The sequence below is a fragment of the Pseudanabaena sp. SR411 genome, from assembly GCF_002251945.1.
GTDB lineage: Bacteria > Cyanobacteriota > Cyanobacteriia > Pseudanabaenales > Pseudanabaenaceae > Pseudanabaena.
In genome coordinates this window covers 1-48,993 of the sequence record NZ_NDHW01000058.1, presented here as the reverse complement: position 1 = coordinate 48,993, position 48,993 = coordinate 1, and the positions used below count along the sequence as shown (strand labels likewise).

44 protein-coding genes and 1 pseudogene are annotated in these 48,993 nt (G+C 40.9%); 30 read left to right on the top strand and 15 right to left on the bottom strand.

The genetic code is table 11. From position 1 onward, the window contains the following. Nucleotides 1-210: 210 nt before the first annotated feature. Entirely contained in the window at nt 211-4,854 is a 4,644-nt protein-coding gene (locus tag B9G53_RS04090; RefSeq protein ID WP_094529460.1) for a PAS domain S-box protein, read from the bottom strand. Nucleotides 4,855-5,083: 229 nt separating this feature from the next. On the opposite strand from B9G53_RS04090, the gene B9G53_RS04085 reads away from it, so the two are divergent. After that, entirely contained in the window at nt 5,084-7,144 is a 2,061-nt protein-coding gene (locus B9G53_RS04085; RefSeq protein ID WP_094529458.1) for a zinc metalloprotease HtpX, read from the top strand. A 304-nt stretch (nt 7,145-7,448) separates the two neighbouring features. Here B9G53_RS04085 and B9G53_RS04080 read toward each other — a convergent pair whose 3' ends face one another. Beyond that, nucleotides 7,449-7,805, bottom strand: coding sequence for a hypothetical protein (locus tag B9G53_RS04080; protein ID WP_141211702.1), 357 nt, complete (start codon nt 7,803-7,805; stop codon nt 7,449-7,451). Nucleotides 7,806-8,186: 381 nt separating this feature from the next. Here B9G53_RS04080 and tgt point away from each other — a divergent pair, with 381 nt between their 5' ends. The 9 genes from tgt to B9G53_RS04035 all read left to right on the top strand — a co-directional run bounded on the left by tgt (nt 8,187) and on the right by B9G53_RS04035 (nt 19,200). Next, complete coding sequence (gene tgt, locus B9G53_RS04075; protein ID WP_094529454.1) at nt 8,187-9,323, top strand: tRNA guanosine(34) transglycosylase Tgt; 1,137 nt, start codon at nt 8,187-8,189, stop codon at nt 9,321-9,323. 38 nt (nt 9,324-9,361) lie between these two features. After that, a complete protein-coding gene (locus B9G53_RS04070; RefSeq protein ID WP_176453087.1) occupies nt 9,362-9,688 on the top strand; it encodes a LapA family protein in 327 nt (108 codons plus the stop codon). Between the two features lie 151 nt (nt 9,689-9,839). Continuing rightward, nucleotides 9,840-11,591, top strand: a complete 1,752-nt coding sequence (locus B9G53_RS04065) for an iron uptake porin (RefSeq protein WP_094529450.1) — start codon at nt 9,840-9,842, stop codon at nt 11,589-11,591. 286 nt (nt 11,592-11,877) lie between these two features. Continuing rightward, a complete protein-coding gene (locus B9G53_RS04060; RefSeq protein WP_094529448.1) occupies nt 11,878-13,071 on the top strand; it encodes a BMP family ABC transporter substrate-binding protein in 1,194 nt (397 codons plus the stop codon). A gap of 61 nt (nt 13,072-13,132) precedes the next feature. Continuing rightward, nucleotides 13,133-14,218, top strand: a complete 1,086-nt coding sequence (locus B9G53_RS04055) for an ABC transporter permease (RefSeq protein ID WP_094529445.1) — start codon at nt 13,133-13,135, stop codon at nt 14,216-14,218. A gap of 114 nt (nt 14,219-14,332) precedes the next feature. Further along, nucleotides 14,333-15,259, top strand: a complete 927-nt coding sequence (locus B9G53_RS04050; protein WP_094529443.1) for an ABC transporter permease — start codon at nt 14,333-14,335, stop codon at nt 15,257-15,259. A gap of 115 nt (nt 15,260-15,374) precedes the next feature. After that, nucleotides 15,375-16,664: a DNA cytosine methyltransferase gene (locus B9G53_RS04045; protein WP_094529441.1), complete on the top strand. Its 1,290-nt coding sequence runs from the start codon at nt 15,375-15,377 to the stop codon at nt 16,662-16,664. Nucleotides 16,665-16,753: 89 nt separating this feature from the next. Then, on the top strand, nt 16,754-18,193 hold the full coding sequence (locus tag B9G53_RS04040; protein WP_094529439.1) for an ATP-binding protein: 1,440 nt from the start codon (nt 16,754-16,756) through the stop codon (nt 18,191-18,193). 17 nt (nt 18,194-18,210) lie between these two features. Further along, a complete protein-coding gene (locus tag B9G53_RS04035) occupies nt 18,211-19,200 on the top strand; it encodes an O-methyltransferase (RefSeq protein WP_094529437.1) in 990 nt (329 codons plus the stop codon). Nucleotides 19,201-19,546: 346 nt separating this feature from the next. Here B9G53_RS04035 and B9G53_RS04030 read toward each other — a convergent pair whose 3' ends face one another. From B9G53_RS04030 to B9G53_RS04015, 4 genes are all read right to left on the bottom strand, one after another. Further along, entirely contained in the window at nt 19,547-21,559 is a 2,013-nt protein-coding gene (locus B9G53_RS04030) for an NAD(P)H-quinone oxidoreductase subunit 5 (RefSeq protein ID WP_094529435.1), read from the bottom strand. 336 nt (nt 21,560-21,895) lie between these two features. Then, nucleotides 21,896-22,624 (bottom strand): hypothetical protein, encoded by a 729-nt coding sequence (locus tag B9G53_RS04025; protein ID WP_094529433.1) that lies wholly within the window; start codon nt 22,622-22,624, stop codon nt 21,896-21,898. Between the two features lie 20 nt (nt 22,625-22,644). Further along, nucleotides 22,645-23,361: an actin-binding WH2 domain-containing protein gene (locus B9G53_RS04020; protein WP_094529431.1), complete on the bottom strand. Its 717-nt coding sequence runs from the start codon at nt 23,359-23,361 to the stop codon at nt 22,645-22,647. Between the two features lie 121 nt (nt 23,362-23,482). Next, the gene (locus tag B9G53_RS04015; RefSeq protein WP_254923541.1) at nt 23,483-23,758 is read right to left on the bottom strand and encodes a hypothetical protein; all 276 of its coding nucleotides are present in this window, start codon (nt 23,756-23,758) and stop codon (nt 23,483-23,485) included. Between the two features lie 91 nt (nt 23,759-23,849). Here B9G53_RS04015 and B9G53_RS04010 point away from each other — a divergent pair, with 91 nt between their 5' ends. Further along, on the top strand, nt 23,850-24,251 hold the full coding sequence (locus B9G53_RS04010) for a helix-turn-helix domain-containing protein (RefSeq protein WP_094529429.1): 402 nt from the start codon (nt 23,850-23,852) through the stop codon (nt 24,249-24,251). A 47-nt stretch (nt 24,252-24,298) separates the two neighbouring features. After that, on the top strand, nt 24,299-24,547 hold the full coding sequence (locus B9G53_RS26660; protein WP_141211701.1) for a transposase: 249 nt from the start codon (nt 24,299-24,301) through the stop codon (nt 24,545-24,547). Here B9G53_RS26660 and B9G53_RS04005 read toward each other — a convergent pair. From B9G53_RS04005 to B9G53_RS03985, 5 genes are all read right to left on the bottom strand, one after another. Further along, nucleotides 24,497-24,655 carry a DUF4277 domain-containing protein gene (locus tag B9G53_RS04005; RefSeq protein WP_254923542.1) on the bottom strand — a complete coding sequence of 53 codons (159 nt, stop codon included), beginning with the start codon at nt 24,653-24,655 and terminating at the stop codon, nt 24,497-24,499. The two genes, B9G53_RS26660 and B9G53_RS04005, sit on opposite strands and share 51 nt — an antisense overlap. 221 nt (nt 24,656-24,876) lie before the next feature. Then, nucleotides 24,877-28,191, bottom strand: coding sequence for an efflux RND transporter permease subunit (locus B9G53_RS04000; RefSeq protein WP_094529427.1), 3,315 nt, complete (start codon nt 28,189-28,191; stop codon nt 24,877-24,879). A 94-nt stretch (nt 28,192-28,285) separates the two neighbouring features. Then, complete coding sequence (locus B9G53_RS03995; protein WP_369682992.1) at nt 28,286-28,717, bottom strand: diacylglycerol kinase family protein; 432 nt, start codon at nt 28,715-28,717, stop codon at nt 28,286-28,288. 234 nt (nt 28,718-28,951) lie between these two features. Then, nucleotides 28,952-29,452 carry an rRNA maturation RNase YbeY gene (ybeY, locus tag B9G53_RS03990; RefSeq protein WP_094529423.1) on the bottom strand — a complete coding sequence of 167 codons (501 nt, stop codon included), beginning with the start codon at nt 29,450-29,452 and terminating at the stop codon, nt 28,952-28,954. A gap of 433 nt (nt 29,453-29,885) precedes the next feature. Further along, complete coding sequence (locus tag B9G53_RS03985; RefSeq protein WP_094529421.1) at nt 29,886-30,113, bottom strand: DUF3285 domain-containing protein; 228 nt, start codon at nt 30,111-30,113, stop codon at nt 29,886-29,888. 384 nt (nt 30,114-30,497) lie between these two features. On the opposite strand from B9G53_RS03985, the gene gvpA reads away from it, so the two are divergent. The 6 genes from gvpA (at nt 30,498) to B9G53_RS03955 (ending at nt 34,641) form a co-directional block, all read left to right on the top strand. Further along, nucleotides 30,498-30,716 (top strand): gas vesicle structural protein GvpA, encoded by a 219-nt coding sequence (gvpA, locus tag B9G53_RS03980; RefSeq protein WP_009626980.1) that lies wholly within the window; start codon nt 30,498-30,500, stop codon nt 30,714-30,716. 236 nt (nt 30,717-30,952) lie between these two features. Continuing rightward, a complete protein-coding gene (locus B9G53_RS03975) occupies nt 30,953-31,984 on the top strand; it encodes a hypothetical protein (RefSeq protein ID WP_094529419.1) in 1,032 nt (343 codons plus the stop codon). Beyond that, nucleotides 31,981-32,862, top strand: a complete 882-nt coding sequence (gvpN, locus tag B9G53_RS03970; protein ID WP_094529416.1) for a gas vesicle protein GvpN — start codon at nt 31,981-31,983, stop codon at nt 32,860-32,862. Before B9G53_RS03975 ends, gvpN begins: the two co-directional genes overlap by 4 nt. After that, the gene (locus tag B9G53_RS03965; protein ID WP_094529413.1) at nt 32,862-33,200 is read left to right on the top strand and encodes a gas vesicle protein; all 339 of its coding nucleotides are present in this window, start codon (nt 32,862-32,864) and stop codon (nt 33,198-33,200) included. The genes gvpN and B9G53_RS03965 overlap by 1 nt, the downstream gene beginning before the upstream one ends. Before the next feature lie 174 nt (nt 33,201-33,374). Further along, nucleotides 33,375-33,977: a sigma-70 family RNA polymerase sigma factor gene (locus B9G53_RS03960; RefSeq protein ID WP_094529410.1), complete on the top strand. Its 603-nt coding sequence runs from the start codon at nt 33,375-33,377 to the stop codon at nt 33,975-33,977. A gap of 109 nt (nt 33,978-34,086) precedes the next feature. Beyond that, nucleotides 34,087-34,641 carry a cupin domain-containing protein gene (locus B9G53_RS03955; protein ID WP_094529407.1) on the top strand — a complete coding sequence of 185 codons (555 nt, stop codon included), beginning with the start codon at nt 34,087-34,089 and terminating at the stop codon, nt 34,639-34,641. Nucleotides 34,642-34,677: 36 nt separating this feature from the next. Here the strand turns inward: B9G53_RS03955 and nusB are convergent, their stop codons facing one another. Then, a complete protein-coding gene (gene nusB, locus B9G53_RS03950) occupies nt 34,678-35,316 on the bottom strand; it encodes a transcription antitermination factor NusB (protein WP_094529462.1) in 639 nt (212 codons plus the stop codon). A gap of 232 nt (nt 35,317-35,548) precedes the next feature. On the opposite strand from nusB, the gene B9G53_RS03945 reads away from it, so the two are divergent. The 4 genes and pseudogenes from B9G53_RS03945 to recF all read left to right on the top strand — a co-directional run bounded on the left by B9G53_RS03945 (nt 35,549) and on the right by recF (nt 40,195). Next, complete coding sequence (locus B9G53_RS03945) at nt 35,549-35,878, top strand: 2Fe-2S iron-sulfur cluster-binding protein (RefSeq protein ID WP_094529404.1); 330 nt, start codon at nt 35,549-35,551, stop codon at nt 35,876-35,878. 458 nt (nt 35,879-36,336) lie between these two features. Continuing rightward, a complete protein-coding gene (locus tag B9G53_RS03940) occupies nt 36,337-37,818 on the top strand; it encodes a DASH family cryptochrome (protein ID WP_094529401.1) in 1,482 nt (493 codons plus the stop codon). A gap of 535 nt (nt 37,819-38,353) precedes the next feature. Further along, a pseudogene (locus B9G53_RS28940) lies at nt 38,354-38,551 on the top strand (response regulator transcription factor); the annotation flags it as partial. Nucleotides 38,552-39,064: 513 nt separating this feature from the next. Beyond that, nucleotides 39,065-40,195 carry a DNA replication/repair protein RecF gene (gene recF / locus B9G53_RS03930; RefSeq protein WP_094529395.1) on the top strand — a complete coding sequence of 377 codons (1,131 nt, stop codon included), beginning with the start codon at nt 39,065-39,067 and terminating at the stop codon, nt 40,193-40,195. Between the two features lie 43 nt (nt 40,196-40,238). On the opposite strand, the gene B9G53_RS03925 is transcribed toward recF, so the two are convergent. Next, a complete protein-coding gene (locus tag B9G53_RS03925) occupies nt 40,239-40,619 on the bottom strand; it encodes an AbrB family transcriptional regulator (RefSeq protein WP_094529391.1) in 381 nt (126 codons plus the stop codon). 339 nt (nt 40,620-40,958) lie between these two features. On the opposite strand from B9G53_RS03925, the gene rppA reads away from it, so the two are divergent. The 5 genes from rppA to B9G53_RS28350 all read left to right on the top strand — a co-directional run bounded on the left by rppA (nt 40,959) and on the right by B9G53_RS28350 (nt 44,161). Further along, entirely contained in the window at nt 40,959-41,651 is a 693-nt protein-coding gene (gene rppA, locus B9G53_RS03920) for a two-component system response regulator RppA (RefSeq protein ID WP_094529388.1), read from the top strand. Nucleotides 41,652-41,775: 124 nt separating this feature from the next. Continuing rightward, on the top strand, nt 41,776-43,134 hold the full coding sequence (gene rppB, locus B9G53_RS03915) for a two-component system sensor histidine kinase RppB (protein ID WP_094529385.1): 1,359 nt from the start codon (nt 41,776-41,778) through the stop codon (nt 43,132-43,134). 196 nt (nt 43,135-43,330) lie between these two features. After that, nucleotides 43,331-43,603: a BrnT family toxin gene (locus tag B9G53_RS03910; protein WP_094529382.1), complete on the top strand. Its 273-nt coding sequence runs from the start codon at nt 43,331-43,333 to the stop codon at nt 43,601-43,603. Further along, nucleotides 43,587-43,856 carry a BrnA antitoxin family protein gene (locus tag B9G53_RS03905; protein WP_094529379.1) on the top strand — a complete coding sequence of 90 codons (270 nt, stop codon included), beginning with the start codon at nt 43,587-43,589 and terminating at the stop codon, nt 43,854-43,856. The genes B9G53_RS03910 and B9G53_RS03905 overlap by 17 nt, the downstream gene beginning before the upstream one ends. Continuing rightward, nucleotides 43,853-44,161 carry a hypothetical protein gene (locus tag B9G53_RS28350; protein ID WP_254923540.1) on the top strand — a complete coding sequence of 103 codons (309 nt, stop codon included), beginning with the start codon at nt 43,853-43,855 and terminating at the stop codon, nt 44,159-44,161. The genes B9G53_RS03905 and B9G53_RS28350 overlap by 4 nt, the downstream gene beginning before the upstream one ends. Nucleotides 44,162-44,687: 526 nt before the next feature. On the opposite strand, the gene B9G53_RS03900 is transcribed toward B9G53_RS28350, so the two are convergent. Both B9G53_RS03900 and B9G53_RS03895 read right to left on the bottom strand, forming a co-directional pair. Beyond that, nucleotides 44,688-44,951: a hypothetical protein gene (locus tag B9G53_RS03900; protein WP_094529376.1), complete on the bottom strand. Its 264-nt coding sequence runs from the start codon at nt 44,949-44,951 to the stop codon at nt 44,688-44,690. Between the two features lie 133 nt (nt 44,952-45,084). Beyond that, a complete protein-coding gene (locus B9G53_RS03895; RefSeq protein WP_094529373.1) occupies nt 45,085-45,684 on the bottom strand; it encodes a trans-aconitate 2-methyltransferase in 600 nt (199 codons plus the stop codon). A gap of 248 nt (nt 45,685-45,932) precedes the next feature. Here B9G53_RS03895 and B9G53_RS03890 point away from each other — a divergent pair, with 248 nt between their 5' ends. The 3 genes from B9G53_RS03890 to B9G53_RS03880 all read left to right on the top strand — a co-directional run. Further along, a complete protein-coding gene (locus tag B9G53_RS03890) occupies nt 45,933-46,637 on the top strand; it encodes a DUF305 domain-containing protein (protein WP_094529370.1) in 705 nt (234 codons plus the stop codon). Nucleotides 46,638-46,716: 79 nt separating this feature from the next. Further along, entirely contained in the window at nt 46,717-48,285 is a 1,569-nt protein-coding gene (locus B9G53_RS03885) for an efflux RND transporter periplasmic adaptor subunit (protein ID WP_094529367.1), read from the top strand. A 433-nt stretch (nt 48,286-48,718) separates the two neighbouring features. Beyond that, nucleotides 48,719-48,993 (top strand): IS1 family transposase (locus B9G53_RS03880; protein WP_141211700.1); only part of this gene is annotated, 275 nt, incomplete at its 3' end.

Below are 48,993 nucleotides of genomic sequence, written 5' to 3'. Positions count from 1 at the left end.
TCGCAGGAAACCGCTGAAACCCTCATTGTCTCGGTTTAAATATTTTTAGGCTTCCATTACGAGCGGAATGTGGGCTAGAACCTCCGTCAGCAAACTAACATTGTCAGGATTATCATCAATGATAAAAATAACGGGAGGCTTTGGGTATGACATAATTTAAGTTGCCAAGCTTTGAGAAATATAGCTATAGCCATACTACGATTATCTTGATTATACAGAATGCTCGCTATTGGCTGACTGTTTCAACAAATTTAAAATCTCCTGTTCATCAAAAGTCCTTGTTAAAGCTAATAATCTCATGGCAAAGCTTTGATATTGAGGAGCGAGTTGTTGAATTCTCTGAGCTTCTTGCTTAATTGCACTAAAATCCCCAACATCCAAAGCTTCAAAAATTTCTCTTAGCTCAGATTCTGGCGGTATAACTAGGTTTAGATCGCTTTCAATAACTGATTTTATAGTTGGCTGGACATCCTCATATGTCCAAGATATTTCCAGATATTCTTGAAGCTTATTTAAGAACATAGCTGAATCAATTGGCTTTGACAAAAAATCATTGCAACCAGCTTCATTACTTTTAATCTTCTCTGCCTCTAAAACGCTTGCCGAGAGTGCAATGATGGGGATTTGTTGAAATTCGGGCATCATTCTCAATCTGCGCGTCATTTCAAAACCGTCAAGTTCAGGCATCACCAAATCAGCAACGATCGCATCTACAGCATTGGTTTGCGCCATTGATATACCACTATAACCATTATCTGCTTCTAGAACTGTAAAGCCTAATGGTTCGAGTAAATGTTTGATCACAATTCGATTGACCCAGCGATCGTCAACCACCAAAATCGTTAACTTTCGACCTTGGTAGCCTGTAATCTTTCCGTAATTATCACTAGTGACATTGCTATTAATAACTTGAAGATTAATATTATCGACTTCAGGTAAATCTAGTTCAAACCAAAAGCGACTACCTTGACTTAGTTCACTTTCAACTTGGAGCTTACCACCCATCATCGTTACTAATTTTTGAGAGATGGCTAATCCTAATCCAGTGCCTTCAGGACGATTTTTACGATCGCCTACTTGTTCAAAGGGGAGAAATATCTTTTGGAGATGCTCAGGAGCAATGCCTTTACCCGTATCCATGATCGCAAAACGAATTCTTGGCGATTTGGATAAGGTGTCATTATCGGCAATATCTGCTGCTAATGGAGTATTGACTGGGACTAAATCCACTTTAAATGTGACATGACCGTTATCAGTAAATTTAATCGCATTTCCCAACAAGTTTAACAAGATTTGACGCAACCTTTGCTCATCGGCAAGGACATGGGAAGGAAGGCGATCGCAAAACTCATACATAAATATCAAATCCTTTTCTTCTGATTTGATGCGACAGATTTGGGCAACCCCTAATAATAGATTGGGCAAAAAGATCGCCTTGGGGAAAAGATCGAGCTTTTTCGCTTCAATTTTTGCTAAATCTAGAATCTCGGCAATCAAATCTAGTAAATGTAATCCACATTGATTAATTACATTAAAGCCTTCAATTTGTTTGGCGGTTGCTTCAGAATCACGCAGGAGAATCTGAGCATAGCCCAAAATACCATTCAGGGGTGTTCGCAATTCATGGCTCATACTTGCCAAAAATTCACTTTTGGCTTGGTTAGCTGCCTCAGCTTGTTCCTTAGCTTTGGCGAGGGCAATCTCGTTTGCTTTGCGATCGGTGATGTCTGCCGCCATGGATATCACAGTACTTCTACCGTCGGCAATTCTTCCTAGGGGTGCAGAGGCAAAATTCCAAATACGCTTCGATCCATCCTTAGCTGTGACCTCAATTTCTCCTTCATCTCGTTTTTCGGTGAGTTTATAGATATCTTTGATAATCTCCTGTACTTTCTCTAACGATAAATCATTTTTGCCATAGGCTTTAGCGATCCAATCACCAATTGTGGGGATATCTGCAATACTATACCCACTGAGTTCAGTCCATGCTTGGTTAACTTGCAGCACTTGACCATCTTCAGCATGGAAAATGATCGGGAAGGGTGCGTTTGTAATTGCACGGCTCAGTCTCTCTTCGCTCGCTTTAAGAACTAATTCGGAAGCTTTGCGATCAGTTATATCCATTGCCATGGAGATGACGGTACGTCTACCATCGGCAATCCGCCCTAAAGGAGCCGAAGCAAAATCCCAAATTCTCTTAGAGCCATCCTTTGCTTTGATTTCATATTCACCTTCCTTATGCTTTTCATTTATAGCATAGAGGGTGTTGATGTAATCTTGGACGACTGATTTGTGAATACCATAGGCATTAAATGTCCAGTCTTCGATCGTGGGTATTTCGGTGATGCTATAACCACTAAACTCAGTCCAAGCCTCGTTGATTTGTAATACCTGTCCATCTTCAGCGTGAATCATAATCGGGAAAGGAGATAAAATAATGGTTCTACGCATTCTCTCTTCACTTTCTTGGAGAGCCATTTCTATCTGTTTTTGTTCAGTGACATCTATAGCTATACCAATGAACACCTGTTTAGTATCGCTAATATCTGAAAGTAATGCAGCGTCAAATCTCCAAATGCGAGGCGATTCATCAGCAGTGACAATCTCAACTTCTTTTGTTTCTAAGCTATTTCTGTTGCTACGATCCAAGCCATAGGCTAAGGTCTGGATTGCTGGCAATTTTTCCTGACAGAATCGATCTGTCCATGCGATTATTTCTCTGATGTCGCGATCGGCATATCCTGTTTGATCGATCCATGCGCGATTTATTTGTAAAGGTCTGAGATTGCCTGAATAGATAATGATCGGAAATGGCGCATTCACAATCGCTAAGCGAAATCTTTCTTCACTTTGTAGTAACTTTGCTTCTGCTTGTTTGCGGTATTTCTCGGATTCATCAAGACGGAGTGCTAAACAGACATCTTCAGTTAACTCTGTTAATAGTTTCACGACATCGTCCCTAAAAAAGCCTATTTCCGAAGAGCAGAATGTGAGTACCCCAAAAACCTGATGGTTAAAAGACAAAGGAAACACAGCATTAGATTTCAGGCTATGTTTTTTAGCGATCGCCTGCCATGCAGAGGGAGTAGGAACATTTACAAAATCATTGGTTACGATAATGCGATTTTCTCTAATCGCCGTACTATAGGGACTCTGACCAATCGCTAAGTTAGGATCGACTGAAATTTGAATTTCTTGGGTATAGGCAAGATCTTTACCTGCTGATGCCAATACTTCTAGCATTTGCGTTTGATGATTCGGCACACCCACCCAAGCTAGTTGAAATCCGCCATAGTCGATCGCAATTTGGCAAATCTCAGGCAATAGCTGTTGTAGATCTTGAATACGGACGATCGCTTCGTTGGCGCGACTCAAGAAGGCATAGAGCCTAGTAGAACGTTCAAGTTGATATTGAACCTTGAACAGATCCGTTAAGTCCTGTACAAACACGAAGAAATATCCATTGTTTTTGGCAAAATAAGAAATGCCGATCTGCACGTCAATAATATCGCCATTCTTATGTTTCCATTTTTGTTGCAATCGCTGTTTTTTAGTAGCGAGAATATTGGCAACAAATTCTTCATGCTGAAAGTCATCACCAACGACCAAATCAAAAATACTCAGCGACAATAATTCATCGGTGCTATAACCTGCGATCGCCTCAAAAGACTCATTTACTTCGATAAATTTGCCATCGCTATTGATCGTGGCATAGCCATCAAGGGAAGTTTCGATCGCCGTGGCATAGCGCGAGGTACTCTCGGCAATTATTTCTAATCTTTCAACTTCGGCACTTTGGGCTAGAGATTTAAGGGCTAGTTTTCCTGATTTTCTGACTTGGTAAGTAACATACAGCAACACGACTATCAATAAACCCGCAAGACTACTAATCGAAATTGCCAAGCGTTGCAGAGGTGCATCGGCTTCACTGCTGTCAATTTCGGAGATCATTAACCAAGGTGTATTTTTAACTCTGAGGGCGGCGGCAAGCACAGACGCACCTCGGTAGTCTAAGGCTTTTAAGATGAATGGCGATACTTGAGACTTAATGGCCTGTACAGCAAAAACATTGGACTTGTCTAGAGATACTGTAAATTCCGACACATTGCTACTGCGGTGGCGCAAAGCCGTGAGATAGCGGACAACATTACCTTCTTGTCTAACGAGGACAGTTTCGGCAGTAGGGCTAGAGGTTGGCCAAGCGCTTAACAACGGAAATAAATAATCCTTCGGATCAGACTCTAGATAAACAGCTCCTATTAGATCTTTTTGTTGATTGTAGACAGGAGCTAAGATGCCATAGACAATTTTTTTACCTTTACTTGTCTCAATCCAATTGAGATCAATTAATTCAGGTTCACTAAAACTAGGAGCAGACTTGAGTTTTTGAGCAAAGGTGCTTGCCACGATGGCGGGTAAATCGTCATCGGCTGCTGATTTCCAGACCGTCCTACCTTGGCGATCAAACAAGATGATTCTCTGATAACCATACTCTGCCTTTGTGGCTGTGATTGCGGCTTTTAGGGTTGAGGCAATTGCCTTTGATGCTTCATTTTGAATAGGATTGGCGATCGCTTCGATGGTGATTTGCACCGATGGTCTAGCTACAAAAATCTGAGCATCGGCTTTGCGCTCATTTAGCCATTGTTCAATCTGCTGCGATTTTAATTTGGCGATCGCCAACAAATTTTCTTCAGTATTTTTTTGGATCTGCGCCCCAAACCACTGAAAAGCCCATAAACCTCCACCACATATACCCACCAAAGCTATAACTAAACCCACAAACAGTTTTGTGCTAGCTAGTTGACGCTTTGGTCGCTGTTGTTCCCCACCTTGTGGAAATAGACTAGGCATGGAGTTTACCAAAAAATCTGTCTATATAAATGGTATACCCATATTTCTGAAAAAGAAATGCTTCTACTTTTTTAAATTATTTAGTGTGGTAAGGGTTCTGAGATCTAATAAAGAACCAGATTTTTTATGGTGCGGCTGCGCCGCACCATAAAAAATCTGGTTCTTTATTTTTACTGCGCGTCCCAAAGTGTCAAAATAAGTTCTAACGTTGTGAGATTGAGGCGAAACGATGTCACTAAAAGCTGGCAAAGAAGCGTTGCTGCGAAAGCACTATACTGAGGCGATCGCTATCTTGACTGAATATAGCCAAGATAGTAATGATCTGACCTCCAAAGACTATGTGCAAGCGCAGATTTGGCTAGTTTCGGCGTACAAAAAAACAGGTCGAGCCGATAAAGCGATCGCTATTTGCGAGCAGTTAGAGGCTCATGCTGACCCGCAGTTGCAAAAATGGGCGCAAAAATCCTTAATTACCCTTCGTGCTGCCCTTGATGCACCAACCGACGATCGCATCAGGCGGAATGAAGATGTCGCTTCGGTCATCAAGTCCGATCCTCGCCGCTATCGCAAAAAAGACGTTACCCTATCCCTTCCCTCGCGTTATACATATTTTCTGATTGCCGCGATCGTGCTAACAATCGTGGCGATCATCGGCTTGCAATTTTTAATCAGCTATGGAATTTCGCGAATTTTTACCGATTACTTTTCGGACGCTTGGGTAAAAATAACAGCGATCGTGTCAGTGGTATTCAGCGTTTTGCTGTTTTTTATGTCACCTTGGATTATCGACATTACCCAAAAGCAATATCACCGCATTCAATGGATTACCTTGGCTGATTTGGATGAAAAGAGTCCTGAAGCCGTGGAAATCATTGAGAATTTTTGTGAAAAGTACAATATCTTTGTGCCGCGATTGGGATGGATTGAAGACGATGCACCTGTGGCTTTTACCTATGGAGTGATTTCTAACTCGGCGCGAATTGTCGTCAGTCATGGTCTATTTGCATGTCTAGATGATGATGAAATTGCAGCGGTCTATGCCTATCAACTCGGAAGAATTCGGAACAAAAGCTTTGCAGTTTTGACCTTTGTTTCCGCTCCCGTTCAAGTTCTTTATTACATTTATGTGTTACTGAGCCGCCAAAGTTATCGCGCTAAAAGTGCTAAACAAATCTGGCAAATTGCAGCCACCTTTGCCAATGTTCTCTATTCTCTCAGTAATTATTTGTTGGTTTGGCTCTCCCATGCCAGTACGATCGTCAGCGATCGCTTTGCCTCAGAAGTAACAGGCAATCCCAACGCCCTAGCGCGTGCGCTACCCAAGATGGCAAGGCAAATGCTGCCTTTTAATCAGCCTGCCATGCCCACTAATCGTCTGTTAGAGTCTACTAGAGCATTAGGAATATGCGATCGCCAAACTATGACTGCGATCGGGCTAGCAATGGAAATTGCCCATGTTGGACAAACCGATCAAGATCCCTATCGAGTCTTCCTATGGGAACTATTTAATCCTTGGCGGCGTTGGCTAGAAATTCATTCCACCCATCCCCTAGTTGGGAAACGTTTGAAGTTTCTATCAGGATATTCCAAACAATTGGGGCTGTTAACAGAATATGATTTTGCAGAACTATTAAAGGAAGAGAAAAAGCTCAATAAAAAAGCCCTATATCAAAACTTTTGGCGCGATTTGCTAATCCAAATTTCACCTGTTGTTGGTGTTGTGATCGCCGTAATTGCTGCCATGCTGTTATCGCAACTGTACAACCGATGGTTATTACTCAGCCTATTAATGATTGGCTTAGGCTTAGGATTTATGCTGCAAGGCAGTTTGCGCTATCCCGACTTTCGCAAAGTGGCTGATACTGATCTAGTAAGTCTAATGATCGATCCCTATGCCAGTTATGTCCAAGGCGCTCCTGTGCAAATCCCAGGGGAGTTACTCGGCTATGGTACTGACGAATTCTACATTGGTTATATGCTACGCCTAGAGGATCAAGGGGGCTTAGCCTTCATCAACTATATTCCCAACTTCCGTCAATGGATTATCGATCCTTCTAATACGATTAAAAATCTAGAAATGTTATGCGATCGCTCGGTAATCGCCACAGGTTGGTTTCGACGTGGCAAGTTCCCAATTATCGATCTATCAACGTTGCAACCAATCATGGAAGATCGTCCCAAACAACGCGCTTCTCTCACCAGCTATCACCAATTCTGGAACAATATCGGCAGTTCGATTCTAGTTCTACTAGGTTTATTGTTATTACTCCTAACCGCTCGCTTATTCTGAAGTTTAAAATCTAATCATCATCTCCAGTCTTAAGAATAGATCCTTATGATTAACTATATTGAAAAATTTCCTCTTCCTGAAGAATGTATTCCTGAGACTTTGAGACAATTACTTCTGCCCGTAGCAGGTCAAAATCCAGCTAAAATGGTCTGAGGTCGCATCTAGTTGTGAACTAATCGCTGTAACGTGACCGTTCGTTGCAATCCCTCCTTATTCTTAGTATAGCTATAGCCATCAATGTTAAGACAAAGCCAAAACCCAAAAGAGAGTTGCGGCGCTTCGCGCCGCAACTCTCTTTTGGGTTTTATGTCCTGACTTGGCTGGCTATAGCTATATATAGGTTTTGCCTGCGGCGATAAACACTACACCTTCTTCGTAAGGAACTGTTGTTTGCTTCATTTTCACGAGTCTCAACATCAAGACCTAACCATACCCACAGTTGATTGTCGGTGTTACCGACAAATGACCATAATTCGTCCATCTGTATAGAATAGATAGTCAGACGACATTTAGGTTTGGGTTGGACTTGCACCTCTTGAGAAATGTCTTGATATTTTTGATTGACGTATCTCTGTAACCAACGTTCTGACACTTTCAGGACTCGTGCAATCCCTCCTAACGGGATTTTTTCCAATAGCAGTCGCTCCAGCAGAGATTGCATGGGTTGAATACGTTCTAACACTCTTTGACATTGAGGATTTCCAACAAATTGACGACCACATGACGGGTTTTACCATTTTTTACCACTGACTCGCAATGGCACGATGGGCAGTTTGGTCTGGACTCTGTCATGGGCTAACTCGTTAACATTAGAAACTCTTCCGTTATTTTCCTCCATCCTTTCCTTTTTAGGACTACCTAAAGTTTGTTCATATAGTTTAATCTGTTTTGAGGGTGAATTTACCAGTACTCTCTTGTCAAAAGACAGAAGGGCTAAATACTCTTACAGCGCAAAGCGCTGTAAGAGTATTTAGCCCTTATCAATGAGTGCGATACAATTAAGGACTGTTTGAATTTGTACATAAATTTAGGATTGTAAGCTCTGAATAACTTTACTTTTAAATTAGAGTGTCAGTGCGATCTCACTGATGCCAGAGTTGGGCAATTCCATACACCCCATGGAGTTGTCCATACCCCTCGTTTTATGCCCGTTGGCACATTAGCGAATGTAAAAACTGTCACGCCTGCACAGCTTAAAGACTGCAAAGCCGAAATGGTCTTAGCTAATACCTATCATCTCCATCTCCAACCAGGCGAAGATATTGTGTCAGAAGCAGGTGGATTACATAAATTTATGAACTGGGATGGTCCAATTCTGACAGATTCAGGTGGATTTCAGGTTTTTAGTCTGAGTGAGATTCGTTCCATTAGTGAAGAGGGAGTCCAGTTCCGATCGCCTCGCGATGGCAATATGATTAATCTGACTCCAGAAAAATCGATTCAAATCCAGAACCAACTGGGAGCAGATGTAATCATGGCTTTTGATGAATGCGCTCCTTATCCATCCACCTATGAAGCAATCAAGCTAGCAGGACAACGCACAACCCGATGGCTAGAGCGATGCATTAAGGCACACGATCGCAAGAATGATCAAGCTTTATTCGGTATTGTCCAAGGTGGTGTTTATCTTGATTTACGTCAACAGTCGGCACGAGAACTGATTGAATTTGATTTACCAGGTTATGCGATCGGCGGCGTAAGTGTTGGCGAACCACCAGAATTAATCGAAAAAATTGTCAGAGCCACAACCCCACTTTTGCCAACCGATAAACCTCGCTATCTCATGGGCGTTGGGACATATAAGGAAATGGCTCAGGCTGTAGCCGCAGGCATTGACTTATTTGATTGTGTTATTCCTACAAGATTTGCACGGCATAGTGTGGCTCTCGTCAAAGGTGAGCGCTGGAATCTCAAAAACCAAAAATTTAAGCGCGATTTCACTCCTATTGATAGTGATTGTGATTGCTATGCTTGTCAAAATTTCTCGCGGGCTTATATCAGTCACTTAGTGCGATCGCAAGAAATTTTGGGCTATACGCTACTATCGATTCACAATATTACTGAACTAATTCGATTCACCCAGCAAATGCGCCAAGCAATCATTGACAATCAATTTGTCGAAAAATTTGGTCATTATCTCTCGAAGTCTTCATCCTTTGCAGAGGAACGCCACCCATGATTCGCTTATCTCTCTATATTTTTCTATGGATTACATCAATGGCGATCGCTATTTTTGCAACCCAAAATACTAATTTAGTTAACTTAAGATTATTTTCCTTTGAGTCCATCAAGTTGCCGCTAGGACTATTATTAATTTTCTGCGCTGGCTTCGGAGCTACATGCATTACTTTTGGGCAAACTTTAATAGGTTTTGAATTGCCAACAGTACCGAAATTTTCTGTTTTTCCTGCTGGAAATAGTTCTTCAAAACGTCAAACTGTAGCTCAACCATCAACAGTAAAAAAAGATATTTCTAGGACAAATAATACAAATAATAATGTTAAAGATGATTTTGATGACGACTGGGATGATGACTGGGGATAGATTGTATTCCCGAATACATTTGTGGTTAACTGATTTTGTTAGCTTCCAATATATGCATCCAAACAAATGTAACCAAGTTTATTAAATATTAAGATTTAGTAGACTACTTGGTTATACTTGTTCAAACATATTTCTTTTATGGTGTGAAGGAATGAAAAAAGTCAGTAATTTCTCAGTGATATTAGGCTTGAGCTTGTTGGCTACGGCTACAGGCACAAACGCTGAGACTCAAAATCCAGTACAAGTTCAGTCTCAATCGACTTCTGTTCCAGTAATGCAGTCATCACTGCCCGTAACAGAATCAAAGTTGAGCGAATCCGAAACTATTCGAGCAATTAACACGGATTCAATCCGTCCCAAGACTGTAGCTCAAAACGTTACTTCTGTATCTCAATTGAGTGATGTGAAGCCTACTGATTGGGCTTTCACTGCTTTACAATCTTTAGTTGAGCGCTACGGCTGTATTGCAGGATATCCTGACAGTACTTTTCGCGGTAGACAAGCGACTAGCCGTTATGAATTTGCTGCTGGTTTAAATGCTTGTTTAGATAAGATCAATGAAATTATCTCCGCAGGTTTGGCTGATAAGGTCAGCAAGGAAGACCTCGCGACACTGCAAAAGCTTCAAGAAGAATTTGCGGCTGAACTCGCTACTCTACGCGGTCGTGTTGATGCTCTAGATGCTAAGGTCGCCAAGCTAGAAGCACAACAGTTCTCTACAACCACTAAGCTCAGTGGTCTTGCTTTCTTTAATGTGACAGGTGCAACTGGCGCAGATGTACTCAGAGAACAAGTTACTGCTGGAGTCAGAACTACACCATTAGCTCCAAGACCTAACGTGACCATGAGTGGTTTAGTATGGTTGACTCTAAACACCTCTTTCACTGGCAAAGACTCGTTAGTTACTCAGCTTGCTGTTGGCAATGGAACGTCGCCATACAATAACTACGTCTCAACGGGTTTCTTCAATACTACAGGTACTCCATTCACTGATCAAACTGCTGGCGCAAATGCCAATACTTTCGTTCTACGTGAATTGTCTTATACTTTCCCAATATTTGAGAAAGCTAGTTTAGTCGTTGGTCCTCGTGTCAACTTCTACAAGTACTTCGATGGCAATCGTTTCATCTATCCTTGGAATACCACATTTAACTCGATCAACAGTACATTGCTTTCTAATGCCAAGCGTGGTGCTGGTGCAGTTTTCATGACTCCTTTGGGAGATCTATTTGACTTCAAAGTTGGTTACTTGGCTGAAAGTAATGAATTTGGTGATTCGGGTGCATCAGCCGCTAATCCAACCAGTGGTGGTTTATTCGGCGGTAACAATGCGCTAACAGCCGAACTTGGTTTCAAGCCAAGTGATGCGATTAAACTTCGCTTGCTCTATAGCCGTACAAACCTTGCTCCAAACGCTGGCGGCACAGTTGGTGGTGCTGGATTTACTCCATCTTTACCTGGAACCGCAGGCTTCCTTGGTGGTCTGAACAATGGACAGTCCGATGTATTTGTGGCTAACTTTGATTGGTTGGTTACCAAAGGATTTGGTCTATTTGGTCGCTATGGATATGGAACTACCAACCTGAATAAAACTACTGGTGGTTCTACCAATGTCAACATGCATACCTTCCAAGTAGGTGCAGCTTTCCCTGACCTATTTAAAGAAGGCGCACAAGCGATGATCTCCTTTGCAATGCCATTTAAGTTTGGAGATACGGACAACGTTCTTCTCTCTGGTCGGGGCAATGACGGTACACAGTACGATCTTGAGTTTTCTTACATCTATCCTGTTACCAAGAATATCTCCTTGGTTCCTTCTGCTTATTTCATCTTTAATCCTAATAACTTCAGCAACAACCCAACTGTATTTGTTGGCAACTTGCAAGCAGTGTTTAGCTTCTAGTCAAAAGATGTAAATCTTCCAAATAAAAGAAGGTGTGCTTTGCACACCTTCTTTTATTTGGAAGCCAGAAGATGAGTTGCGGCGCTTAGTGCCGCAACTCATCTTCTGGGATTTTGTCCCAAGCAAAACTTGCTCTGCTACACACCATTTTGTGGTTTGATGTAACTCAAGTAGTTAGTAATACATTTGTTATAGATAATATTTGCTAGCTTCTAATTCAGTGTAGATTTCTTATATTAGTTTTTCTTAACTCGCGGTACATTCAATCTTTTCAAGGTGTGAAGGCATGAGTCCAATTTATATTCCCCGTCGCAAGTTTATTCGAGGCGCGATCGCTACAGCCGCTTTTGGGGCAACTTCTCAACTTTGGGTAGGCTGTTCAGAGCAAGCTCCTACAACTGGGAACACAGGTTCTCCTAGTACAACAGGAGCGGCAAGCGCAACCCTGTTGAATATTGGATTTATCTATGTGGGTCCAAAAGATGATTTTGGCTATAGCCAAGCTCACTTTGAGGGCGAAACAGCGATCGCTAAGCTACCTGATGTCAAAACATTTAGTGAAGCTAGTGTTGCAGAAACTGCCACAGTTCAAGAAACCATGCTGAGCATGATTAACCAAAATGGAGTTTCAGTTTTATTCCCGACATCTTTTGGATACTTCGACCCTCACATTCTCAAAGTTGCGGCAGACAATCCGAAGGTGCAATTCTTCCATTGTGGCGGCATGTATACAGAAGGTAAGCATCCTAAGAATATTGGTAGTTACTACGGCTATATTGATGAAGCGGAATATATCGCAGGTATCGTTGCTGGGCTAACAACAAAATCTGGTAAGCTAGGCTTTGTGGCAGCAAAACCAATTCCACAGGTAGTTCGCAATATCAACAGCTATACCCTTGGCGCTCGTAGTGTTAATCCTAAAGCCACAGTCCAAGTTCTATTTACTGGTGACTGGTCAGTTCCTGTCAAGGAAGCCGAAGCTTCTAACAGCATGATTGATCAAGGTGTCGATGTATTGACTTGTCACGTTGACAGTCCTAAGGTTGTGATGGAAACTGCCGAAAAACGTAAGGTTTTCTGCACGGGATATCATACGGATCAGTCCAAGCTTGCTCCTAATGGGTATCTTACGGGTGCAGAATGGGATTGGACTAGTGTTTACACTAAGTATGTGGAACTATTTAAGGCTGGCAAATCAGTTACAGATGGCGGTATTCCACATATATTGCGTGGTGGTCTCAAAGAAGGATTTTGTAAGGTGTCACCTTTTGGCAGTGCTGTAAGTGCTGCGACGAAGAAGGAAGCTGAGACTGCGCTGGCTAAGCTCAAGGATGGCAGCTTGATTATTTATGCTGGTGAGATGAAAGATAATACTGGCAAGGTTGTGATTGCTAAGGGCAAGGAATACAAGCAAACAGATATCGATCTGGAAAAGATGGATTGGTTTGTTGAAGGTGTAATTGGTAGTGTGAAGAGCTAGGTTAATTCGATATGTGTAGCGCAATTGCTGCACATATCATTCACAAATTTGGTGTATGAATATGAGCTTACGCGATCGCTGGCGTTCGACATCTGAGAATATTGTAATTCCCATTGGCGCATTAGTGGTTTCCCTAATTGTATTCGGGATTTTCTGTGCTATCCAAGGAAAAAATCCGTTCGCAATTTATGAAACGATTTATAAATCTGCGTTCGGTAATAGTTTCTCTTGGCAAGGAACTTTGATTCGTTCGGCTCCGTTAATGCTGACATCGTTATGTACAGCTATACCTGCAATGCTAGGGTTAACGATCATCGGTAATGAAGGAGCTTTGATCGTTGGTGGTTTGGGTGCGATCGCCGTTGGGTTATCGATCTCCTCTTTACCTTCTTTGATTGTGCAAATTGGCATGGCGATGGGCGGTATTATCGCAGGTGGTCTATGGATCATGTTTGCTGGTGCAATTAAGTACTATCGCGGTGTTAATGAAACTATTAGTAGTTTGTTAATGAATTACATTGCGCTAGCTGTACTTAATACCCTTGTTGAGGGTCCAATGCGCGATCCTGCGAGCCTCAATAAGCCTTCAACATTTCCGCTGTTGCCTGTGAATATGCTGCAAAGTATTCCCAATACACGCATCCATTACGGATTAATCTATGGATTAGTAGCCTGTGTGATTGCCTATTTCCTAATTCATCGGACAACCTTTGGTTTTGCCGTTCGGACTGTTGGTGGTAATATTCGGGCTGCCAAAATTGCAGGTTTACCAGTTGGCAAACTGACTCTAATTGTCAGCTTCTTGGGTGGTTCCTGTGCAGGTTTGGCAGGAATGGTGGAAATCGCCGCAGTTCATGGTAGCGCTAATGCCTCTCTTAATGCTGATTATGGATATAGTGGCATTCTCGTTGCTTTCATCGCCAGACAGAATCCCTTAGTTGCGGTGATGGTTGCTGTATTAATGGGTGGTATCCTCTCCAGTGGGAGCGCTCTCCAGAGATCTTTTAATTTGCCAGATGCGACGGTGCTGCTTTTCCAAGGCATCGTATTTTTAGCAATTCTCTTTAGTGAGTCGCTTTATGGTCGTTTAGATTTCTTTAAAGATAGAGAACCTGAAGTGAAGATTGATGCTGCAAGTGTGGTTTAGATAATCGCCAGAGAATGAGTCGCTCGCTAAGCGAGCGACTCATTCTCTGGTTTTAGTTTTTTATCTCTTAGCTACTTACCAATCACCAGTTACCAATTATCAATTATCAAAACTATGGCACAAGATGCATTGGGTTGGATGAGCGTACCTCTAGCGATCGTCGCAGGGACACTGCGAGGCAGCGCTCCATTTCTATTTGTGAGCTTAGGTGAATGTCTCACGGAAAAGGCTGGCAAAATCAATCTGGGTCTTGAAGGAACTCTGCTCACTGGAGCTATGACTGCTTACGCAGTCTCCTACTTAACCAAATCTCCTTGGCTAGGTGTTTTCGCCGCAGGGATGGCAGGTGTAGTACTGGGATTAATCCATGCTTGGTTATCACAACGCCCAAAGGTGAGTGATGTCGCTGTTGGTATTGCGATGATTATTTTTGGTAGTGGCATTGCCTTTTTCTTTGGTAAAGCCTTTATCCAACCTAAAGCTGAGCAATTGCCCCTATTTGATTTAGGCAGTTGGAGTAGCTATCCACAGGTGCAAGAGGCGCTTAGAGTCAGTCCTTTACTATTAATTGGTATTGCGATCGCCCCTTTAATGCAATGGTTCTTTAGTTCGACTCGCTGGGGTCTATATGTTCGCGCTGTGGGTGATAGTCCTAGTGCGGCTAGAGCAATGGGAATTTCGGTTGTTGGTGTACGGACTTTGGCGATCGTGTCTGGTAGTTTCCTCGCAGGTTTAGGCGGAGCAAGTTTATCACTTTATTATCCTGGACTATGGTCAGAACGGATTTCTAGCGGTCAGGGCTTGATGGCTGTGGCTCTGGTAATTTTTGCAAGATGGCAACCGATTCATTGTTTATGGGCTGCGTTGTTTTTTGGAGGAGCGCAAGCGTTAGGACCTTCATTGCAAGCCGTTGGTATTGGCTCCTATCGTTACTTATTCAATGCGTTTCCATATATTTTGACCCTAGTTATCATCATCATTACTTGTTCGCCACGGCGAACGTTAAGTGGTTCTCCAGGTGCATTAGGAACAAATGAGTAAAACTCAAATAAATAAAAAAGCCTTGCAATGCAAGGCTTTTTTATTTCAATTTAATTAGAGTGCAAAGCGCTATAGGATAAAGTATCTATGGTGACATATAGATGCTTTGTAGATTATGGGAAATCAACGACCGATCGCTGTAGATTTATTTGCAGGTGCGGGCGGAATGACTTTGGGCTTTGAGCAAGCAGGATTTGATGTACTTGCATCGGTAGAGATCGATCCGATCCATTGTGCTACCCATGAATATAACTTCCCGAAGTGTAAAGTCATCTGTGCTAGTGTCACTGATATAACAGGCGACGAGATTCGCGATATAGCGCAAATAGGTAGACAGGAAGTTGATGTGGTATTTGGAGGACCTCCTTGCCAAGGTTTTTCGCTAATGGGGAAACGAGCTTTTGATGATCCGCGTAATCAGTTAGTTTCACATTTTATGCGTTTAGTAACCGAACTTAATGCAAAGTACTTTGTAATGGAAAACGTCAAAGGCTTAACTATTGGCAATCATCGTAAGTTTGTAGAGGAGGTGATCGAGAACTTTGAGGCAAAAGGATACAATATCTTGAAAGATAACGGAGTTCTCAATGCTTCTCACTTTGGTGTACCCCAACATCGGGAACGATTTTTCCTAATTGGCTGTCGCAAGGACTTACCTTTACCATCTTATCCATTAGCAATTAGCAAACCTGCAAATGCTAAAAAAATTCCTAAGGAACTTACTAATTTAACAAATAGCCCAACTGTTAGAGATGCGATCGCAGGTTTACCAGATATTTCTGAGTATACTGAGTTAATGAAACAGGATAATTTGCAAGTAGAATTTGGGCAATTCAGCGAATATGTAAAGCTAATCAATAATTTTGGTGAATCAAATTTTGGCTATAAAAGAGAATATGATAAAAAGTTACTAACTTCTAGTCTTATGTCAAAACATAAGGACACTTCCATACAACGTTTTAGTGCTACTGCTCAGGGGGAAGTCGAAAGCATTAGTAGATTTTATAAGTTAGCTTTAGATGGAATTAGTAATACCCTGAGAGCAGGAACTCCAAGTAATCGTGGTGCATTTACAGCTCCTCGTCCAATACATCCGATTACTCCAAGATGTATAACTGTCCGAGAAGCTGCTAGATTACATAGCTATCCAGATTGGTTTCGCTTTCATAAGACAATTTGGCATGGTTTTAGACAAGTTGGTAATTCAGTACCACCGCTTTTAGCAAAAGCTGTAGCTTCGCAAATCATTAAAACAATGAATATTTCGCCTACTTTAAGTGAAGATGTACATTCTTTGGGAGAGAAAACATTATTAGAATTCAATATGACTACAGCATCTCAGTACTATAAGGTTAGTCCTTACACAATTGAGCCACGAACTAAAAAAATCTTCACAAAGAGTTAAAAAGTCACTAATTTAAAATAATTCCTATATAATTATTTTACCTGAATATTTCATTTTCTTCTGTAAAGCCTGTCGCACAACAAAACATCATGAGCGGAACTGTTAATGCGTCTCCCACTAAAACATTTTTTGTTGATATGTTGACTCGTGATATTGAGCTGAAAGATGCAATTTTAGATCTTTTAGACAACTGTGTAGACGGAATACAAAGAGTTACAAAAAATGCAGAAGCTGCAGAAACTCCATACCAAGGTTATTGGGCAAAAATAACATTCTCAGATAGAGAATTTAAAATCGAAGATAACTGCGGTGGAATTCCATTAGAAGTTGCTGAGCAATATGCATTTAGAATGGGAAGACCTGCTGCTAATGTAGATCAAGATTTACAACTATATACTATAGGCACTTATGGTATTGGCATGAAGCGAGCAATCTTCAAAATGGGAAGATCAGGCGAAGTTATTTCACAAACCTTAGATAATACCTTCAAGGTTTCAATTAGTGATGATTGGTTATCAAGCGATCAAGATTGGAGTTTGCCTTTAGAAGAGATCACACCAACATTACAATCAAATGGGACTTCAATTACAGTCCATAATTTGCTTCCTAATATTCAAGACAAATTTTCATCATCTGAATCAACTTTATATGATGACTTAGTAATTGCAATACAAAGGCATTACACATATATTTTCCACAAGGGTTTCAGGGTTGAGGTGAATGGGCAGCAAGTTATTCCTGAACCATGGTTACTAAAATGGGATGGACAAGAATTTCTTGAGGAAGAGACTATTGCACCTTATCTTTATAAAGCTCTTATAGATGATGTAGAAGTCAGATTAGCAGTAGGTTTTTATACTGACAATCCTGATGGCAGTGAGCTTGATGACATTGTAGAAGGAAATGAAAGGAGATCTGACAATGCTGGATGGACAATTATTTGTAATGATCGAGTAGTTCTTTACTGCGACAAATCAATTTTAACAGGGTGGGGTGAAGCAGCCGTTCCTAGATATCATCCACAGTTTATAGCTATTTCAGGTGTCGTAGAATTTCGCAGTCACGATCCTCGGAAATTACCAATCACAACAACTAAGCGTGGTATTGATGCATCATCAGTCATCTATCTGTACGTTAAAAATTTTATGCGAGAAGGATTAAAGCATTTCACTGCTTATACAAACAGGTGGAAAAAAGATTCTCTAGCTGAGAAACAAAGATATTCAAAAACCAAATCAATAGACCCAATCGCTTTATTTACTACTCAAAGTAAAATTAAGATTCCTTGGAAGCCTGTTAAATCAAAATCCAGTCTAAGTAGTATAAATGAAGGAGTTGAAGATAGGTATCTTCCCAAACTCCCAACGCCAAATGCATCTGATACTCACGATGAATCACTAAACATAAAATTCAGGAAACCCAAACATGAAATCCAAGCAGTAGCAGAGTATCTTTTTGAGGATGCTAATCACGATCCTTCTGAAGTTGGTGCAGAGTGTTTCAATATGATTCTGAAAAAATCAATCTAAAAAATAAAACTTAAAGAATGGCTAGTACTGCTACTTCAATTCCTTATCAATTAAGGAAAAATAAAATTATTGATCGATACGCATTTGTTGAGATTTTAGAACTGATAAATCGTTCTAATAATATATCTGATTACACATATATTGGTTTTGGCGGTCATTCTTTAGAGGATTTCAAATATCTACATTATAAGTTTGGAATGACAAAAATGATTTCTCTTGAACAAGATAAAGAAACTTGGAAACGTCAAAAATTCAATAAGCCCGTAAGCTGCATAGAATGTCTTAACGAATCTAGTGGAGAATTTATCCGAAAATTTGAAAGAGAGAATAATACAATCGTATGGTTGGATTATACATCGCCAAAGGATTTGCGTAGCCACTTGCTAGAATTTCAATCATTATTAACTACTTTATATGCTAATGATATTGTAAAAATAACTTTAAATGCAAATCCATCTGCATTAAATGGAAATTCTAATTCTACTGATAAAGAATCTCGTTTTAAGAAATTAAAAAGTATTCTTGGTGATTTAATATCTGCAACGGTAACGTCAGATTTAATGATTCATAAAGAATATCCAAAAGCACTATTTTTGATTTTAGAAAGAGTCGCCAAGCTCTCATTATCAAGTTTGCCTATTTATTTTCAACCATTAACCTGTTTTGCTTATGATGATGGGCAGCAAATGCTCAGTGTTACAGGCATTTTACTTGAAAAAGGAAAGGAAATAGATAATACCAAGAATTTTTTGTCGAATTCAGGTATCCTAGACTGGAAATTAAGTGAAATTATTTGGCACGATAAACCAACAATTATTAATGTGCCAGATTTAACTATAAAAGAAAGACTTTTAGTGGATAGTCTGTTACCTGATCATCCCATTGAAAAAGTTCAAGAAGAATTAGGATTTTTATTTAGTTCCAAAGCGGAAGAGTCACTTAAGATGTTAGAAACCTATGCATTTTTTTCTCGCCAAGCACCGCATTTTTCAAGAATTATATTCTAGTTTCAATTAATCTATTGATCTAAAGAATATTAAATTTTCATAAGTCTAGTGAATAATATAGCTTTTGAAAAGCAACAATAGATTTTTAATCCCACCATAATGCTACAGACTTATTGATTGCTAGCGATCACATTAGCAACTCAAGCCCATAATCTTTATCAGAGAAATCAACATTTTTAATAAAATCTTAGATTTCCTCAAAAAGCTCTTCGTCAAGTCCATCTTTATTTTACTACAATCCCTAACCTAACTATAGAACTTGAATTATCAAAAAAAAGCGATCGCCTATTGATTATTTAATTAATAGGCGATCGCTTTTTCAAATTATTAATAATTCAGAAAGAAATTAAATTGAACTGACGATTACGAAACCGAGAACGCCAATAAAAATGACAAGAGCATAGAATTGCGCTTTGCCATTTTCAAAGTACTTCAAGCCTTCGCCAGTAACTACAGTCACAAAACCAGCAAGGTTAACTACACCATCAACGATTTTGGCATCAACTTCTAGCACTTGACGAGCTAAGCGGCGAGAACCAACCACGAAGATTGTGTTGTAAATTTCATCAATGTACCATTTGTTCTTCGAGAGCTTGTAGAGAGGTTCGATAGATTTGGCGATCGCACTGGGATCGATTTTCTTTTGCAAATACATCAAGATTGCTAGAGAAATCCCAATCAAACCAATACCAACAGAGCTTCCACCCATCAATAGAAATTCAGGGGTAAAACCTTCAACAGGAACTTCAGTGATTTTCTCCGATGGTGCATGGATAAAGTACTCGAAGTAATTACCCAATGGTGTGCCAACTAGACCGATCAGCATCGAAGGAATTGCCAAGACCATCAAAGGGAAAGTCATGGTGATGGGCGATTCATGGGGCTTACTGGCATGATGATGCCCATGTCCATCATCAGCTTGAGCTTCTTTGCCAACTGAGTTTTCAGCTTTAACCATTGCTAAGAGCTGCTTGTCAGTACCGCGAAAGTCGCCTTCAAAGGTGGTGAAGTACATGCGGAACATATAGAAAGCAGTGATCCCCGCTGTGGCAAAACCGATCGCCCAAAGAGCAGGATTAGCTTTGAAAGTAGAGGCAAGAATTTCATCTTTTGACCAGAAACCAGCAAAGGGAGGAATACCACTAATCGCCAGAGTACCGATGAAGAAGGTGATCGCCGTGATTGGCATATATTTGCGTAAGCCACCCATCACCCGCATATCTTGAGCAACATCGGGATCATGTCCCACTACTCCTTCCATGCCATGAATGACAGAACCAGATCCAAGGAACATCATTGCTTTGAAGTAAGCATGGGTCATCAGGTGGAATAAGCCAGCGCCGTAAGCGCCAACGCCCATACCCATGACCATGTAACCCAATTGGGAAACGGTGGAATAGGCTAAACCTTTTTTGATGTCATTTTGCGTGATGGCTATGCTTGCCCCCAGAAATGCGGTAAATGCGCCCGTCCAAGCGATCGTATTCATCACCGCAGGAATTTCTTCAAATACGGGGAACATCCGCGCAATGAGGAATACCCCAGCCGCAACCATTGTCGCCGCGTGGATCAGAGCCGAAATTGGCGTAGGACCTTCCATCGCGTCAGGTAACCACACATGGAGGGGGAATTGGGCAGATTTAGCAGCAGGTCCCATGAAAACGAGAATTGCGAATAGGGTGGCGAGAGCAACACTCAATGATCCTGATTCCACTAATTCGCTGAGACGTTCTCCCATTTCTGTGAATTCAAACGTACCTGTTGCCCAATATAGACCAAGTAAGCCAAGTAGTAAGCCGAAATCACCAACGCGGTTAGTTACAAAGGCTTTTTGGCAAGCATCGGCAGCACCTTTGCGATCGAACCAAAAGCCAATTAGCAAGTAGGAACACATCCCCACGAGTTCCCAGAAAATATAAATCTGTACCAAGTTGGGGCTAACGACTAAGCCCAACATGGAGGAGGTGAATAAACTTAGGTAAGCATAGAATCTGACATAGCTGGGATCATGAGCCATGTAGCCATCGGTGTAGATCTGCACCAAGAAAGCGACGGTGGTGACGATCACTAACATCAGTGCAGTCAGGTGATCGATCACAAATCCCATATTCAGATGAAATGCACCTGCTTGCGCCCACTCAAAGGTGTAGAGGTAGGGTTCATGCCCTTGGATCTGACTCCAGAGTAAGTTAATTGCCATCACCATTGCGCCGCCTGTGGCGGATACGCTGAGGACAGACCAGAGCGATCGCAGTTTGTTGGTGGATTTGTTAAAGGTAATCAGCCCTGTGCCGATAATCAGTGCTGCGGCGAGTGGCAGCAAGGGAATCAGCCATGCGTATTGATATGCAAAGTCCATAGGTCGCGTTTGAACGCAAAGTTTATTGTAGAGACACTTTTAATAGGTTAGTTTACTACAGGGCGCTCAAGAGCGATGTGTTAACCATGAGCATTATTACTTATTAATCTAAAAATTTAGAAAGATTTAATCCTTAAATTCAACCAAAAGGTAAGTGGCAGCGCGAAGCGCCGCCACTTATAGCTATAGCCACCTGTATCAGGACAAATCAAAACCCAAATAGTGTGAGGCGGCGCGAAGCGCCGCCTCACACTATTTGGGTTTTATGTCCTAACAAGAATGGCGACAGCTATACCTTTTGGTTGCATTAGTGGTGCGGCGCGAAGTGCCGCACCACTAATGCTTGGGTGGGAAGGGAGTATCATTTGTTTGTAAATTCAACATTTCTCTCTGTACATTCATGCCAATTACTAAGGCATCTTTCAAGAGAGAACTATACTGATCAGCCTGATTTTGCACTTCCAAGGATTCTAAGGCGATCAGATTCTGCTCAATATTGTCAAAAAGCTGACGGTGGTTACTTAAAAAATTTCGATGCTCTCGTAGGATTTTTTCAGTAGTCAAACCACAAATTAGGCTATCCCTAGTTAGTTCAAGGGCTTGCAGGATATCCTCTCGATGATGGAGATTTGCTGATTGATTACCAACCGACTTGAGGCGATCACAAATATCAACAGCCACAAGTACTTGATTATACCTATCCACTTCGTCAAGAAGATAGGATAAACAAGTCATTTTTTTAGATCTTACCCAAGCGAATAGATTCCAAACTGTAAAGAGAATCAATGTAAGCGTAAATACAAAAATAGTAAATCCAACTTGAGCCTGACGATTTTCGATGGGTCTACCAAGAGATTGAAAGATCAAAATACTAATTGGCAAACTAAAAATTGAAATTAAGAATAAAGTGATCGCTTCACTCAGCAGGAATGAAACTAAGTATTTAGGTTTTCTGAGCCTAGAAATTCTATAAGCACTTCCAATCGATAAAGTACTGATTTCTTTTCCTGTGATCCTTTCTAAATCCTGTTCTGTAATCTGCAAATTTCTGATATCAGGCTGCATAGTTATTAGAGAAGCTAGATTTATTGGAAAAACAAGTGCCTAATAGAATTCCAGACTGACAGATAGAAATTGCCTTCACGAGGACGAAACAGATCGAATTTAGAGCCAAAAGACCCAAAAAATGGTCTGAGTGTCCAAGCCATCTGACTACCAACAAAAGCATAAAGTCCCAGCCAGAACTTTAAAATTGATATCCGAACTTTGCGATTTTTGTCAATGGCTGTGTCTTCTATTACCAACTCTTGATCAGAGACAATGGTTTCTACCTTTGGCAGTAAAACTTGATAAAGAAAGTAAACCCCAATAATTCCTGTTAATGTGAATATAGCAACATTTAACAATAGAAAAAAGGAGTAATTATCTGTCGTAATCAAGAAGAACAAAGTGACTGGTGCGAAGCCAAATAGTAAAGTACTGGTAATCGTCACGGCACAAAGTAAAATAGCCGCATATTGACTCAGGCGAGTTTTTGCACCGAAGTAAACATTAAAGAAATAGAGTGCAGGCAGGCAAATTGCTAGGGTGATAAGAAATAAAAACGGTAGCTTAGCTGCGGATGACAAAACCTGCATCCATGAACTAACTGCACCAATTAGTCCACCATAAATTGCCAAGAATATAGAGCTACAGACTAGCAATCCACCAATTTTGGTATTGATCTTAACCCCATCATAGATTTCTTGAATAAACCGATCGCGATCACTAAGTAAATCAATAAGAACTGAAAAAAATGGCATAATTTTTTGGGTCTGAAGTTAAACTTGATAACTTTGGACATGTTTAAAAAATAAAAGTTCCTTGCTTCACGCTGCCTATCTTACAGCCCACATTCGGCTCGTAATGGAAGGGGAAAAACAATTAGGAAAGAGGATCAGGGAGCAAATAATAGCGTTGGCAGGCAGGCGAAAAGAAATTTAAAATATGAAGCCGAGATGGAGACAAATTTACAACTTGAGTGAGTTCCTGAAAAGAAACTAAATGAACCGCCATAAAATATTGAAAACCCCAACGCAAAGTTGGAGAATTAGTGGGTTTACCCAATTGATTGGGAATAGTATCTTGAGCGAGAGCTAAAGCAAGTCTGAGTTGACGTTGGGCTAAATTATAAACGAGTAAGCAAAGCACCATAATCATGCCCAAAGCCTCAATGCGTTTATAGCAAAATCCAGTCTAGTGAGGAACAGTATAAAAGAAAAGAGAGAAAGTTTTTCAGATATCAATCAAGATGAGAGCATATTCAATAGACTTACGAGAAAAAATAATCAAGCTTTCTGAAGAAGGTAAAATATCGCAGCGAAAATTAGCCAAGCAATTTGACGTAGCACTAAGTTTTATCGAAAAGTTAATTAAGCAATATCGGGAGACAGGCAGTGTTGAGCCAAAGAAGCGAACAGTGCAAACTCCAACAAAACTAAACCATGAGCAGCTAAAAGTACTAGAGAAATTAGCTGAGGAAAATAATGATGCAACGCTTGAGGAGTTAAGTCAGATGTTGCATGAGCATACTGGAGTGTTGATTAGTCGAGTCACAGTGGATAGAATGCTCAAGAAGCTAAATATAACCTTCAAAAAAAACATTACATCCAACCGAAAAAGAGAGCGAAAGACTGCAGCAACAGCGGTTTGATTTCTGGCAATCAGTGCGAGGAATTCTCGCAAAGGACATGATCTTCATTGTCAGGAATTAATCTAGGGCTAACCAGACTATTTGCCCGTGCACCCAAGGGGAAAAGAGCAAGAGGCTCAAGACCACTTAAACGGGGTAAAAATGTTTCCGTGATTGGTGCGATAGGACTTAATGGCTTACTGACCCAAGTTAGTATCTTAGGATCTGCTGATAGTCTTACCTTTGAAGCTTTTAGTGCCACGAAACTAGCTCCTAAGCTGTGGGCTGGTGCTTATGTATTCATGGATAGGGGCTGATACAAATCCTAATCCATTCAGTAGCATGGCTTTGACGATTACCCCTGCGCTTACTTTTTCTCTTGAGCTTCTCCCGATTATCGTGTTTATTTCTTCCTCAATTCCCATCTCGTCGATGATTCCTGCCACGATCCCTAGATGGTCTAGGTTCGTTACTTTCATCTCTGTATTAATACCTGCCTCCTCTTTTTGCCTTTTCTCTAATTATTTTACCCTTCCATTACGAGCGGAATGTGGGATATAAGTATTCTGTAGTCCACTGAAGTGGACTTACGCAAATAAACCAAGAACTTGAGTTCTTGGTTTATTTGCGTAAGTCCTAATGACAACTAAGGCTTGGGACTATTCTCTTCTTGATAATCTTCAGCCGAATGACTACCATCATGATTGCCGTTCAAAGGGTCGCCATGCAAACCACCTTCATAAAATTCGGCGGAGATCGCTAGTTCACCATGCTTAGGGCGATGCAAGCCGATCTTCATCCGTTCCTCAATTTTCTTAATGACAATGTAAAGGATGGGAACGATGAATAGACTTAACAAGGTTGCTACACACATACCACCCATAACCGCAGTGCCAATTGACTGACGCGCCGCCGCCCCTGCTCCTGTAGCAATTACCAGAGGGAAAATACCGATAATTGTGGAGAAAGCAGTCATCAGAATTGGGCGCAACCGTTGCTGTGAAGCCTCGATCACTGCCTTGGTAATGCTCAATCCCTGCTCTTGTAGTTGGTTAGCAAATTCCACAATCAAAATTGCGTTTTTACTTGCCATACCAATCAGCATCACCAAACCAATTTGGGTATACACATCATTGGCAAAATTAGGATTGAATAGACCGCGAAACATCACTGCTAAGAGCGCTCCCAAGACCGCAAGCGGCACAGTGAGCATAATGATCGTCGGGTCAATGTAATTTTCGTATTGAGCCGCGAGAACTAGGAATACAAATACAACTCCTAAGCCAAAAATAAAGAAGGCGCTACTACCAGAACCAATTTCTTCAAGGGATAATCCTGACCATTCATAGCCAAAACTCTTAGGTAGAACTTCGTTCGCCAGCTTACCCATAATATCGATCGCTTGTCCAGAGCTGACACCGGGAGCAGTATTACCAGTAATTTGGACGGAACGGAAAAGATTATAGTGATTGATGATCGAGGGACCGACGGTTTGGGTCACTTTCACCAAATTACTGAGAGGAATAATCTGTCCTGTTTGCGATCGCACATAGAGTTTATTGATATCGTCAGGATTAGAACGGAACTTAGCATCAGCTTGGACATAGACGCGATAGGTTCTACCAAAGGTATTAAAGTCATTGACATATTGCGAACCAAGTAAAGTTTGCAAAGTACTGTAAATATCTTGCAAAGAGACTTGCAAAGAATTGGCTCTGATGCGATCAACCTCTACGGTTAATTGAGGGGTATTGCCATTGAAATTAGGACGCAAGCCTGCCAACATCGGACGGCTTGGTTCGGGATAGGTACTTGCTCGACCTAACAAAGCTCCCATCGTCTGTTCAATTTCTGGGAATCCTTGATTTGCCTTATCTTGCAACTGAAACTCGAAACCACCATAGTTGCTTAAACCTTGGATTGCTGGAGGTGGAAAGGGAATTACAAAAGCTTCTTTAATAGAAAGTAATTCAGGCAATAGTCCAAAGGGTTGAGGAACCATCCCACCAATGATATTGTCAGCCGATCGCGATCGCTCTTTCCAAGGCTTTAGCGTTGCAAATACGATCCCATTATTAGGCGTGTTGCCACTAAAGCTAAATCCAGCGATCGCAAAGATATTCGCAATTTCAGGATAAACAGATTCACCCTTTTCATCCTTGCGACGCATAATTCCCTCAACGTTTTCCAGCACCTTTTCGGTGTAATTGAGGGATACACCTTCAGGAGCTTGAACGATCGCAATAAAATAGCCCTGATCTTCCTGTGGTAAAAAACCTCTCGGAACGATTGTATAGACCCAATAGGTCATAAAAAGGGAGATCACAAACAAGATCATCACAATCCCTTTAAAGTTAGTTGATTTTGTAACTAGCCATTGATAGTTATGCCTTGTTCCATCAATTACCCAATTCACCCGATCAAAAAACCAATTGCTACGGGGTTGCTCTTGCTTCAGCAACAAAGCTGCTAAGGTTGGCGAAAGTGTTAGCGCGTTAAAAGTGGAAACTGTGATCGAAAAGGCGATCGTCAGCGCAAATTGTTTATACAATTGCCCAGTCGTTCCTGGAAAAAAAGCAACAGGGACAAAGACCGCAACTAGTACCAATGAGCTAGCAATTACCGCACCCTGCAACTCATTCATGGACTCGATCGCCGCTTGGATGGGATTCTCTCCTTTTTCTTGAATGCGCCGCGTAATATCTTCAACCACCACGATCGCATCATCAACTACCAATCCTGTGGCAAGGGTCAACCCAAAAAGAGTCAGGGTATTGATATTAAAATTGAGGAGTTTGATAAAAATGAATGTCCCAATCAAAGCCACGGGGATAGCAACAGCAGGGATTAAGGTTGATCGCCAGTTTTGCAGGAACAAAAAGATAATTAGGATAACTAAAGCGATCGCAATCAAGAGTGAGATAAGGACTTCTTCTGTACCAGCTTCGATAAAAGTAGTTGTATCAAAAGCCACCTCATAATTTAACCCTGGGGGAAAACTAGGCTTCAACTCCTCCAGAGCCTTTTTGACTGCATGGGCAACATCTAAGGCATTAGCATCAGGCAACTGTGATACCCCTAAACCAATACCTCTAGTTCCATTAAATCGTAGTGACGAGCCATAATTTTCTGCTCCCAATTCTACACGTCCGACATCCCGCAGCTTAATTGGGGAGCCATCACTAGCAGTTCTAATTACAATTTCTGAAAACTCTTCCGTACTTTTTAATCTTCCACTTGCCGAAATCGAAAGTTGATACTGCTGATCAGGTAAATTGGGCTGTTGTCCAATTTGACCAACACCTACCTGCAAGTTTTGCTGCTGAATTGCTGATACAACATCTTGAGCGGTCAGCCCCCTTGCCGACAGGCGATTAGGATCGAGCCAAACACGCATAGCATATTTACGTTCGCCAAAGATAATGACGTTGCCAACCCCTTTGACCTTTTTAATTGCATCAACAATATAAAGATCAGCATAGTTACTCAAATAGAGATCGTCGTATTCTCCTTTCTCAGCATAGACACCGATCGCAAATAGAAAGCCTGAAGACTCTTTACTAACTCTTACGCCAGTTTGCTGCACTGGTCCTGGTAACTGTGACTCTACCGTAGAGACGCGATTCTGTACATCAACAGCCGCAAGATCTTTATTTTTGCCTAGATCGAAGACCAAATCAACGGAACTAGTTCCATTATTAGAACTAGTTGAAGTGATGTAGCGGACTCCTTCAATTCCATTCAGTTCTCTTTCAAGAATATTCGTAACTGTAGATTCTACAACTTCCGCATTAGCACCAACATAGTTGGCACTAACAGTAACCTTGGGCGGTGTAATTTCAGGATATTGAGCAACAGGCAACAAGAAGATACAAGCCGTTCCCAATAATGTGATCACCACAGAGCAAACTGTGGCAAACACAGGTCTTCTAATGAAGAAATCAGAGATCGATAGCAGCATGGGCAGAAATATGAAAATTAAGAGTTTCGGAAGGAAGACTAGCCACTGACTGCTGTAATCATCTGGAGAAGGGCTGTTAAGACACCTTAAATTTTTAGAAAAATGCTGTCAAAATATTGGGCAATAATAGCACGCTAGCAATCATCAAAGCAGCGATCGCCGCAATTAGTACTGCACCAGCCGCGCAATCCTTAGCAATTTTGGCTAACTGATGAAACTCACGCCCCACCGTCAAATCGACTACTGCTTCCAAAGCTGTATTCAATAACTCCAGTACCAAAACCAAGGCGGTGGTCAAACTAATAATCGAGCAGGCTACGGCGGAAAGGTGAAAATAAAGACTCAGAGATAAGGCGATCGCGCCAATAATCAAATGAATCCGAAAATTTCTCTGAGTGCGGAAAGCGTAGCCAACGCCCTGTCCAGCATATTGAAAACTAAGCAGTAAATTCGTGGCAATTTGAAAAGAATCACTACGTTGAGCAGCACTTTGCTCAGATGTTTCCAATTCATCAGTCTTTGTCATTTGCTCGGTTAAAGAAGGCGATTTAAACAAAAATAGTCTTGATAGCGGTAAATCATTGTTCATGGAGATTATTCCCAATAGACTTTGCCAGCAATTGCCAAAAACTTCAAAGATTTTAACGCTAGAAAATTAGTTTAATCAAATTACGGACAAAAATACTTAAGTAATTGTTTACTAATTTTTACCTTGACTTAGGGACGGCGCTTTGCGCCGCCTCTAAGTCAAGGTAATTACTTAAATTTCATGAAGTGAAATTAGCTGCAACATCAGGGCTTGCTGCTTTAGCATGACCTCTAAACTGTCATCGTCAGGATGATCCCAGCCGAGTAAATGTAATAAACCATGGGCTGCTAGCCATGCAAGTTCATAGGTTAGCGAATGACCGCGTTCCTCAGCCTGAAAAATTGCTGTGGTTTGAGAAATAATGATGTCTCCCAAATAAGTTGGTTCAATATAACCAGAGTCATCACTGGGAATCTCTGGCATATCGGACTCCAAAGCTGCAAAAGACAAAACATCAGTGGGGCGATCCTGTTGACGATATTGCAAATTTAACTGTTGAATTGTCAAATCATCGGTAATGGCAAGCGATAGCTCATATTCTGCATCCGCGATCGCCTGTTCAGAAACAAGATAGGTTTCCCATGTGGCAAACCATTCCTGCCATTGCTCTACTGCGATCGGATGGCGATCGGCAACTTCAGGATAGATTTCACAGTACAAATCAATACTCAATGCTCTACAGTCCCATCAGCTAAACAACAAAAAACTACAAAAAATTAGCAACTTATGACATTCTCAATTTAAGAACTAATTAAATTTATCAGCAAAAGTTAGTCATAATACATAACAACTTTCATCTTTTTTCCTGAAGGATCAATCTAATTTGCTGTCTCTAATAAAATAGGTTCCATGTAAAATTGAGGCTAATCAACGAAATAAGTAAATTAAAATTAATTAATTTTTTGTTGTCTAGAGTAAACACAATCAAGAAACAAAGTGGTTTATGAATAAAAACATTTAACAAAAAACTACCAAAGATGAGAATGCAAAAGAATTTATTTGGTTTTTCAATCTTCTAGTTTTGACATTCATAATATCTTGCTAATTACTGGACTAAAGTAGGACTCTCATTGACTATTTTGATTAAACAAAGAATATCAAGTTTCTAGTGAAAGATGATTGCCAATCCTAGTAAAGCTCCAATCACCCCAAAGACTGTCAGTGAGAAATGAAATAGAGATGTACTACCTTTTTTGACCATATTCTTCATCGCAAGTTTCACAAAACTATCTTGCTCTTTTTGATTGTTGACAGTAGAGACTTGATTGATTGCTTCACTACTATTAGTAGTATTTGAGCTGGAATTAGATGAAGTATTAGAATCGCTATTCATGGGTTAATCGATAATTAATATAAATTCAATAGCAAGTTTAAAGTAAAGTCAAAAAAGCGACTGATTTTCAAGGGATGTAATCTCACACGCAAATTAATTTAATATGTTGATTATTTTTAGTTATCCCACTAGTTTTTTCGGCTGATTATCAATGATAATCAGCCGAAAAAATATTTCTGTTTTAGCTGCATCCTCTTAAAGAAAGTTTATCATCAATATTCACAATACCTTATAGAATTAGAGATGTTATCTTTATAGACAAAAGATAAGCACATGCAAAATAATTAATACAAAATAAGTATAAGTAATTTTGCTGTTGTATAGTACAGTTTGCAAAGGCAGAATTTATATGCCTAACATAGTTAACTCAAGGAGAACATTACTATGGCAGTCGAAAAAGTCAACTCTTCCTCTAGTCTAGCGGAAGTCATCGATCGCATTTTGGATAAGGGCATCGTTATTGATGCATGGGTGAGAGTCTCTTTGGTGGGAATCGAACTATTATCAATCGAAGCGCGTGTTGTTATTGCCTCAGTAGAAACATACCTCAAGTATGCTGAAGCTGTTGGTTTGACGGCATCGGCGGCAGTACCTGCTGCTTAGTAAAATTTACCACTAGCAATGCTAGTAGTAAGTCGCTAAACAATAGATTATTAGCCTACCGATTTCTTTTCTACCCCCTTCTCACTAAAAACTATCTTGTCAGTTTCTTGCTGACAAAGCAATAGATTTTTGGCAGGGTAGTTACGGTGGGAAGGGGGACTCATTTAATGAAACTTGGGGCGTTTTGAAAAGTTTGATTTATTTTGATTTGAAAGAGTGAATTTGAGGTTAACGTTATGGCTTCTTTGATGCAAGAATTTGCAGAAGCAAGGCAGAGACGGTTACAAGATAGAGCAGAGTTTTTGGCTGAACAGCAACTAGCAAGGGAACAGAGAGAAAGAGATTTGCAAGCCCAAGCTGAAGCGACTGAAAAGTATTTAGCTCATGCTGAGCAAACTCGCCTTGCGTGGGAACAAGGTAGACAGGCGATCGCGGAAAATGCCTTAGAATCTCGTAGGGAAGAGATTCAAGATCGGGCGGCTCAAGTATCGGAATACTTGGAGACTCTCAATACTACTCGTACTGAGCAAGCCGTAGAAGATAGTGAGCAACGCGCTCAAGAGGTCAGAACTCGTACCTTTAAAATGCGATCGCAACTAAAACATATTCGTAAAGCACGGATTCGGGATGGTGAAGCTAGCCTAGCTCAACGCCAACAACTAGTTCAAGATCGCGCTGCTTTAACGAAAATGCAACTAGAAGATCTGACTAAAACCCGTCTTGATAATGCAACTATCGATGCACAGCAAAGAGCACAAGAATTTAGCGATCGCGTAGCTAATGTCAAAGCGTCATTAGAGCAAATTGAGTCTAGTCGCCTTGCTGAAGCTGAAGCCCAAGCTTTAAAATTAAAAGCTTTTCGTTCGCAACTAACTAATTCAGTTTGGTCAGGATCTCGTGCTGTTGCAATTGCCCCACCTGTTGCGCCAAAGCAGGATACTCCTAAAAATTCTCCTGATGTCTCTGAAAGTTCTAGTTCTAAGTCCAAAAAGAAAAATACTAAATCAGAAAGTGTCGTTGCTTCAGCGCCCGAACCTGCGATCGCCAAACCCATTGAAGTCAAAGAAACACCTAAACCTGCTGGCAAAATCGAGCAATTTGTGGTTGACTACGTTGCTCAACTATCGACAAACTCTAGTTTGTTAGAAGTTGTCAACGATCGCGATACGGTCAGAGACTTACTTGCCCAAGGAGCTAACACTTTGAAAGTTGATCCTTCGGATATTCTTAATACCCTGCTGCAAATGGCAGAAGGCTCCTCAACATGACCACAGTTCTCCATGCTAATGCCCGTCAGTTTATTAGCACTGACTTCACCAAGCAAATAGTCCGTCGGGCGCTACGCTATCTACAATCAGGCTTCGCGATTCATTTGCGTGGTCCTGCTGGTACTGGCAAAACCACCTTAGCGATGCATCTTGCGGGTTTAGTTGGTAGACCGATGGTGTTGATCTATGGTGATGAGGATCTGCGATCGTCGCAACTGATCGGTTCTAACTCAGGCTATACCCGCAAAAAAGTTGTCGATAACTATATCCACTCAGTTTTAAAAGTTGAAGATGACCTGCGCCAAAGTTGGACAGATTCACGCCTCACCTTGGCTGCTAAAGAAGGATTTACGTTAATTTACGATGAGTTCAACCGATCGCGCCCAGAAGTAAATAACGTTTTGCTTAGTGCGCTTGAAGAAAAGCTGATTGTCTTGCCACCAGATAGTTCTCAATCAGAATATGTGCGCGTACATCCAATGTTTCGCGCCATTTTCACCTCCAATCCTGAAGAATATGCAGGGGTTCATCCCACTCAAGATGCGCTACTTGATCGGATGATCACGATTAATATTGGCGAAGCCGATGTGGAAACCGAAAAGCAAATTTTGGTGAATCGGGTTGGACTTGATCGCACTCAAGCTCTGAAATTAATCAACTTAATTCGTGGCTTTCGTCGTCAGGTGGAATGTAGTAAAGCTTCAAGCTTACGAGCTTGTCTACTGATTGGTAAAATTTGTCATGAGCATGAAATTCCTGTGTCTGGCAAAGATGAAGACTTTCGAGATCTTTGCTTTGATGTCCTAATTTCTCGCTATGGTGATGGTAAGCCTGAATCAGAACTCGGACTCGCTAAATTATTGGATCAAATACCTTAATGTCTCAAGCGCTGAAACCTCAAGCAATCAAAACTAGCACAACTGGCTCTTCCCTTGCCGATATTCTGGAAAGAGTATTAGATAAAGGAATTGTCATTGCTGGTGATATCACAGTGTCCGTGGGCAGTGTGGAATTGCTGAGCATCAGGATTCGTTTACTAGTTGCTTCTGTCGATAAGGCGAAGGAGATTGGGATCAACTGGTGGGAGTCCGATCCCTATTTGTCTTCCAGAACTCAAGAATTGCTTGCTTCTAACCAGCAATTGTTAGAGCGAGTTAATCTTTTAGAACGGGAGTTAGCCGCTTCTAAGCAATTAGAGGCAAACAGTAGTAATTAAAAAACAAAAAAAACTTGCAAAGCAAGTTTTTTTTGTTTTTTAGCCCTTAATCCAAGCACTGCTATAACTTCTCAGTAACTGTCGGCACGACGCTGAACCTAAAGACTACATTGAAGTAAAGCTAGAAATTTGATTGTTCGCTGATTAGGCTAAAAACACGGAGAGGATTTTGCATTGGATTCATGCGATCGCCAATTTTTGAAAATTGATTATGCAAGTAGACTCGATGAAGTTGAGCTTATTCATCAAATCGCTGAAGGCGATCAATCATCACTATCACTGCTTTACGATCGCTATTCTAGGGTCATTTATACGATTGCCTATCGCATTCTCAAATCTCCAGAGGAATCCGAAGAGATCGTTTTAGACGTATTTACTCAAGTATGGAAAATTGCCAAAAACTACAATTCCCAAAAGGCGAGAGTAGATACATGGTTATTTATGTTGACTCGTAGCCGAGCGTTAGATCGTTTACGCAATCATGCAAGATTTGATAAGGCTGTCAACGCTTCTGAAGAAGCATTGATGAGGTCTTTGCCTACTGATAGTCCTGAGCATGATGCGATTATCCAAGAGAGAAGTATCTATATTAAATCTTGCCTAGACAATCTTCCTACCGAACAACGTCTGGCATTAGAACTTGCCTATTTCTCAGGGCTTAGTCATAGTGAAATTGCAGCAAAGACAGGTATTTCCCTTGGTACTGTAAAAACTCGCATTCGTCTAGGGCTAAAAAAGTTACGAGAAATGATTGGTGATGAATGGTTTAGTTTTTAGGGAACGCTACCCAAAATCGAGAACAGCCATAATGCAAAGCAATATAAAGCTAAACAGCAAATTAAGAAAATTCAAAAACTAAAAGCTTGAAAATGGGGAACTAAACTGCATGAACCAAAAAGACATCAATGATCTATTAGCACTAACTGCACTTACAGCGATCGCCCCTCAAGAAATGCAATTTATAGAGGAACTCGCCGCCACATCACCTGTAATAGAGCAAGAATTGAGATCGCTACAGGACGTTGCAGCAACTCTTGCTTATTCTCAGCCATCTCTGACAGTGCCTGCCAATCTCAAACAGAGGCTATTCAAGCGTATTCAGATAGAAGCTGAAGTTTTGGATATTATGACAAAGCGCTCAACAGAACTCAAATGGCGGAAGCATCCTGTCCAAGGTTTAGTGATGGCTGTATTAAATATTGATCGTGATCAAAGAGAAATATCTGCTTTAATTCGTGCAGAAGTAGATGTTTCCTATCCACTACATCATCATGCTGTTGGGGAAGAAATTTTTATGATCGAAGGTGAGTTAATCGATCGCGGCATCACCTACAAAGCAGGTGATCATATTTATTCGGCGGCAGGTTCTACGCATTCACCCTATGCGATCGCAGGCTGTATGTTTTTTGTACGCACATCTTTAGATGATGTTTTTCTATAAATATCAAGGGTGTGCAAAGTAACCTCTGCTTGATATTTAAGATTTGCGAGATTGTTTAATCTGATCGTCAATGCGGCGCAATACCCCATTGATAAATCGATAACCATCTTCACTGCTGTAGCGTTTGGCAAGCTCCACAGCCTCGTCGATCGCCACTTTACTTGCCACACTCATAAATATCATCTCCGCAGTAGCGATCCGCAAAATGTCTTTGTCCACTTGAGCTAAGCGATCAATTTGCCAATTCACTAAAGCGCTGCTAATCGTTTCATCAATCTGCGATCGCTTACTATTTACGGTCTTGAGAATATCAATCGTATAGTTACGCACTTCAGCCCGTTGAGCCAATACTAGGGTTACAGGAAATTCTAAAGCTGCACCAATATTATTAATTGCGTTTTTAGTTAGCTCGATCGCTTCGCGCACCATGCCTTCAACGGCTTGGATATCTTGGCGAATGTCACCTGTACGGGTTTCGCTAGCAGATACACGCTCTTGACCACGTTGTAACTCAGCGCTGGCGGTTTGTAGTAATTCTTTGGTTTCATCGTGCAGCGATCGCACAACTGCCGTCACAATGTCATCTAAGGTTTTTGTTTCTAGCTTTTGGGGTTGGCTAGGTAATTGATTGATACTAAACAGTGCGAGTTCGCGGGCGATGTGGCGGGGTTGCATAGGAGGAGATAAAATTAAGCCAATTGAACATCGTATCATTCTCTTTGCACGATCTTTAATCCCAAAACACAAAATGGCTACGCCATTTTGTGTTTTGAAAACCCTTACTGGGTTTAGTTTTTAATTCGCAAAAGTGTGACCACGCTTTTGTGGATTGGTATAACTAGGTAGGGTGTAGCACGAAGCGCAGCACCTTACGCATCACTAAACAACTAACTAAATTTTTAGAAAAATGACTCAGACTTTTACAGCCACACTTCACCATCAAGGACAAACCTTTACTGTATCTGTCCCCGAAAATCAATCGATTCTCGATGCAGCGATCGAGCAAGGACTAGATTTGCCATGCTCTTGTTATGCAGGTGTATGTACGACTTGTGCCTCCCAAATTGTCAAAGGTGAAGTCGATCAAAGCCAAGGCATGGGTATTGGTGGAATGGGAGACGAGCTAGACGCTAAGGGCTACATCCTGCTATGTGTATCGCACCCCAAGTCCGATGTTGAAATCTACACCGACAAAGAGCAAGATGTTTACGCAATTCGGTTTGGACATAGTTCCTAGAATTTAAGTAAGCGGGCGCATTGCGCTTGCTTCAGCGAATCGATTAGCAATATTTTATTTGGCGTTGCACATATTCATAATGACAACCAAGAATAGACATTGCATTTTCTTAGGGTTGGAGTAGTTCAACCCTAAGAAAATACAATGCCCAAACTGCAACGGAGAAAATGTAGTAAAAAATGGACATCGATAGGGGAAACAATGCTACCAATGTAAGCCGTGCAAGCGTCAATTTGTTGAATTCTACTGTGAACGAGGATACAAGGCAAATTTGTTTAAGAATGTACTGTAATCACTGGAAAAACTACATTATGCGAAACGTGGCAAACCTCGGATTACAGCGACGGTGCTTCCGAGGTAGACATAAAACTCAAAAGAGTAATATCGGCGCGAAGCGCTGCCATTACTCTTTACTAACTTAAGCTTGTCTTCAACCACAAATCAAATAGAGTTTTGAAATGAACAAGCAAAATATTTTAGTTTGGTTCCGCAATGACTTGCGATCGCATGATTGCGAAACCTTATATCGAGCGTCTCAAGAAGTCCAAATGACAGGCGCACAGATATTTCCTGTCTATTGCTTTGATGATGCTCACTTTGATAAAACTCCCTTTGGATTTGAGAAAACAGGATCATTTCGCGCCAAATTTCTGATTGAGAGTGTTACAAATTTACGGGAAAATTTGCGATCGCTTAATTCTAATCTTATTGTCCGCATCGGTAATCCCGATCAAATTTTGCCTGAACTAGCGCAGCAATTGGGCATTAACTCAATCTACTATCATGCAGAAGTCACCACTGAAGAGAAAGCACTAGAAAATAAATTACGTTCTATTCTCAAAAACCAGAACGTTAACTTTAAAAGCTTCTGGGGAAGCACGTTATTGCATCAACATGATTTACCCTTTGAAATTGCTAATCTTCCTGAACTCTTTACCAACTTCCGCAAACAGGTGGAAGCTAAGCTCACAATTCGGGAAGCTTTTCCCGCACCTGATCGCCTTCCTGCATTACCCGAAAGTGTTGATATTGGCGAAATTCCTACTTTAGAAAACCTAGGACTGAAAGAACCGATACCATGCGATCGCCCTGTGTTGGAAATTAAAGGCGGTGAAACTGAATCCCTAAAGCGTCTCAAGCATTATTTTTGGACTAGCGATCGCCTACAAGTTTATAAGCAAACTCGAAATGGAATGCTCCATGCTGATGACTCTTCCAAATTCTCACCTTGGCTTGCCTTGGGCTGTCTCAGTCCGCGATATATCTACGAACAGGTTAAAAAATATGAAAGCGATCGCCTTGCCAATGACTCGACTTATTGGTTAATCTTTGAGTTATTATGGCGCGATTATTTCCGCTTCGTTGCCGCAAAACATGGTAACAAGTTATTCCATCGCAGAGGTTTGCGCGGTATGGATATACCTTGGAAGCAAGACTGGAAGAGATTTGAACTCTGGCAAACAGGAAATACAGGCTTCCCTTTAGTGGATGCGAATATGCGCGAACTTGCAGCTACAGGCTTCATGTCCAATCGGGGACGACAAAATGTCGCAAGTTTTCTCACCAAAAACCTTGGTATCGATTGGCGAATGGGCGCGGAATGGTTTGAATCTCGGCTGATCGATTACGATCCTTGCAGTAACTGGGGAAATTGGAACTATACCGCAGGAATTGGGAATGATACTAGAGGGTTCCGATTCTTTAATATCAATAAGCAATCGCAAGATTATGATTCGCAAGGAGAATATGTTAAGCATTGGCTACCAGAGCTTGCAGATCTTCCTGCCAGTAAAGTGCATCAACCTTGGAAGCTTTTACCGATTGAGCAGAAACGTTTTAACGTTTGTTTAGGTGTAGACTATCCCCATCCTGTGGTCGATTTGTTTGCTTCCGCAAAGGCAAATGAAGAAGTTTATAAGAATGCATCCTGTCAGCTATAGCAATGCAAGTTTTGCCTAGAACATAAAACCCCAGAAGTGAGTGGCGGCGCTTCGCGCCGCCACTCACTTCTGGGGTTTTGATTTGCATATAGCTATATAAACAGTCTGAAGTTCCACAATTAACAGAAGCGATCGCAGCTAGAGATTCTTGTTTCATCTATAATACATTTGCATTATATTTACATGAATCTAATATTTTTATGACTTATGTCAAAACTGTTTCTAAAGGATAATAAATCAATCTATGTCTGAGCAACAAGCTTCTGAAGGAAAGATTTCTGAGAAATTAAGACTAACAGGTCGTCAACATCGAATTTTACAGGTAGTTAACCAAGGCAAACCCTTAAATGAGTTGGCTTATGAGCTTGGGACTAGTCGTGACGCAGCTAAGCTGTTGGAAGATATTGCTGTCAGGCTAAATTATCGCCTCAATATCAACCCGCAACCAGAAAAACAACAAGTTCAAGCGTCATCTAAACAGCCACCTAAAAAGCCACAAACAAAAGAAGTCCCCAATTCTATTGATAATGAACTTTTAACCCCTCGTCAATGTGAAATCTTGCGCTTAGTTGCAAATGGATTAACGACCAAAGAAATTGCGAAATCCTTATTTATAAGTGTCAAAACCGTTGAAACTCATCGAGGGCAGGTAATGCAACGGCTAAATATTCACGATCTGGCTGGACTAATCCGTTATGCTCTACGTGTGGGGCTGATCAGTTTAGATGAGTAATCATGAAAAGTGGTGCTTTTCATCTCTGGGAAAGAAAGGTTTTTATCAATATCAGAGTTATACCTGATATTGATAAAAAAGAAATTTCAATAATATAGCCACCTGTATCAGGACAAATCAAAACCCAAATAGTGTGAAGCGGCGCGAAGCGCCGCCTTACACTATTTGGGTTTTATGTCCTAACAAGAATGGCGACAGCTATATAAACACGAATATCTAAAATGATTAACTTAGAGATTGAGATGGGAGCAGAAACGTTTTTCTAAGAGCGTGTTTAAATTGAGATCGGCGATCTCCTTCAGGCTGAACGGATCGGTAATGCTTATGGGTTAAGACTTACCATAAAAACTGCAAATATTTGGAGTGAGTACACAGAAACTGAACTAAGCTTAGAACTGCCTATTGCAGATTTTAAACAAGCTTTAGAGAGTTGTTACAAATTTTGTGATCGCTTCTAATCCCAGTTCTGCGAAGTATCGCGATATTTCGCAAAATTAAGAAAAACACCCTGTAATGTATCTTAAATCTCTACACATCAAGCAGTTTCGTAACTACATCGATCAAGAAGTTAACTTCACAGCACCCAAGACGGTAATCGTGGGTAATAATGCTCAGGGAAAATCTAACTTACTCGAAGCGGTCTTGCTATTAGCAACCCTGCGCTCGCATCGAGTTAGTAAGGATCGTGACTTAGTGCGTAATGGCGAAGCGATGGGGGAAATCACCGCAACTTGTCAGCGATCGCGCATACCTGATGGCTACCCCATAGAATTATTGATGCGGCTGCGAGCTAGTGGCAAGCGGACTCTCAATGTGAATGGAGTCAATCAAGCCAGATCTCTAGATTTTTTGGGAAATTTGAATGCGGTCATGTTTTCGAGTTTAGATTTGGACTTGGTGCGAGGGAGTCCTGAAAGTCGGCGCAATTGGTTGGATACGGTTTTGATTCAACTAGAGCCGATTTATATCAATCTTTTGCAACAATATAATCAAGTTTTGCGACAACGAAATGCATTATTAAAGTCAATCAAGCAGGGACAAATCACCTATGAACCTCAACAAATGGCGTTGTGGGATGCCCAATTAGTAACTGCGGGAACACGTTTGATTCGGAGGCGATCGCGTTTATTAGAGAGATTAACGCCGATCGCAAGGGCTTGGCATCAAGCAATTAGCGGTGGTAGTGAGTATTTAGAGATTACGTATGTTCCCAAATTTACTTTTGCACCAATGGATTCAGTGGAACATATTCACCAAGCTTTTTTTGAGGCGATTTTGCAGAAGGCAACCATTGAACAACATCAAGGCTCAAGTTTAGTTGGTCCCCACCGTGATGAAGTTTTTCTGACAATTAATATGACACCTGCTAGAGAATATGGCTCTCAAGGTCAACAGCGCACTTTAGTACTAGCACTAAAACTTGCTGAGTTAGAATTGATAGAATCAGTAGTTGGAGAACCACCATTATTGCTATTAGATGATGTCCTTGCTGAACTTGATCTCCAAAGGCAAGATCATCTGCTGAATGCGATTGGCGATCGTGTCCAGACAATTATTACGACTACGCATCTTGGCTCATTTGATGCTCAATGGCTAAATTCCGCCCGAATTTTTCAAGTAGAAAGTGGCAAAATTTTATCTTAAAAAACATAAAACAAGCTTGCTAAGCAAGCTTGTTTTATGTTTTTTATTCGTCGTCGTCTGCACCAACTTGACGCAAATGAATATGCTTACGTCCGAGGCGAATTTCTAATTCATCCCCAGCCTGTAAACCCATCAATTGTGTATAAGCTGAGCCAATTAGTAGGTTGCCATTTTTCTGTACGCTAACCCGATAACTGGCACTGCGTCCACCTTTACCACTACCTTTTGCTTCAAGTTCAACCCCATCCGCTTCCATCAAGGCATTATAAAACTTCATCAAGTTAACACGAGCTTGATTGTTTTTGGTAACAGTAGCATATCCACAAGCCTTAGCTTTTTCTTCTTTCGACAGATGCTCTAGTTCTTTGACTTTCTGTAACAATGCATCACCAGAGAGTTGTACTGGTTGTTTGATTTTTGCCATTTGTTCTTAACAGTTTAATGTTTAATATTTATACATTAGTATCTAAGATAATTGTACTACTAGTCAAACTTTTTTGAGAAGATATACAACCTATTTGTTTTTACAGATGACTATCATCTATATCTAATTAAATTAGTTATGTAAAGTAAAAGGTTCTTAATAGGTTAGCAACTTAAAATAATGAAATCCATTTTAATCATCAGACAGACTATAAAATTTATAAAGGCAATTTATGACAATCTGAAGTCTCAAAAATGCAGTAATAATTCAGTAAATATAATTGACAAACTCATGCGCAGTTTATCAACCATTTGAAACTTAACTATCAATAAAAAAATCATGAGAGTTTTACTCGTTGAGGACGAAATTGACTTAGGGATGGCAATTCAACGTAGTCTCAAACAAGAAAAATACATTGTTGATTGGGTGCAAGATGGTAGAGAAGCATGGGACTATCTTGATCGCCAGCCCACAGAATATACTGTGGCAATTTTGGACTGGATGTTACCGCAGCTATCAGGATTAGAATTATGTAAACGATTACGCAAAAATCAAAATCCTTTGCCTGTAATTATCCTTACAGCAAAAGATCGGATTGAAGATCGTGTTCAAGGACTAGATGCAGGAGCCGATGATTATCTAGTAAAACCCTTTGGGATGCTAGAGTTATTGGCAAGATTGAGGGCTTTGCAAAGGCGATCACCCCAAATTCAAGCCACACAGTTAAAAGTTGCCAATCTTGTTCTTGATTACAATACTTGTACGATTGCTGCCCATGACATTAATGGGAAATACCAAATTATTCAATTGACGGCTAAAGAGTTTCAACTTTTAGAATATTTTATGCAGCATCCCCATCAAATTTTGACCCGCGATCAGATTCTGAGTCGGCTATGGGAAATGCAAGCAGAACCAGAAAGTAACGTGGTTGCCGCCCAAATCAGGCTGTTGCGGCGACGATTAGCGGAATATGGACAGGAAAAACTAATTGAAACTGTGTATGGTCTGGGTTATCGGTTTAATGTTAATTAAAGCTGTCTCAAGTCTTATAGAGAGTGTCGGCGCAATGCGCCGACACTCTCTATAAAAGAGCGGCTCTGCCGCTCTTTCAACAATCTCTTTGGGTTTTAATTAAGCGCAAAGCGCTGTAACATCCATGAATCACGATAGTATCTTTTTCAAAGCAAAAGTATCCTTAGCTCTCTGGTATGCGGGAGTGATGGGAGTAATCTTGGGATTGTCTGGACTTGGTGCTTATCAGGTGATGGCTCATGCTCACTGGCAAGGCGTTGATCAAGAGCTAATAGCAGTCTCTGGCAATCTTCATGATGCTTTAGAACCAAATTTGGAACAGACTGGAAAAATTAGTGCTAACGTGCAGCGAATTTTGCCTAAACTCTGCATTATTGGCGAATCCTGCGAACCCGATCGCGATCGCCATGTTTTAGGAATTACCAAACAAGAAGGCTATTACGTGAGACTGCTCGATCTTTCGGGGCAACTTTTGGGGACGGTGGGACAACAAATAGAAGAAGTTCCATTTAGTAAAGAAGCAATAAGTTGGCATACGTTAGAAGATTTGCAAGGAAATCGCTACCATCAAGTTGCATTACTTTTAAAAAATAATGCTGGACGGCCTTGGGGCTATTTGCAAATTGGGCGATCGCTACAAGACTATGACCAGCATCTAAACGAGTCCAAATTTGCTTTATTGACAGGATTACCGATCGCTTTTTTGTTGGTCAGCATTGCAAGCTGGTACTTATCAGAAAAAGCGATGCGTCCAGTCTATGCCTCCTATCAACAAATTCAGCAATTCACTGCCGATGCTGCCCATGAAATCCGCACGCCCCTTGCTTCGATTCGGGCAACAGTGGAATCGGTGCTAATGAGTGATCTAGTTTCCGAAAAAGAATCACGGGAAACTTTACAGACCATTGATCGCCAAACAATTCGCCTCTCGCAATTAGTGCAGGATTTGCTAATGCTCTCACGAATGGAAGGACAGGTTTCCAAGCAATCACCCAGCCAATCCTGTTGTCTCAATGACATTGTGAGTGACTTAATCGAAGAAGTAGCCACGATCGCGATGCAGTCACAAATTACGCTACATCTGCAACTCGCTAATAAGATTCCGATCTATGTTGCGGGTAATGAAGAACAAATCTATCGCTTGATTTTCAATATTCTGATCAATGCTATCCATTACACTCCAGAGGGTGGCAAGGTTCAGATATTTTTGGAACAGCGCGATCGCATGGCGACGATCCGTATTGAGGACAATGGTATCGGTATTGCGGAAGATGATTTGCCACATATTTTTGATCGCTTCTATCGCGCCCATAGCGATCGCTCTCGGCAAACGGGTGGAAATGGTTTAGGGCTTGCCATTGCTATGGCGATCGCTAAGTCGCATCAGGGTAATATCCAAGTCGAAAGTCAACTTGGTAAAGGCAGTATATTCACGACTCGATTAGGGCTTATGACAACGTTTGAGAAGTCGGCTCCAACGTAGTGCTAGGCTATAGGGGAAGAACGATCACCCCTCAAAAAATCAACCAACCAGCGATCGCCTCTCCATCAAAAGTTAAAGCAATGCGCTCGTCTCACTATTCACCTCTCCAATCAGCGATATCTGTAGCCATTGGAAGATGTGAAGTTATTTTACTCAAATGCGTGACTAAAAACATTTTTATACATACAATATATGTATGCAAGTTGAATGGGATTCAAAAAAAGCCTACATTAATTTTCAAAAGCATGGCATACGGTTTTCTGATGCCGAAGCGGTTTTGTATGATCCCAATGCGCTTTCTTTTGAAGACACGACAGCCAAAGGTGAGCAAAGATTTATCGCAATTGGAATGGATCATCTCTGGCGCTTATTGGTTGTTGTTTACACAGATCGCGGCGATCGCGTTCGATTGATTTCTGCTCGTCCTGCTACTCGTTCTGAGAGACGTAATTATGAAGACGGAATATGATTTTAGCCAAGCCAAGCGTGGGGCTGTGATTCCTCAAACAGGCAAAACCCGCATAACGATTTATATTGATGATGATGTACTTGAAGCATTTCGAGAACGTGGTGATTCTGCTGGCAAGGGTTATCAAACGATTATGAATGAAGCTTTGCGGGAATACCTTAACAAAGTACAACCACCCTTAAACGAAGAAACGTTGCGCCGTGTCATTCAAGAGGAACTTCTTGTATTAGTTAACCCAAAAGTAGTTTCTTGAAGAAGTATAGCTATAGCTATAAACAGCGATCGCCTATCCATCAAAAGTTAAAGCAAGGCGATCGCCCACTCATTCAAATCACCAAACAGCGATCACCAATCCATCCTCACAAACAGCGATCGCCCCTCAAAAAATCAATCAACCAGCGATCGCCTATCCATCCTCAAAAAACAGCAATCGCTGATATATTTACCGATGCTCCAGTAAAGTTTGATCAGTTTTTGGTTGGCAGTAGCGATGACCTTTTGCTGAGCAGTTTTGATGAGGGTGAGTACTTCAGCAAATTGAGGTTGCAAAGAGTCTGATATTAAAATAATTTTACTGAAAACTTACTATTTAAGAGTATCTTACAAGGCATCTCACACTGAATCAAAGCAAGGTGCGTTACATTTCATTAATGCACCTTACCAGATCGGCGATCACCCTGTTTCTCACTGAAAGCGATCACAAATCAAACAAACATTTTCAAAAGGGAAAAACCAACCGCATTCTTTAATTAGAGTTTGATATATATTCCATGAATGTTGATTAAAAGTACAACCCAACACCGAAGTACAAAAATCCATAAAACTAGCATTTCCTACTTCTCGCCTAGGACAAATCAAAGTATTTAATTTATAGAAATAAATTTCTTTCAGAGCATTTTTTAAGTCATCTCGCCAGTTCCCCTGCCAAGTATGGCATAAAGCCTTATCTAACTCTAGGTCAATATCCTGCCACGGGGAGGTATGGCACTGGACATCTAATTAGTGATAGAGCGATGAAGCTGTTGATTGGCAAGGCTTTACAAGTAAATTGCGACTAAAGCCTGAAATCGTTGCCAGATAGGGATTACAGCTTAATATCACTAATTAGTGAGCCAGCGCCGGAGGTATTGCCCATTTCTTGAAACCTCCTATCTATCTGAATAGTAATTCTTTCAATAAATTCAGGTAGTGTCTTTTCCAGATAAGTATAGATGTCAGTGACAACCTGTTCTACATTATATTGAGTGATACGTTTTGTTGAGAATATTGAACTTCCCCACTTTTTACGATAACTGCTAACCAATGCTTGTTGCTCAATAGTTAACTGCTTGATTTTCTGTGCAGGCATAAGACTTATTAAGACTCTCTATTTTATGAATTTAAAGGAAACAGCTTGCTTTTTTGGAATATAACTATGTACTGTCTTAAAATTTGCTAGATAAATACTTTTATGAGTCAAACTTTTTTATTTTAACAATCAGTTAAATCTTTTGAGCAATGATATAAACATGATTCTCAGGGTATTGATCGTATTCGAGGTGAAGACACGTACACTGATGCTCAGTCAAAATCTTCAAGAAAGTATTCACTCCCAGTGTGCTGTACTCAAAATCTTGACCTTGAAATGTTCCAGAAACTTCACTTTGTTTATATCCTCCTCCACAGGTGAACATAAGCACTCCATCAGGTTCAAGAGCATTGCATAGCTTTTTCATAACAGGTTCTTGCCTCTCTAGCGGCAAATGAAATGTGCTGTCCCAAGCAACAATCAAGCTATAGGGTTTAGGAGGACTCCAACAGCAGATGTCTGCTCGATAGAAAGTTGTCTCTGGATGTAGTTGTTGGGCTAAATCAATCATCTCTTGGGAAATATCAAGTCCTTCCACCTTAAATCCGTGCTCACTTAGGATTTTAATAAAACGTCCACTGCTTCCACACCCAATATCAAGAGCTAATTGCTTTCTGGAAGTAAATCTGATAGCCCGTTTCAACTGGGCAATGCCATAAAGTGAATTTTGATGCTGAGTCTGCCACCATTGGGCAATGCAATCATATCGAACGGCTATATCGTCTGGATGCATATTTATTCTCACTGTAGAGTTTTATCAATTAACGTGCAGGATAACATCCCTAAATTTGCACTAAAAATAATCTGTTTTTTCCTCTCCACAATCGATCGCAATGAGCCACCATCTCCGCAACCTACTAGATCGCGTTAGTGGTGCAATTCGAGTTAATCATTACTTCTTGGATTTATTTTTCATGCTCATTTCATTTTCTTGTGAAACACTACAGTGTAAGAATCCTAAGCACTGTTCAAGATATAAATATGTTATTTACTGCAAAACGTCAATTTGCCTCAGCTTTACTAGTTTTAGCGGCAGCAAGTAGTAATTTAGTGGCTTGTACAGCTAGCACTCAAACATCAGCAGAAATAACAACAGCAAAAACCGAAATAATAAAGACCGAAAAGCAAACAGGTAAACCATCACCAATAAATCATTCAGGCGGCATGATGTCCCATGATTCTATGGATTTGGGAGTGGCTGATGCGGAATATGACTTACGATTTATTGATGGAATGACACCCCATCATCAAGGCGCGATCGCCATGGCACAGGATGTCTTAAAAAATTCTCAGCGTCCCGAATTACGGAAGTTAGCCAACGAGATTATTGCCGCGCAGGAAAAAGAGATTGCACAGATGGGTGAATGGCGCAAAGCTTGGTATCCCAAGGCGGGAGACAAGTTAGTGATGTGGCATGAAGACATGAAGCACTCCATGGAGATGAGTCCAGAATTTCGTAAAAACATGATGATGACTATGGATTTAGGAAGTGCAGATGCTCAATTTGATTTACGCTTTATCGAAGCAATGATTCCTCACCACGATGGGGCTTTAGTGATGGCAAAGGACGCGATCGCAAAATCAAAACGTCCTGAAATTCAGAAACTCGCTCAAGAGATTCTGAGTTCTCAAAAAGCAGAAATTGAACAGATGCAATCATGGCGCAGAGCTTGGTACGGCAAGTAATACCCACAGCAAGAAATGGCTACGCCATTTCTTGCTGTGAAAATCTTTAAATTTTGAGTATAAAAATTAGATTAAGCAAATGAGATTAGCCCCCAGACTTCGCGCCCCCATTTTTAAAGTCATTCTTAGTTTGATTTTGTTGTCTAACCCAGCGATCGCACTGGCTCATGCTGGACATGGCGATGAATTTAAGGGAGCTAACACAACTGAGATCACGGGAATTACCGTAGATGATGAAGTTGCTAAATCGTTGGGAATTAAAGTAGAAACTGTCAAGCTACAGCCCCTAAAATTTGGTATTCAAACCACAGGGCAGATTGAGACTTTACCGAATCAACAAGTAAAAGTGACCACTCCAATCAAAGGAACAATTGTTAATTTACTAGTGGAACCAGGGGCTTTAGTTCAGGCAGGGCAACCTGTGGCGATTTTATCTAGTCCAGAACTAGCAGATTTACGAGTTAGTGCGTTAGAGAAAAAAGCAGATGCAAGTGGAAACGTCTTAACTTCTGAGTCAAATTTACGTTTAGCCCAACAAAATCTTGAACGTCAGAAGCTACTTGTTGAAGCAGATATCCGTCAGGCTCAGACTGAATTAAATCTAGATCAGGAGCGTTATGAACGCGACAAAGAATTATTAGAGACAGGGGCAATCGCTAGACGACAGTTACAAGAATCAGAAGCAAAATTTGCTGCGGCAAGAGCCTCTCTAGCTAAAGCAGAAAGTCGCTTACCTTTGCTAGAAGCCCAATCACAATTAGAAAAAGCAGAAGCTGATGTCCAAGTATCTTCGATTAAAGTCGATCTCAGTACAGCCGCCTACTCAGCCCGATTAAATCAGCTAGAGGCTAGCGCAAACTCTAATGGCACAATTACGATCGCTGCACCAATTAGTGGAGTTATAAGCGATCGTGAAGCTACTGTTGGTGAATCAGTGGAAGAGGCGGGTAAACCGCTAATGACGATTGTCAATGATGAAAGAGTTCTGGCTAGTGCAAATATTTATGAGAAAGATATTAGCAAAATTCGTATTGGTCAACCTGTGCAAGTAAAAATCGCGGGACAGCCTTCAAATACTACATTTCAAGGTAAAGTCACAACGATTGGTTCGGCTGTAGAAGGGCAAACTCGAATTGTGGCTGTGAAAGCGGAAATTGGCAATGTTAAGGGTCAGTTGAAGGCTGGTATGTTTACCAATATCGAAATTCTTACGGATAATGTATCTGTATCAACCTTAGCGATTCCTGCGGCGGCTGTTGTGGAAGCTAATGGCAAGCAGATTGTATTTGTGCAAAATGGGAAGTCCTATCAGCCCGTTGATGTGATTTTGGGGAAAACTTCGGGGGACTTAGTAGAAGTTACAAGCGGATTGTTTGAAGGCGATCGCATTGTTACTCAACGCGCAAATCAGCTATATGCTCAATCTTTGCGTGGTGACAATAAATCCAATCATGATCATAGCGAGGCTGTAAAACCTGAAGTATCTATCCAAAATAACTGGTGGCTAGTGCTTGTCGCAGGAGGTGTTGGCGGCGGCGCTATTGTGGCGGCGGCTTTTTGGCTAGGAAGGCGATCGGGAACAAAAATGGTGATTTTGAGGGAGCCATCTGAAAAGCTATCGAAGATAGGCGATCGCACTGATACATAAAGTATTCACATCTTACTTATTTATGATTTACAATGAAAGGCGTTTGTTTAAGAGATGTTAAATGTTGATCAAGAGTTTCTATGTCTAACATAGCTCCTCCTAAGATTGAAAGTGGGCAATCCGTTGAGTTGTAGAAAATCGATTGGTAGTGTCTAAATGTGCTACATTTTGTTATGTTTTAGGTGCGAATATCTTATCCCACCCCATTTTAGTTGCCATTGAAATATTTACATCTTTCACTAACTCGGATGTTTTTAACAATATATCTTCAACTTCACTTTTAGATAGTAGAGCAAATAATGATAGACAAAATGAATGATAATCAATGAAATCAAAGTGTTTCCCACTGTAGATTATATGGTTCGCTCATCTGGGGAAGTAGGTGAAATGGCAAAATAGGAGGAAGTCATTTTCATGAATCGACAGAGAAGCGATGATCAAATTTCCCCTGACCGAATTGTTAGATGAACAAGCGTGCTATGAATGGTTATTAAAGATCCTGCATCCGCAGGGTTTGCATTGTCCAAGTGGACACGCAATACCAGCAGGACAAGCGCCACACGATCGCCAACGTGCACCAATCGTCAAATACAAGTGTCGGGAATGTGGGAAAGTGTTCCATATTTTTACAGGGACAGACTTATCAGGAAGCCATTACACCTGTGGTCAGATCGTGCTGATATTGCGTGGATTCTTACAAGGACAAAC

Bases quoted from the DNA above. Each gene is read 5' to 3' on its own strand.
- gvpA (WP_009626980.1), top strand. From the start codon at position 30,498: ATGGCAGTCGAAAAAGTCAACTCTTCCTCTAGTCTAGCGGAAGTCATC.
- B9G53_RS03945 (WP_094529404.1), top strand. From the start codon at position 35,549: ATGACTCAGACTTTTACAGCCACACTTCACCATCAAGGACAAACCTTT.
- B9G53_RS04020 (WP_094529431.1), bottom strand. From the start codon at position 23,361: ATGCCATTTTTTTCAGTTCTTATTGATTTACTTAGTGATCGCGATCGG.
- B9G53_RS04060 (WP_094529448.1), top strand. From the start codon at position 11,878: ATGAGTCCAATTTATATTCCCCGTCGCAAGTTTATTCGAGGCGCGATC.
- B9G53_RS03885 (WP_094529367.1), top strand. From the start codon at position 46,717: ATGAGATTAGCCCCCAGACTTCGCGCCCCCATTTTTAAAGTCATTCTT.
- B9G53_RS04050 (WP_094529443.1), top strand. From the start codon at position 14,333: ATGGCACAAGATGCATTGGGTTGGATGAGCGTACCTCTAGCGATCGTC.
- rppB (WP_094529385.1), top strand. From the start codon at position 41,776: ATGAATCACGATAGTATCTTTTTCAAAGCAAAAGTATCCTTAGCTCTC.
- B9G53_RS03890 (WP_094529370.1), top strand. From the start codon at position 45,933: ATGTTATTTACTGCAAAACGTCAATTTGCCTCAGCTTTACTAGTTTTA.
- B9G53_RS03895 (WP_094529373.1), bottom strand. From the start codon at position 45,684: ATGCATCCAGACGATATAGCCGTTCGATATGATTGCATTGCCCAATGG.
- rppA (WP_094529388.1), top strand. From the start codon at position 40,959: ATGAGAGTTTTACTCGTTGAGGACGAAATTGACTTAGGGATGGCAATT.
- B9G53_RS03900 (WP_094529376.1), bottom strand. From the start codon at position 44,951: ATGCCTGCACAGAAAATCAAGCAGTTAACTATTGAGCAACAAGCATTG.
- B9G53_RS04000 (WP_094529427.1), bottom strand. From the start codon at position 28,191: ATGCTGCTATCGATCTCTGATTTCTTCATTAGAAGACCTGTGTTTGCC.
- B9G53_RS04015 (WP_254923541.1), bottom strand. From the start codon at position 23,758: ATGATTATGGTGCTTTGCTTACTCGTTTATAATTTAGCCCAACGTCAA.
- B9G53_RS03955 (WP_094529407.1), top strand. From the start codon at position 34,087: ATGAACCAAAAAGACATCAATGATCTATTAGCACTAACTGCACTTACA.
- B9G53_RS04025 (WP_094529433.1), bottom strand. From the start codon at position 22,624: ATGCAGCCTGATATCAGAAATTTGCAGATTACAGAACAGGATTTAGAA.
- B9G53_RS03925 (WP_094529391.1), bottom strand. From the start codon at position 40,619: ATGGCAAAAATCAAACAACCAGTACAACTCTCTGGTGATGCATTGTTA.
- B9G53_RS04055 (WP_094529445.1), top strand. From the start codon at position 13,133: ATGAGCTTACGCGATCGCTGGCGTTCGACATCTGAGAATATTGTAATT.
- B9G53_RS04085 (WP_094529458.1), top strand. From the start codon at position 5,084: ATGTCACTAAAAGCTGGCAAAGAAGCGTTGCTGCGAAAGCACTATACT.
- B9G53_RS03905 (WP_094529379.1), top strand. From the start codon at position 43,587: ATGAAGACGGAATATGATTTTAGCCAAGCCAAGCGTGGGGCTGTGATT.
- nusB (WP_094529462.1), bottom strand. From the start codon at position 35,316: ATGCAACCCCGCCACATCGCCCGCGAACTCGCACTGTTTAGTATCAAT.
- B9G53_RS04005 (WP_254923542.1), bottom strand. From the start codon at position 24,655: ATGGGAATTGAGGAAGAAATAAACACGATAATCGGGAGAAGCTCAAGA.
- gvpN (WP_094529416.1), top strand. From the start codon at position 31,981: ATGACCACAGTTCTCCATGCTAATGCCCGTCAGTTTATTAGCACTGAC.
- B9G53_RS04035 (WP_094529437.1), top strand. From the start codon at position 18,211: ATGGCTAGTACTGCTACTTCAATTCCTTATCAATTAAGGAAAAATAAA.
- B9G53_RS04030 (WP_094529435.1), bottom strand. From the start codon at position 21,559: ATGGACTTTGCATATCAATACGCATGGCTGATTCCCTTGCTGCCACTC.
- B9G53_RS04065 (WP_094529450.1), top strand. From the start codon at position 9,840: ATGAAAAAAGTCAGTAATTTCTCAGTGATATTAGGCTTGAGCTTGTTG.
- B9G53_RS03985 (WP_094529421.1), bottom strand. From the start codon at position 30,113: ATGAATAGCGATTCTAATACTTCATCTAATTCCAGCTCAAATACTACT.
- B9G53_RS03965 (WP_094529413.1), top strand. From the start codon at position 32,862: ATGTCTCAAGCGCTGAAACCTCAAGCAATCAAAACTAGCACAACTGGC.
- B9G53_RS03910 (WP_094529382.1), top strand. From the start codon at position 43,331: ATGCAAGTTGAATGGGATTCAAAAAAAGCCTACATTAATTTTCAAAAG.
- B9G53_RS04090 (WP_094529460.1), bottom strand. From the start codon at position 4,854: ATGCCTAGTCTATTTCCACAAGGTGGGGAACAACAGCGACCAAAGCGT.
- B9G53_RS03975 (WP_094529419.1), top strand. From the start codon at position 30,953: ATGGCTTCTTTGATGCAAGAATTTGCAGAAGCAAGGCAGAGACGGTTA.
- B9G53_RS04010 (WP_094529429.1), top strand. From the start codon at position 23,850: ATGAGAGCATATTCAATAGACTTACGAGAAAAAATAATCAAGCTTTCT.
- B9G53_RS04045 (WP_094529441.1), top strand. From the start codon at position 15,375: ATGGGAAATCAACGACCGATCGCTGTAGATTTATTTGCAGGTGCGGGC.
- recF (WP_094529395.1), top strand. From the start codon at position 39,065: ATGTATCTTAAATCTCTACACATCAAGCAGTTTCGTAACTACATCGAT.
- B9G53_RS04070 (WP_176453087.1), top strand. From the start codon at position 9,362: ATGGCGATCGCTATTTTTGCAACCCAAAATACTAATTTAGTTAACTTA.
- B9G53_RS03995 (WP_369682992.1), bottom strand. From the start codon at position 28,717: ATGACAAAGACTGATGAATTGGAAACATCTGAGCAAAGTGCTGCTCAA.
- B9G53_RS04080 (WP_141211702.1), bottom strand. From the start codon at position 7,805: ATGCAATCTCTGCTGGAGCGACTGCTATTGGAAAAAATCCCGTTAGGA.
- B9G53_RS04040 (WP_094529439.1), top strand. From the start codon at position 16,754: ATGAGCGGAACTGTTAATGCGTCTCCCACTAAAACATTTTTTGTTGAT.
- B9G53_RS03940 (WP_094529401.1), top strand. From the start codon at position 36,337: ATGAACAAGCAAAATATTTTAGTTTGGTTCCGCAATGACTTGCGATCG.